Source organism: Burkholderia sp. BCC1985 (assembly GCF_905339915.1).
In the GTDB taxonomy this organism is placed as follows: Bacteria; Pseudomonadota; Gammaproteobacteria; order Burkholderiales; family Burkholderiaceae; genus Burkholderia.
The window spans coordinates 1-57,671 of the sequence record NZ_CAJPGY010000034.1 but is presented as its reverse complement, the minus strand read 5'-3'; the positions used below and the strand labels follow the sequence as shown (position 1 = coordinate 57,671).

41 protein-coding genes and 2 pseudogenes (1 of these 43 running past the window's edge) are annotated in these 57,671 nt (G+C 60.3%); 35 read left to right on the top strand and 8 right to left on the bottom strand.

The window, feature by feature from the left end; genetic code table 11:
- From U4Z31_RS27665 to yjfF, 4 genes are all read left to right on the top strand, one after another.
- Positions 1-264: the final stretch of an ABC transporter substrate-binding protein gene (locus U4Z31_RS27665; RefSeq protein ID WP_124489106.1), read on the top strand. It extends 699 nt beyond the left edge of the window; 264 of the gene's 963 nt are visible here — the last part of the coding sequence; its start codon lies beyond the left edge, outside the window; the stop codon is at positions 262-264.
- Between the two features lie 68 nt (positions 265-332).
- A complete protein-coding gene (locus U4Z31_RS27660; protein WP_321811987.1) occupies positions 333-1,847 on the top strand; it encodes a sugar ABC transporter ATP-binding protein in 1,515 nt (504 codons plus the stop codon).
- Entirely contained in the window at positions 1,844-2,884 is a 1,041-nt protein-coding gene (locus U4Z31_RS27655; protein ID WP_321811986.1) for an ABC transporter permease, read from the top strand. The genes U4Z31_RS27660 and U4Z31_RS27655 overlap by 4 nt, the downstream gene beginning before the upstream one ends.
- Positions 2,881-4,008, top strand: coding sequence for a galactofuranose ABC transporter, permease protein YjfF (yjfF, locus tag U4Z31_RS27650; protein WP_321811985.1), 1,128 nt, complete (start codon positions 2,881-2,883; stop codon positions 4,006-4,008). The genes U4Z31_RS27655 and yjfF overlap by 4 nt, the downstream gene beginning before the upstream one ends.
- 2 nt (positions 4,009-4,010) lie before the next feature.
- Here the strand turns inward: yjfF and U4Z31_RS27645 are convergent, their stop codons facing one another.
- Both U4Z31_RS27645 and U4Z31_RS27640 read right to left on the bottom strand, forming a co-directional pair.
- Positions 4,011-4,175 carry a hypothetical protein gene (locus tag U4Z31_RS27645; protein WP_321811984.1) on the bottom strand — a complete coding sequence of 55 codons (165 nt, stop codon included), beginning with the start codon at positions 4,173-4,175 and terminating at the stop codon, positions 4,011-4,013.
- Positions 4,176-4,312: 137 nt separating this feature from the next.
- Entirely contained in the window at positions 4,313-5,473 is a 1,161-nt protein-coding gene (locus U4Z31_RS27640) for a porin (RefSeq protein ID WP_321811983.1), read from the bottom strand.
- A gap of 1,650 nt (positions 5,474-7,123) precedes the next feature.
- Here U4Z31_RS27640 and U4Z31_RS27635 point away from each other — a divergent pair.
- Positions 7,124-8,167 carry a GlxA family transcriptional regulator gene (locus U4Z31_RS27635; protein WP_321811982.1) on the top strand — a complete coding sequence of 348 codons (1,044 nt, stop codon included), beginning with the start codon at positions 7,124-7,126 and terminating at the stop codon, positions 8,165-8,167.
- 68 nt (positions 8,168-8,235) lie between these two features.
- Here U4Z31_RS27635 and U4Z31_RS27630 read toward each other — a convergent pair whose 3' ends face one another.
- Entirely contained in the window at positions 8,236-8,697 is a 462-nt protein-coding gene (locus U4Z31_RS27630) for a GDP-mannose mannosyl hydrolase (RefSeq protein WP_321811981.1), read from the bottom strand.
- 702 nt (positions 8,698-9,399) lie between these two features.
- On the opposite strand from U4Z31_RS27630, the gene U4Z31_RS27625 reads away from it, so the two are divergent.
- From U4Z31_RS27625 to U4Z31_RS27525, 21 genes and pseudogenes are all read left to right on the top strand, one after another.
- Positions 9,400-9,657: a hypothetical protein gene (locus U4Z31_RS27625; protein WP_044846981.1), complete on the top strand. Its 258-nt coding sequence runs from the start codon at positions 9,400-9,402 to the stop codon at positions 9,655-9,657.
- Between the two features lie 659 nt (positions 9,658-10,316).
- Positions 10,317-11,291: a GlxA family transcriptional regulator gene (locus U4Z31_RS27620; protein WP_321811980.1), complete on the top strand. Its 975-nt coding sequence runs from the start codon at positions 10,317-10,319 to the stop codon at positions 11,289-11,291.
- Between the two features lie 89 nt (positions 11,292-11,380).
- Complete coding sequence (locus tag U4Z31_RS27615; protein ID WP_321811979.1) at positions 11,381-12,898, top strand: mannose-1-phosphate guanylyltransferase/mannose-6-phosphate isomerase; 1,518 nt, start codon at positions 11,381-11,383, stop codon at positions 12,896-12,898.
- Positions 12,899-12,943: 45 nt separating this feature from the next.
- Positions 12,944-14,323, top strand: a complete 1,380-nt coding sequence (locus U4Z31_RS27610; RefSeq protein WP_124921554.1) for an undecaprenyl-phosphate glucose phosphotransferase — start codon at positions 12,944-12,946, stop codon at positions 14,321-14,323.
- 137 nt (positions 14,324-14,460) lie between these two features.
- Positions 14,461-15,552 (top strand): polysaccharide biosynthesis/export family protein, encoded by a 1,092-nt coding sequence (locus U4Z31_RS27605; RefSeq protein WP_415750305.1) that lies wholly within the window; start codon positions 14,461-14,463, stop codon positions 15,550-15,552.
- Positions 15,549-15,989 carry a low molecular weight protein-tyrosine-phosphatase gene (locus U4Z31_RS27600; RefSeq protein ID WP_321811978.1) on the top strand — a complete coding sequence of 147 codons (441 nt, stop codon included), beginning with the start codon at positions 15,549-15,551 and terminating at the stop codon, positions 15,987-15,989. Before U4Z31_RS27605 ends, U4Z31_RS27600 begins: the two co-directional genes overlap by 4 nt.
- 2 nt (positions 15,990-15,991) lie before the next feature.
- A complete protein-coding gene (locus U4Z31_RS27595) occupies positions 15,992-18,205 on the top strand; it encodes a polysaccharide biosynthesis tyrosine autokinase (protein ID WP_321811977.1) in 2,214 nt (737 codons plus the stop codon).
- Between the two features lie 63 nt (positions 18,206-18,268).
- On the top strand, positions 18,269-19,387 hold the full coding sequence (gene gmd, locus U4Z31_RS27590; RefSeq protein ID WP_321811976.1) for a GDP-mannose 4,6-dehydratase: 1,119 nt from the start codon (positions 18,269-18,271) through the stop codon (positions 19,385-19,387).
- A gap of 5 nt (positions 19,388-19,392) precedes the next feature.
- Positions 19,393-20,343 (top strand): GDP-L-fucose synthase, encoded by a 951-nt coding sequence (locus U4Z31_RS27585; protein WP_321811975.1) that lies wholly within the window; start codon positions 19,393-19,395, stop codon positions 20,341-20,343.
- A 23-nt stretch (positions 20,344-20,366) separates the two neighbouring features.
- Positions 20,367-21,764, top strand: coding sequence for an oligosaccharide flippase family protein (locus tag U4Z31_RS27580; protein ID WP_321811974.1), 1,398 nt, complete (start codon positions 20,367-20,369; stop codon positions 21,762-21,764).
- Positions 21,765-21,774: 10 nt separating this feature from the next.
- Positions 21,775-22,902 carry a glycosyltransferase family 4 protein gene (locus tag U4Z31_RS27575; protein WP_321811973.1) on the top strand — a complete coding sequence of 376 codons (1,128 nt, stop codon included), beginning with the start codon at positions 21,775-21,777 and terminating at the stop codon, positions 22,900-22,902.
- Between the two features lie 9 nt (positions 22,903-22,911).
- Complete coding sequence (locus tag U4Z31_RS27570) at positions 22,912-24,141, top strand: hypothetical protein (protein WP_321811972.1); 1,230 nt, start codon at positions 22,912-22,914, stop codon at positions 24,139-24,141.
- Positions 24,142-24,187: 46 nt separating this feature from the next.
- Positions 24,188-25,345: a glycosyltransferase gene (locus tag U4Z31_RS27565; protein ID WP_321811971.1), complete on the top strand. Its 1,158-nt coding sequence runs from the start codon at positions 24,188-24,190 to the stop codon at positions 25,343-25,345.
- Positions 25,346-25,434: 89 nt separating this feature from the next.
- Positions 25,435-26,583, top strand: a complete 1,149-nt coding sequence (locus tag U4Z31_RS27560; RefSeq protein WP_321811970.1) for a glycosyltransferase — start codon at positions 25,435-25,437, stop codon at positions 26,581-26,583.
- Positions 26,584-27,318: 735 nt separating this feature from the next.
- Positions 27,319-28,161: a glycosyltransferase family 2 protein gene (locus U4Z31_RS27555; protein WP_321811969.1), complete on the top strand. Its 843-nt coding sequence runs from the start codon at positions 27,319-27,321 to the stop codon at positions 28,159-28,161.
- A gap of 2,260 nt (positions 28,162-30,421) precedes the next feature.
- Entirely contained in the window at positions 30,422-32,041 is a 1,620-nt protein-coding gene (locus U4Z31_RS27550) for a glycosyl hydrolase family 28-related protein (protein WP_321811968.1), read from the top strand.
- Between the two features lie 92 nt (positions 32,042-32,133).
- Complete coding sequence (locus tag U4Z31_RS27545) at positions 32,134-33,453, top strand: hypothetical protein (protein ID WP_321811967.1); 1,320 nt, start codon at positions 32,134-32,136, stop codon at positions 33,451-33,453.
- A gap of 406 nt (positions 33,454-33,859) precedes the next feature.
- Positions 33,860-34,927 (top strand): glycosyltransferase family 2 protein, encoded by a 1,068-nt coding sequence (locus U4Z31_RS27540; protein ID WP_321811966.1) that lies wholly within the window; start codon positions 33,860-33,862, stop codon positions 34,925-34,927.
- 459 nt (positions 34,928-35,386) lie between these two features.
- Positions 35,387-35,953, top strand: a pseudogene (locus U4Z31_RS27535) (IS5/IS1182 family transposase); the annotation flags it as partial.
- Positions 35,954-36,739: 786 nt separating this feature from the next.
- Positions 36,740-37,885: an acyltransferase gene (locus U4Z31_RS27530; protein ID WP_321811965.1), complete on the top strand. Its 1,146-nt coding sequence runs from the start codon at positions 36,740-36,742 to the stop codon at positions 37,883-37,885.
- A 246-nt stretch (positions 37,886-38,131) separates the two neighbouring features.
- Positions 38,132-38,347 (top strand): annotated as a pseudogene (locus U4Z31_RS27525) (transposase domain-containing protein); the annotation flags it as partial.
- Here U4Z31_RS27525 and U4Z31_RS27520 read toward each other — a convergent pair.
- The 5 genes from U4Z31_RS27520 to galU all read right to left on the bottom strand — a co-directional run bounded on the left by U4Z31_RS27520 (position 38,291) and on the right by galU (position 44,374).
- Positions 38,291-39,367 carry an acyltransferase gene (locus U4Z31_RS27520; RefSeq protein ID WP_321811964.1) on the bottom strand — a complete coding sequence of 359 codons (1,077 nt, stop codon included), beginning with the start codon at positions 39,365-39,367 and terminating at the stop codon, positions 38,291-38,293. The pseudogene U4Z31_RS27525 and the gene U4Z31_RS27520 sit on opposite strands and share 57 nt — an antisense overlap.
- Positions 39,368-39,926: 559 nt before the next feature.
- Positions 39,927-41,336: a UDP-glucose/GDP-mannose dehydrogenase family protein gene (locus U4Z31_RS27515; RefSeq protein WP_321811963.1), complete on the bottom strand. Its 1,410-nt coding sequence runs from the start codon at positions 41,334-41,336 to the stop codon at positions 39,927-39,929.
- 31 nt (positions 41,337-41,367) lie between these two features.
- Positions 41,368-42,633, bottom strand: coding sequence for a glycosyltransferase WbuB (locus U4Z31_RS27510; RefSeq protein WP_321811997.1), 1,266 nt, complete (start codon positions 42,631-42,633; stop codon positions 41,368-41,370).
- Between the two features lie 176 nt (positions 42,634-42,809).
- The gene (locus tag U4Z31_RS27505; RefSeq protein WP_124667998.1) at positions 42,810-43,391 is read right to left on the bottom strand and encodes a phosphatase PAP2 family protein; all 582 of its coding nucleotides are present in this window, start codon (positions 43,389-43,391) and stop codon (positions 42,810-42,812) included.
- Between the two features lie 98 nt (positions 43,392-43,489).
- On the bottom strand, positions 43,490-44,374 hold the full coding sequence (gene galU / locus U4Z31_RS27500) for a UTP--glucose-1-phosphate uridylyltransferase GalU (protein ID WP_044846964.1): 885 nt from the start codon (positions 44,372-44,374) through the stop codon (positions 43,490-43,492).
- Between the two features lie 401 nt (positions 44,375-44,775).
- On the opposite strand from galU, the gene U4Z31_RS27495 reads away from it, so the two are divergent.
- From U4Z31_RS27495 to U4Z31_RS27455, 9 genes are all read left to right on the top strand, one after another.
- Positions 44,776-44,973 (top strand): flagellar transcriptional regulator FlhD, encoded by a 198-nt coding sequence (locus U4Z31_RS27495; RefSeq protein WP_321811962.1) that lies wholly within the window; start codon positions 44,776-44,778, stop codon positions 44,971-44,973.
- Positions 44,974-45,697: 724 nt separating this feature from the next.
- Complete coding sequence (locus U4Z31_RS27490; RefSeq protein ID WP_124668008.1) at positions 45,698-45,931, top strand: flagellar transcriptional regulator FlhD; 234 nt, start codon at positions 45,698-45,700, stop codon at positions 45,929-45,931.
- Between the two features lie 281 nt (positions 45,932-46,212).
- On the top strand, positions 46,213-46,668 hold the full coding sequence (gene bcsD, locus U4Z31_RS27485) for a cellulose biosynthesis protein BcsD (protein ID WP_321803550.1): 456 nt from the start codon (positions 46,213-46,215) through the stop codon (positions 46,666-46,668).
- A gap of 45 nt (positions 46,669-46,713) precedes the next feature.
- Positions 46,714-47,139, top strand: a complete 426-nt coding sequence (gene bcsP, locus U4Z31_RS27480; RefSeq protein WP_321811961.1) for a cellulose biosynthesis protein BcsP — start codon at positions 46,714-46,716, stop codon at positions 47,137-47,139.
- Complete coding sequence (gene bcsQ / locus U4Z31_RS27475; RefSeq protein WP_124489818.1) at positions 47,136-47,915, top strand: cellulose biosynthesis protein BcsQ; 780 nt, start codon at positions 47,136-47,138, stop codon at positions 47,913-47,915. Before bcsP ends, bcsQ begins: the two co-directional genes overlap by 4 nt.
- On the top strand, positions 47,912-50,089 hold the full coding sequence (bcsA, locus tag U4Z31_RS27470; RefSeq protein WP_321811960.1) for a UDP-forming cellulose synthase catalytic subunit: 2,178 nt from the start codon (positions 47,912-47,914) through the stop codon (positions 50,087-50,089). The genes bcsQ and bcsA overlap by 4 nt, the downstream gene beginning before the upstream one ends.
- Positions 50,090-50,104: 15 nt before the next feature.
- Positions 50,105-52,612, top strand: a complete 2,508-nt coding sequence (bcsB, locus tag U4Z31_RS27465; RefSeq protein WP_321811959.1) for a cellulose biosynthesis cyclic di-GMP-binding regulatory protein BcsB — start codon at positions 50,105-50,107, stop codon at positions 52,610-52,612.
- A gap of 1 nt (position 52,613) precedes the next feature.
- Positions 52,614-57,095, top strand: coding sequence for a cellulose synthase subunit BcsC-related outer membrane protein (locus U4Z31_RS27460; protein ID WP_321811958.1), 4,482 nt, complete (start codon positions 52,614-52,616; stop codon positions 57,093-57,095).
- A 215-nt stretch (positions 57,096-57,310) separates the two neighbouring features.
- Positions 57,311-57,544 (top strand): flagellar transcriptional regulator FlhD, encoded by a 234-nt coding sequence (locus U4Z31_RS27455; protein ID WP_044846956.1) that lies wholly within the window; start codon positions 57,311-57,313, stop codon positions 57,542-57,544.
- The last annotated feature ends 127 nt before the right edge of the window (positions 57,545-57,671 follow it).

Here is a 57,671-nt window from a genome sequence, read left to right as displayed (position 1 = left end):
ATCCAGGCGATGGAAGAGGCCGGCATCAAGCCCGGCAAGGACGTGAGCGTCGTGTCGTTCGATGCGACCAAGGGCGGCTTCCAGGCGATGGTCGCCGGCAAGATCAACGTCGACGTCGAATGCAGCCCGCTGCTCGGCCCGCAGCTGATGACCGCGGTGAAAGACGTGGTCGCCGGCAAGCAGCTGCCGAAGCGCATCGTCACGAACGAGACGGTGTTCCCGATGAGCGTCGCGGCGCAGGTGCTGCCGACCCGCAAGTACTGAATCCCGGCGCACGCGGGCGGCGGCGCGTTCGCCGCCGTCCGGCCGCCGCTTCGAATCGAGGGCGATCCATGACGAGTCCGCCGGTGGTCGAGATGATCGGCATCGACAAGGCGTTTCCGGGTGTCCACGCGCTGCAGCGCGTGAACTTCCGGCTGTTTCCGGGCGAGATCCACGCGCTGATGGGCCAGAACGGCGCCGGCAAGTCGACGCTGATCAACGTGCTGACCGGCGTGCACGCGCACGACGCGGGCGAGATTCGCGTCGGCGGCGCGCCGGTGAGTTTCGCCGCGCCGCGCGAGGCCGAGGCGGCCGGGATCCAGACGCTGTACCAGGAAGTGAACCTGTGCGCGAACCTGTCGGTCGCGGAGAACATCTTCGCGGGCCGGCAGCCGATGCGGCGCGGCGCGATCGACTGGAAGACGATCCACGCGCGGGCACGCGATGCGCTCGCCGAGCTCGACCTGTCGCTCGACGTCACGCGTTCGCTCGACGCGTATCCGATCGCCGTGCAGCAGATGGTCGCGATCGCGCGGGCCGTGTCGGTCGACGCGCGCGTGCTGATACTCGACGAACCGACGTCGAGCCTCGACGACGGCGAGGTCGCGCGGCTGTTCGACGTGCTGCGTCGGCTGAAGGCGTCGGGCATCGCGATCCTGTTCGTCACGCACTTTCTCGAACAGACCTACGCGGTGTCCGACCGGATCACCGTGATGCGCAACGGCGAGCGCGAGGGCGAGTACCTCGCGCGCGACCTGCCGGTCGACCTGCTGGTCGCGAAGATGACCGGCCGCGAACCGATGTCCGGCACGCTGCAGGCGGGCGCGGCGGCCGTGCAGCGCGATGCCGATGCGGCCGCGCCGTTCCTGTCGATGCGGCAGGTCGGCCGGCGCGGGATGATGAGCCCGCTCGATCTCGACGTGCGGCCCGGCGAAATCGTCGGGCTGGCCGGGCTGCTCGGCTCGGGGCGCACGGAGACCGCGCGGCTCGCGTTCGCGGCCGAGCGCACCGACACCGGCGCGATCGAGATCGACGGCGCGCGCAAGCGGCTCGCGTCGCCGCACGACGCGGTCCGCAACGGGATCGCGTATTGCCCGGAGGATCGCAAGAAGGAGGGCATCGTCGCCGCGCTGTCGATCCGCGAGAACATCGTCCTCGCGCTACAGGCGCGGCGCGGCTGGTGGCGGCTGATCAGTCGTGCGCGCCAGCGCGAGCTCGCCGACACGTACATCGCGCGGCTCGGCATCAAGGCGCGCGACGCGGAGCAGCCGATCGGGCTGCTGTCGGGCGGCAACCAGCAGAAGGTGCTGCTCGCGCGCTGGCTCGCGACGGAGCCGAAGCTGCTGATCCTCGACGAGCCGACCCGCGGCATCGACGTCGCCGCGAAATTCGACATCATGGAGCGCGTGCTTGCGCTGTGCGCGCAAGGGCTCGCGATCCTGTTCATCTCGTCGGAGATCAGCGAAGTGGTGCGCGTGAGCCACCGGATCGCGGTGCTGCGCGACCGCCGCAAGGTCGCCGAACTGACCGGTGCCGACGCGTCGGAGGAACGCGTGTATCAACTGATTGCGGGAGGCCGGTCATGATGCGGCTCCGTGGATTGCTTCGTCATCCGCTCGTGTGGCCGGTGCTGACGCTTGCGCTGCTGTTCGCGCTCGACGTCGCGCATCGGCCGGGCTTCCTGTCGATCGCGCTGCTCGACGGTCACCTGTTCGGCGCGCCGGTCGACATCCTGAATCGCGCGGCGCCGCTCGTGATCGTGTCGCTCGGGATGACGCTCGTGATCGCGACGCGCGGGATCGACATCTCGGTCGGTGCGATCGTCGCGATCGCGGGCGCCGCCGCGGCGATCGTGCTCGACGGCGATCCGACGCGAGTCGGCACGGCGCTCGCCGCCGCGCTCGGCGTCGGCTTGCTCGCCGGCGCATGGAACGGCGTGCTCGTCGCGTTCGTCGGAATGCAGCCGATCATCGCGACGCTGATCCTGATGGTCGCCGGACGCGGCATCGCGCAGCTGCTGACCGGCGGGCAGATCATCCCGATCGGCGCGCCCGGCTACCTCGCACTCGGCGGCGGCTATCTCGCGGCCGTGCCGTGCGCGGTCTGGATCGCGCTCGCGACGATCGCGGCGAGCGCGCTGCTGGTGAACCGTACGGCGCTCGGCCTGTTCATCCGCGCGATCGGCGTGAACCCGGTCGCGACGCGGCTCGTGGGCTTGCGCGCGGGGGCGGTCGTGTTCGGCGTGTATCTGTGCTCCGGCGTGATGTCGGCGCTCGCCGGCATCCTCGCCAGCTCGAACGTGCGCAGCGCCGACGGCAACAACGCGGGGCTGCTGCTCGAGCTCGACGCGATCCTCGCGGTGACGCTCGGCGGCACGTCGCTGCTCGGCGGCCGCTTCAGCCTCGCCGGCTCCGTGCTCGGCGCGCTGATCATCCAGACGCTCACCTACACGACCTATTCGATCGGCGTGCCGCCGGAGGCGACGCTCGTCGTGAAGGCGATGGTCGTGATCGTCGTGACGCTGATCCAGTCGGACGCGGCGCGCGCGCTGGTCGTCCGGCACGCGTCGCGGCTGCTGCCTTCCGCGCGTTCGCGCGCCACCACCGGAGCGACGCCGCGATGAACCGATTCCTCGCACGGCTCGCCGACCCGCGCACGCTGCCGATCGTCGTGACGATCGTGCTGTTCGCCGCGCTGTTCGGCTTCGGATCCGTGATGTATACGGGTTTCTTCTCGATGCAGGTCCTGACCGGGCTGCTCGTCGACAACGCATTCCTGCTGATCGTCGCGATCGGGATGACGTTCGTGATCGTGTCGGGCGGCATCGACCTGTCGGTCGGCTCAGTCGTTGCGCTGACAACGATCTTCTGCGCGGTCGGCGCCGAACGATGGCACTGGCCCGTCTGGGCGATCGTGCCGCTCGTGCTCGTGTTCGGCGCGCTGTACGGTGCGGCGATGGGCGCGCTGATTCATTACTTCCGGCTGCAGCCGTTCATCGTCACGCTGGCCGGGATGTTTCTCGCGCGCGGCGCGTGCTTCCTGATCACGACGCAGTCGATCACGATCAACGAGCCGACCTTTCATGCGCTCGCGGGTATCAGCGTGCCGGTCGGTGGCGGGACGCTGAGCGCGGGCGCGCTGATCGCGCTCGCGACGCTGGCCGCCGCGATCTACGTCGCGCATTTCACGCGCTTCGGCCGCAACGTGTATGCGGTCGGCGGCAACGAGCGCTCGGCGCTGCTGATGGGGCTGCCGGTCGCGCGCACCAAGGTCGGCGTGTATGCGCTGAGCGGCTTCTGTTCGGCGCTCGGCGGCGTGGTGTTCACGCTGTACGTGCTGTCCGGCTACGGGCTGCAGGCGCAGGGCATGGAACTCGATGCGATCGCCGCGACCGTGATCGGCGGCACGCTGCTCACCGGCGGAGTTGGGTACGTGATCGGCTCGGTGTTCGGCGTCGGCATCCTCGGCACGATCCAGGTGCTGATCACGTTCGACGGCACGCTGAGCTCGTGGTGGACGCGGATCGTGATCGGCGCGCTGCTGTGCGTGTTCTGCCTGCTGCAGCGGATCATCGAGCGGCATGCGGCGCGGCGGCGGAGCGGCGGCACCGGGCTCGATCCGAAACGGCGCAAGCGGGAAGTCGCGCAGGACGCGTCAGCTGCGCCGGGTGACGATGCGGCGCTGGTGTCGACGATGCGGCGGGTGTGGCGGGTGTGGCGCTTCACGCCGTCGGCGGCGCGCCGGTGACGTTATGCAGATTCGGGTATATCCATATCTGGTTCGGCGTTGAACGGCGTATGTTTCGACGCATCGGCGATGCCGATGTGTTTCAGCAACGCGGTCAGCTGCTCGACCGCGTGCAGGTCCGGCGCATCGAGCGGCTCCCGTACCGCCTGCACGAACGCCGCATGCATGCTCGTCGAGTCATGCCACGATATCGGCAAGGCGGCCGTTGCCGGCGAGCACGGCCGGTTCGTCGAGCGCCGCGCCGGCCGGCCGTCACGAGTGTTTGGGGACGACCGCCGGACATGTCGGTGCCCCGAAGTGACGATCAGAACCGATGACGCAGCCCCAGATTGACGAGGGCCTGCTTTTTGGTGCCGTTGTAGCCGTATGAACCGATCGACGCCTGTGCCGGCACCGCACCGCCGGCACCGTCCCCGGTATTCCCGCTTGCATGCTGATAAGCGGCCGTCATGTAGACATCCGTACGCTTCGACAGGTTGTAATCGGCACCGACCGATGCCTGGTGGTAGTTCGCCGAGGTGTCGCCGCCCGACTTCGTGAAGCTGTAGCCGACCCCGACGAGCAGCGCCGCGGACGCCTGGTAGTTCAGGAAGCCTTGGGCGGTGTTGTAGTGTTCGTTCTTCGCGAACACCGATGCGCCGTCGCGTCGATACTGGGCGTTGCTGTAGCCGGCGCCCACGGTGAACGCACCGATCACGTACTGACCGGCCACCCGAGCGATGCCGATGGAATGGGCCGTCTGGTAGCCGGTATTGATCGCGCCGTCGAACGTGCCGTCCGACGTGCTCGACCATGTCGTGCGGTTTCCCGTGACGGGATTCGCGTTGGCTGCATAGAAGTAACCGCCGGCGAGACTCAGCGGACCGTTGGCGTACGACACGCCGGCCGAATACGACTGCTTCGAGCCGGTGCTGCCCGCGACACCGCCCAGCGAGTACATCGCCTCGAACTGGAGTCCGGCGATGACGGGCGACGTGTATTTGACCGCGTTGTCGACGCGGAAGCTGTTGTCGTAGTTGTCGACATCACCGGCGGTGGCGAACACGCTGCCGAAGTAGTTGTCGGCGGTAATCGGCTGCACGAGGTCGATCAGCGGATCGTATTGGCGACCGAGCGTGAGCGAGCCATACTGGTTGCTGGTCAACCCGACATAGGCCTGGCGGCCGAAAATGCGGCTGCCCTGACCGAGGCCGCCCGTACTCGGATTGAAACCGTTTTCCAGCTGGAAGATCGCCGCCAGGCCGCCGCCGAGATCTTCCGAACCCTTGAGCCCCCAACGACTGCCCGACAGATTGCCGGCGCTGCTGTTGCCGAGCGCCCAAAGGTTCTTGCCGCCATCGGCGTTGCGCACGTACGTGAACGACGTGTCGATCGTCCCGTAAAGCGTCACGCTCGACTGCGCGTGGGCTACGCCGCCCATCGCGACCGACGCGATCGCAAGGACAGGAAAAAATGCGTGTTTCATGGTCTCTCCTTTTTGCAAGCATGCCTGCGTTCAAATGAACGGAAGCAGACTACATCGAGAGATTTTTAGTGCGAAATTAAAATGGCGGGGTGTCTCCAAAAAATAACGGAGAGTGATGCATTTCGGTTCGTGCAGGCTGGTCGAATTGACGATGTCTTTGATCGAAGTCGAGTGTGCGGAGAGAAGGGAGGGTGATTTTTTTCGATGAATAAATGAGGGTGCAGCGGGGTAACATAGTCGTGATACGCCAATGATTTGATTTAATCGGACTTCATGGATTTTTTGGAGCGATTTTCGACTTTATTATTGGCGAGTCCGGGGCGAGCCGGCGCGGAGTCGGCACTCTCGTTCGTCGTGCGGCCTCATCGTCCGGGGTATGTGCCGACTCTTCGGGAAACCGTGCCGAGGCGTATCGAAAGATCCGGAGCGAGACGTGCGCGGAGTCGGACCGGCAAGGAAACCGCATCGAGTGATGGTGGTGCAGACACGCTCATTTCCGAGGCTGGGGTGCAGTGCATTCTGCATGCTTTGTCTACAGGCGCTGCGGTATTAACTCATGGTTGTTCCGCAAGCGACAGCATCCGGGAAGGAAGGCGTTTTCAAACTGGGTGCCACATCGGAAAATTCCGGTTATGGGCGTTGCAGACGCAGGAATCAATTGCCGGAAAATTCGAAGACGATGGCGAACCGATAATCGCTGCACGATGAGCGAGATCGATGTGCGGGTCGACCGTTCAATCGAATGGTGTATGTAAAGCCTGTTCGACGACGCTTCACAGCGAGAGCAATCATCGCGACCGAAGTCATGCCGGCAGGAATTCGATTCCCGAGCGTGATTGGTTGAGGCGAGCGCCGCCAAGCGTCGGATGTCAACGCGCACGTCGTACGATCACACCCGTGACAATTCGTTTTCCTTAGCGATTGGCAGGGCGATATCTCCGATTCGCAAGTTGCCGCATGCGCCTTCGTGCGATCGACGACCCGGCAAGCATCACGATCGTCCGGCGGCAGAGTCGCATGTTCCGGAAACCGATGGCCCAGGTGATGTGATGCGCGGGCCGTGGCGCACGTCGGGTTTGATGTTACGAAATATTCGGGCATTCCCAGTCGCGCGGATTTATCTGCCGAAATTCGGCTATCATCGGCAAATAATATTTCGAATGCATCTGGAAGAATTTACTTAATATAGGCAAACGTTAAAGCGCTTGCCATCTATGATTTTTTCGTATCGCGCTTGCATGGTAAAGCTTGCAAGGTAATATCCCCTCCCGCAGAGGGAGGCATTGCGCATATTTTTTTGTCTCATCCCCTCCAGCCGTCGAGGCGGCGGACAACGCGAACGCGTCGATTCCTTATGACCAATGCTGTAAGGATCTGTAAGGAACTGAACGCATGTTCTATTTCCGGAGTGAAACATGCACTGCTGGTTGTGTTGCAAAAATGTTTCGTCAATGATCTGGATCAAATCTCCATGACTTTGTGCCGTCACGTCAACTCCTATTCCTGATTATCAACAAATAATTGGTTCCATATCATCGCCTTGACTGATTCCGTCAACAATGAGGCGGGATCGGACACCGACGGATCGGCCGACGATTTAGCCGCATATGATGCGCTGCAGAAAATGCAAAAAATTGTTAAGAGGCCGAGATGATGCAAATAGCGCCGAACGAAACGACTACGGGGTTCAGAGTGAGTGGTGACCGGGGAAGAAGCGTCGGTCGTCGGCGGGACAGCGTCATCATCCTGCTGCTCGACGGATTTTCGATCATGCAAATGGGCCGGCTGGCCGCGGTATTCGAACTTGCAAATCAGCTCGAAGGCGTGAACGTCGCGTTTGCCGATCGCTATGAATTGCGGCTTTATTCCAGTCACGGCGGTGCCGTTCGTTCGTCGTCGGGTGTACAGATCTGGACGGAAGCGGCTCGTCCGCTCGATGCGAGCAGTGTGCAGGCCATGTTCGTGCTCGGTGGACAGGGGCGGGCAAGCGGCCTCGACGATGCGTTCATCAGCTGGTTGCAGCATGCCCATCAGCGCGCCCGCGTGGTCAAGGGCGACAATGCCGGCGCCGAAATGCTGACGGCGATTCGCCTGAACCAGAAAGTTCCGGAAGTCGTGCCACAGGCGGTGCTTGCCGTTGGCGGTACGGGCGAATCGGGGCCATCCGACGACGATGGCGAAGGCATGTTCGCGGCCGCGTTGTCGATCGTCGTGCGTGACGCCGGCTACGAAGTCGCGCAAGAGATCGTTTCGTACATGATGCCGGGGGCGAACCGGAAATTTGCGAGCGTCCTGTTCGGGGCGCAGGAGGCGCGAGCCAGTGAATTGATTCGCGCGGCCGCTCAGCATCTTCGGGCCAACAGTGCGAATCGCATCTCGATCGCCAATGCAGCGCAGGCCGCTGCGATGAGCGAGCGGAATTTCCTGCGGCGCTTCAAGAACGAAATCGGCGTGACGCCAACCGAATTCGTGCTGCGGGTGCGGCTCGAAAAGGCGTGCTCCATGCTGGTCGAGACGGATTTGCCCGCCGACAAGGTCGCGCGGCGGGTCGGTCTCGGCAGTGGAGACCGGCTGGCCAAGCTGTTCCGCCAGCATCTGTCGATGTCGCCGACGGAGTATCGCGCGGCCGCTCGGGACAGAATGTTCTCATCGGTTGGCGGCTCGGACATTCGCAACGGTACATCGTCGCTTTGATGCCCGCGCCGGGCTAACGACCGGCGTCGGGTAGTCGATTTGTCCGCCGGAGCAGCGTTCGCCCGATTTCAGGCGGACGTGCCGAAGTAGGTTCGCGTATTCGAATGGACCGTTTGATCGGCGACGATCTCGTCGGCGGTCGCCCATCGGTAGGCAGTGTGCTGGGCATTCGGCAGCGACACGAGGTCGAACGTGCCGCGGAGCTTGTATCCCATCACCACATAGTGCGTCGAGATGCCCGGTTCGCCGCCAAAGTTGTCTTCGTAGAGGTGATCGTAGATGCCGATCAGTTCGGCATCGGCACGCTCCAGACCGCTACATCCGAGTTCGTCGCGCGCGATGCGATTGAACGCATCGTCGAGACGCTCGTTCTTGCGAATCCGGCCGCCCGGCACGAACCAGAAACCCTGCGCGGGACGATTGACACGGTGACCGAGTAGATACGCGCCATCGCCGTTCGAGATGATCAGGTCGATCGCAACGAGCGGGGTTGCGTCGACGACGCGCAAGAAAGTGTCCAGCGGAAGCATGGCGGATGGGCTCCTGGAAGTCTGTCGAAGTGCACCGGCATCGTTGCGCGTTCGAGGCGACTCGGTCACGACGATGACATGCCGGCTTCGTCGATGAGCGAACGTTGGATGTCCGTCTGCACGCATCTCATCATGGCCAGTCGAGATTGCGCTCGTCGGCCAAAACACCGAAGCAATCCGCCAATTGCAGGAAGCAAATCGGGCGTGACGACGCAATGCCCGTCGAGAAACGTGTGCGCGTGCATCAATACATTTTCATTCGGCCATGATCGTGGTCGAAGCCGCCATCTCGTTTTGAAACGGTCGATTCGACGTTACGCTTTTGTCTGGCCTTTCGAGGAGACGCGTTCACCCCGGAACTCTCCTCGGAATTTTGCCTGCGTGCCGTGTGGCACGCAGGCCTTTTTATTCATCACGGGTCGAGCTGCACGTACGGTGAATGTCAGTCGCCGTCGTTCGAGTCGTGGATCCGCAAGACGATCCGTGTGGCCTGGCTTCGAACATTGCGAAGCAGTGCGAACATTGTTGCACGCGCGTGGTGCTTCGCGTCGGCGCCGCCCGGAGGAAACGTACGGTAACCGGTTGGCGGAATCGTCGGATCAATTGTCATGTCCGGCATGCTGCATTGCAATGTACGCTATCGGCATCGAACCGCGCGCCATCTGATGCGCGGTATCTCGCCGAAAACGGAGCATCGCCGCCATGAACGTCGCGCTTCTTATCTTCTCGAGGATTTGCTTCGTCTGGATTCTCGTCTACCTCGTCTTCAGCACCGCGTCGGGTCTTTGGGCCGGCGCACGACATGGCCAGGGGCTGCTGCTGCTTGAATTTCAGTCGCGCCGGGCCCGCGGCTCGCGTGAGGTGGCGCGAGCTCGAATCTTGAAAAGGATGGCGCTGTCGGCGCTGTTCGCGCTACCCGTGGCGATTGCATCGCTCGTCGCGAGCGCGGTGATGTCGTAAACGCCCGGCTCGCGTGTGCGTCGTCATGCGGCTGGAGCGAGTACCGGCCGGCTCGAACTCGAAAAATACAAGGAACTGAAGGGGCGGCGGATTGGTGCATCGCGTCGTCAGCGCGTTTCGCCAGGCGCCGGGCTGGCGGATCCGGGCTAATCGGCTATGCGCGGCACCCGTGGCCGAATACGACGCATCGATGCAGGCTGATCGTCAACGATGCCGATCGCGTTGCGCCACCGTACTGTCGAGTTCCAGGGCCGAATCGACTGCTCCACGACGATGCCCGCCTGCACATGATCATGTCGCAACACATTGCTTGCTGTCGAAGTTCATGCACGAAGGTACCGCGCATCTGGCCGAACGCCTGACCGCCCGTGGGGCGCACCACGACGCTTCGATCACCGAACGACTGCCGTCGGATATCACTCGCTCGTCATGCGAGCGCCGCTGTTTCTGCAAGCTCTTCGTCATCCGTTTCGCGGCGGCGAGGTAGTCGAAAAACGCCAACATTTGGCCGATCAGGGAATTCCCGCAGACTAATCCGACGACTGTTTGTTCGAATCGGCCAGTGTTTAAACGCCATTCGGCGCCCTCGGTATGATGCGTCGCAACGGAGTAAAAAACGACGACCGAAGTTGATTGGACTGATTGTCCGAGAGCACGCCATGACGCACACGAGTGTCGATCATTCGGGAGATGAAGCGGCAGCAGATGTTGGGGGAAAGCGGTCACGCAGGAATCGGGATATCGGCGTTGTCGTCTTCGACGGGTTCTCGTTGTTTGCGGCGGGCGCGGTATTCGAGGTGTTCGAAGTAGCCAATGAAATCTATGCGCCGCGCGCGACAGGGCTTCCGCTATACGACATTCGCTTCTATTCGTCGAAAGGTGGAAACATCGTCTGGTCGTCGGCCATCAGCGTGCGGACATTCGCATGCGATGCGGGCTCGGCGCACGCATTCGATGCGCTCTTCGTCGCGGGTGGCGAAGGTGCGAGGCGCGCGTCGCGCGACGCCCGGGTGATCGACTGGTTGCGGATCGTGCTGCCGAAGGCGGGCATGGTCGAGACGATCGGCGAAGGCAGGATGTTGATCGATGCGGCGCTGAATGGCTCGCACGTGATCGACGCAGTGGATGCGGTGCGCGTGGGTCGCGGCGGCTACGAGCCGGCAAGAGCCGCATTGGCGCTCATCGAACGTGACCTGGGTGGCGACGCGGTGCGAGGCATTGCGGCGCGGCTCGCGCTGAGCGACGCATTCGAGCCGGCCGAGCAGGAGGGTGAAGTGCGCAATGGCACGCCTGCCGATCGGATCCGCGCGACGGCGAGCTGGTTGCGCAAGAACTGTGGAAGAGCCATATCCGTCAGCGATGCAGTGCGGGTTGCTGCAATGAGTGAACGGAACTTCCTGCGGCATTTCAAGCAGGAAATCGGCGTGACGCCGTCCGAATTTCTGCTGCGGGTTCGCCTGGAGCGCACGGTGCAGATGTTGATGGAAACCGACTTTCCGATCGGCACGATCGCGCGGCAATGCGGGTGGGGGAACGGTGATCGACTGGCCAAAATTTTTCGGCGACACCTCGACGTGACACCCTCGGAATACCGGTTCCAGGCACGCTCGAGCCAGACGGAACTGGAGTTGTAGAGAAGGCTGGATAGGCTTCGGCGAAGGGACGGAGCTCATTCCCGGATTTTCAGATCGAATTATTGCCTGAGAGAATAGGAGTGCAGATTATGTCGGCATCCATCGAAACAGAGCGCGGCGAAACAGGACCGGTCGGCTCCGGTCGCGGCGACGCAGTCGACGTGAAGGTCAGCGTCGCGCCCGTCGTTCTCGCGGGCGGATCGGGGTCGCGCTTGTGGCCCATGTCGCGCGAACAGTATCCGAAGCAGTTGATCGGCGTACTGGGTGCGGATTCTCTGCTGCAGGCAACCGTCCAGCGCATGACGGGTTTTTCGATCGAGGAAGGCGATGTGTCGGCGCCCATCGTCGTTTGCGGCGACGAGCATCGTTTCGTCACGGCGGAGCAGCTCCGGGCCAGCGGCCTCGATGCCCGCGTCATCGTCGAGCCGGCCCGGCGCGATACGGCGCCCGCACTGACGCTGGCGGTCGCTGCCGCCAGTGCGGACGGGAAGGACGCGATCGTCGTCGCGATGCCGGCCGATCACGCCATTGCCGATACCGCCGCGTTTCATCGCGCGATCGCACTCGCGGTGGAGCACGCGCGGCGCGGCGCGATCGCGACGCTTGGCGTGCCGCCGACCCGGCCCGATTCGGGGTTCGGCTACATCAAGATCGGCGAGGCCCTTGGTGCCGGTGCGCACCGCATCGAGCGATTCGTCGAGAAGCCGGCCGCCGAACTCGCGGCGCAGTACGTCGAATCGGGCTCGTACTGGTGGAACAGCGGAATTTTCGTCGTGCGCGCGAGCGTCTGGCTCGACACGTTGCGCACGCTCCAGCCCGATATGCACGCCGCATGCCTCGCGGCACATGTGGACGGCAAGCACGATGGTCCTTTCTTCCGGCCGCATGAGGATGCCTTTCTCAAGTCGCCGTCTGATTCGATCGACTACGCGGTGATGGAACGCCTCGTGTCCGACACGAGCCTGGTGGACGGCGTGGTCGTGCCGCTCGATGCGGGCTGGTCGGATCTCGGCTCGTGGGATGCGGTTTGGGAGGCGCTCGACAAGGATGCGGACGGCAACGTCGGGCGCGGCAAGGTCGTGTTCGAAGGTGCGACGTCGAGCTTCGTGCATTCGGAAGGGCGGCTCGTTGCATGTGTCGGCATGACCAATGCGGTGGTGGTCGAAACCGCCGACGCGGTGCTGGTGGCGGATCGCTCGCGCGTCCAGGACGTGAAGGGCCTCGTGAACCGGATCCGCGCGCAACAGGCGCCGGAAGCCGACACGCACCGGAAGGTGCGCCGCCCGTGGGGCTACTACGACTCGATCGATCACGGCGCCCGATTCCAGGTGAAGCGCATCGTCGTGCATCCGGGCGGACGGTTGTCGCTCCAGCTGCACCACCACCGTGCCGAGCACTGGATCGTCGTGAGCGGAACTGCGCTCGTTACCCGCGGCGACGAGCAATTCATGCTCGGCGAAAACGAGTCCACCTTCATTCCGCTTGGTGTGACGCATCGGCTCGAGAACCCGGGAAAGTTGCCGCTCGAGCTCATCGAAGTGCAATCGGGATCGTATCTCGGCGAGGACGACATCGTGCGGTTCGACGATACGTACGGGCGTGCGTGATGCCCCGATTCGACTGTGATCGTTGGCGTCAGACGGGAGATTGAAATGTTCGGTCTACAAGGCTTGATGGCTCGACTCGTGGATATCGCGTTGATCGTCGCCGGCTCGTTGCTTGCGTCGCAATTTCGCTATCAGACGGTTTCCGAGGGGCACTTCGACAGCGCACTCGTCACGTTCGCGATCGCGTTCACGCTGGTGCTGTTTCCGGTATTCGGCGTGTACGAATCGTGGCGGGGACGGTCGATGCTGAGGTTGAGCGGGAAGATCTCGCTCGCGTGGCTCGTCGTTCAGGCGTGCGGGATCGTGTTGATGTTCTCGCTCCATCGCTCGGACGTGATTTCCAGGCTGTGGTTCGTGTACTGGACCGCGATGACGGGAGGCGCACTGATCGCGTCGCGAATCGGCACGCATCTGTTTTTGCGCAGTGTTCGTCATGCGGGCATCAACCTGCGCAGTGTCGCGGTTGTAGGACACGCTCAGCACTGCCAACAGGTGGTTCGAAACATCGAGGAGTCGCCGGCGAGCGGATTTCGGCCGGCGGCTGTATTCGACCTGCGCCCCGTTACCGCGAATGCTTCGCATCGCTTGCCGGTATTCACGGAGCTCGATGCGTTCGCGCAGTTCGTCCGGGAGAACGGTGTCCAGGAAATCTGGCTCGCGCTGCCTTTGTCGGAGGAGGCGACCGTTCTGCGGTTCGTCAATACGTTCGGCGACGATCTCGTGAACATCCGCTTCATTCCCGACGTGCGCAGCGTCGCGCTGTTCGACGGCGCGATGATCGACCTCATCGGCGCGCCGGCGATCAATCTCGTGGCGTCGCCGCTGCCGCGTCATGCAATGTGGCAGAAGGAGGTGTTCGATCGCCTGTTCGCCGCAGTCGCGCTGGTGGCGCTGCTGCCGCTGATGGTGCTGATCGCCATCGCGGTGAAGTTGTCGTCGCGCGGGCCGGTGTTCTTCAAGCAATACCGCAAGGGTGCGGACGGGCGCAAGTTCCAGATCCTGAAGTTCCGCACGATGCGCGTGCACGCCGAACAGGCTGGCGTGGTCACGCAGGCGACGAAGAGCGACTCGCGCATCACCCGTGTCGGACGCTTTCTCAGGCGAACCAGTCTCGACGAGCTGCCGCAGTTTCTTAACGTGCTGCGCGGGGAGATGTCGGTGGTCGGGCCGAGGCCGCATGCGATCGAGCACGATCGGCTTTATCAGAAAGTCGTCGACGGGTACATCCATCGTTATCGGATCAAGCCGGGGATTACTGGTTGGGCCCAGGTGAACGGGTATCGCGGGGAAACCGATCGTCTCGAGAAGATGCAGAAGCGTGTCGAGTATGACCTTTATTACCTGCGGAACTGGTCGTTCGCGCTGGATATGCGGATCGTGTTGGCGACGGTGGCGAAGGGGTTGGTGAATGCGAATGCTTACTGAGCGGGTTTCGACGTCGTGATTTGTCGCATCTCTAAACATAAACCGGGGAAGACGAGATGAGATGTATTTGGGATCGGCGCGAAAGCCGGGCAGCGGAATTTCGCCGTCATGGCGCCCGAATCGTGATCGGTGCAACGATGAGCGCGGTGCTGTCGGCGTGTGCTGTGGCGCCGGGTATGCGTATGTCGTCGCAAGCGACATTGCCGGTGACGAGCGGCGACGAGCAGACGCCAAAGCAGGAACTCCAGGTTCCGATTACCGACATCAACATGGGGTTGATTCGGCAACTGCGCGATGAAGGACAGAAGGCTGACGAAACACAATTTCGCTCGCTAATCGGAAAACCTCAAGCCTACACGCTTGGCGTTGGCGACGTACTGCAGATAACCGTCTGGGATCACCCTGAACTTGCCGCGGCGCAGGGTGGCCAGCAATCGACGAACTCTCGACCTTCCGACCCAGTTCAGGGTTTTGTCGTCGACGAGAACGGCAACGTCCAAGTGCCTTATGCGGGCGACGTTCATGTCGCGGGTATGCGCATCGATCAGGCACAGCGCGCCATCCACACCGCGTTGCAGCGTGTGTTCGTGAAGCCGCAGGTCACGATACGTGTTTCGTCGTATCGGGCAAAGCAGGTTTACGTCGACGGAGAAGTACATACCCCCGGAGCCGTGCCCATCAACGACGTGCCGATGACACTGAATGAGGCGATAAATCGTGCAGGCGGCTTCAGCCAAACGGCTGACCAGAGTCGGATGGTCGTAGTTCGGAACGGTACGTCGTATCGATTGGACCTTACGCAGATGCTCGGGCGAAACGTCAACCCGTCGGACATCCTTCTGCGAAATGGAGATCTGCTGCGTGTCGTCTCGCGTGAAGACAGCGGTGTCTTCGTCATGGGCGAAGTCAACAAACCTATCACTGCGCTGCCCTTGAGAAACGGACGACTCACACTGAGTGACGCGCTCTCACAGGCAGGCAGCGTTAACAGCGCGAGTGCGGACGCGGCCCAGATGTATGTGATTCGAGGTGCGTCCGAAGCGAAGCCCCAGGTATTCCACCTCAATGCACGCTCGCCTGTCGCAATGGTGCTCGCGAACCAGTTCGAACTTCAGCCGAAGGACGTTGTGTACGTTGATGGCAATGGACTGGTACGTTTCAGTCGCGTGCTTAGCCTCCTGCTGCCCGCGATCAATGCAGGTTTGACTGGTGCTGTTTTGGCGAAATGATCGACAACATTCTCGTCGTGTGCGAAGGGAACATCTGCCGGAGTCCGATGGCGCAGGCGCTGCTCGCTCGGGCGCTGCCTTCGGCTCGTGTTCAGTCAGCGGGATGCGCGGCGCTTGTCGGCCGGAGCGCGGACCCAACGGCAATCGAATTGATGTCCGAGCGCGGTATCGACCTTGGGGAACACATCGCGATGGATTTGAATCTGCAGCACATGCGTTCAGCGGATTTGATTCTTACGATGACGGAGAGCCAGCGAAAAAGAATTGAGGCCAGTTATCCGTTTTCGAAAGGACGTGTATTTCGTATTGGAGAGTTCGAGAAGATCGATGTTATCGATCCATACCGACGAGGACGATCGGTATTCGAATTGGCTCTGGATCAAATCGACCAGAGTATGAAGAGATGGGTCGAAAAAATGAATCGGATCAAGAACTGACTATGGAATCCGTAAATAAATCAAGGATCATCGATGTGCACGAAGGTGACGAGATTCACCTTTCCGACTATATCGCCGTTGTTGCAGAAAGCTGGAAACTTATTGTCGCGATTGCCGCGCTCGTGCTGCTGATTGGCACGCTCTACGCATTCTCGGCAACACCAGCCTATCGTGCAGACGCGATGATTCAAGTCGAGGACAGTGCAAGCTCCACAAAGAATGCGCTTGGAGAGTTGGCATCGATTTTTGATACGAAGCAGACCGCCGATGCGGAGATCGAGTTGATTCGATCGCGCCTCGTAGTCGGTCATACGGTGGAGGCACTCCATCTCGACATCTCGGCCCAGCCCCGCTATTTCCCGTTGATTGGAGCCACGGCGGCTCGCATGGCTGGGAGCAAGACATTGGCCACGCCGTGGTTCGGCTTGGCGCGCTTCGCATGGGGCGGAGAGAAGATCGAAGTTACCAAGTTTGACGTTCCGAAGGAGCGGTATGGGGCGAAGTACGAGTTGGTAGCAGAGGAGGGAAACAACTACGAGTTGGTGGATCCAGAGGGCAATGCGGTCTTGAAGGGTACGGTTGGCCAGGTAGCGCGCGGCCGTGACCAGTACGGTCCAGTAGAACTGACCGTTGCGTACCTTCGCGCTCGTCCGCATACGGAGTTCCAACTCAGTCGCGCGTCAACACAGGCGACGATCTCGCAGCTTCAGGGGGATCTGGTCATTGCGGAGAAGGCCAAGCAATCCGGTGTGATCGGCGTGTCGTTGGATGGCGCCAATAGTGCGCGGACTGCCGAGATTCTCAATACGCTCGCGTCTGCGTATGTGCAACAAAACATCGACCGAAAATCGGCCGAAGCGGAACATACCCTGGCCTTCCTTGATCAGCAGCTTCCGCAGTTGCGCAAGCAACTTGATCAGTCCGAGGACCGATACAACGCATTTCGTAACGCGAAGGGCACCGTCGATCTCACCGAAGAAAGCCGACTATTGCTGCAGCAAATCGTCGACGGAAAGACCAAGCTCGTTGATCTGGAGCAGCAACGTGTTGAAATGGCACAACGCTTCACCGGTCAGCATCCGGCGGTTGCCGCGTTGTCGGCCCAGATTGCGGCCCTCGATGCGCAGCAGGAACAGTTGAACAAGCGAGTGCTGAAGCTTCCGGACACCGAGCAGTCTGCATTGCGCCTGCTACGCGACGTTCGCGTAAATACTGAGCTGTATATGAACTTGCTGGATAGCGCTCAGCAACTGCGCATCGTCAAGGCTGGTCAGGTAGGTAACGTTCGCGTGGTGGACTTTGCCGTGGTGACCGACAAGCCAGTGAAACCGAAACGGTCGCTCATCATAACGATTGCCGCATTGTTCGGGCTGATCATCGGTACGGCGACAGCATTTGCAAAACATACACTGTTCGGCGGATTAAAGCACAGCGACGAAATCGAAAGAGTAATTGAGCTTCCGGTCTACGCCACTATCCCTCATAGCCAAGCGCAGAACAACCTTCAGCAGGCGATGGATCGCGGTCGACCTGGTCCGCATGTACTGGCGTCGCTCGATTCAGAAGACCTTGCTGTCGAAGGTATTCGCAGCTTACGCACGGCGCTGCAGTTCGCGTTGCTCGATGCTTCAAACAATGTGATCGTCATTACCGGCCCTCGTCCGGAAGTCGGTAAGTCGTTCGTTTCAGTGAACCTTTCGGCTGTGCTCGCTAGTAGCGGCAAGCGCGTGCTGCTGATCGATGCAGATATGCGGCGTGGCAACGTTCACTCATACCTCGGTGTGTCGAAACAACCGGGATTGTCGGACGTAATCACGGGCTTACACCTCGACAGGGCTATTCAGCGGGACGTCGTGACAGGCGTCGATCTGCTTCCGAAGGGTTCGTTGCCGCCTAATCCGGCCGAGTTGCTGATGAGCGACCGATTCAAGGCGCTCCTCGACGAAGTATCGCAACACTACGACCTTGTCATCGTCGATACCCCACCCGTGCTGGCGGTCACCGACTCGACGGTGATCGGACGGTATGCCGGTGCGACGCTACTCGTCGTTCGTCATGGACAGCACCCTCGCGCGGAACTGATTGAATGCGCAAACCGCTTGCGTGGTGGCGGCGTGGCGCTAAAGGGTGCGTTGTTGACCGACGTACCACGGCATCGATTCGGTTACGGCAGCTATTACTCCGGGTATTACGGATACGAAAGCGTTTCAGAGTAAACAACATCGCGGAATGTGTTTGAAATCGACACATGCGGCACGTCCAATTGGGAGTATCGGATCATGAATCGTAAAGTTGCTTTAATTACCGGCGTGACAGGGCAAGACGGCTCGTATCTTGCAGAGCTGCTATTGAACAAGGGTTATGAAGTGCATGGCATCAAGCGTCGCGCTTCACTCTTCAATACCGACCGGATCGATCATCTCTATCAAGACCCGCATGTATCCGACCGGCGCTTCGTGCTGCATCATGGTGACTTGACCGATTCGACGAGCCTCGTGCGCATTATCCAGCGTGTGCAGCCGGACGAGATTTATAACCTCGCCGCTCAGAGTCACGTCGCCGTTTCGTTCGAGGAACCGGAATATACGGCGAATGCCGACGGTATCGGCGCGCTGCGGATCCTCGAAGCAATCCGGATTCTCGGGCTCGAGAAGAAGACCCGCTTCTATCAGGCATCGACGTCGGAGCTTTACGGTCTCGTGCAGGAGATTCCGCAGAAGGAGACGACGCCCTTCTACCCGCGCAGCCCGTATGCGGTCGCGAAGATGTATGCGTACTGGATCACCGTCAACTACCGAGAGGCATACGGTATCTACGCGTGCAACGGCATCCTGTTCAACCACGAATCGCCAGTGCGCGGCGAGACCTTCGTGACGCGCAAGGTCACGCGTGCGATCGCACGTATTGCAGCCGGCCTGCAGGATTGCTTGTACCTCGGAAACATGTCGGCGTTGCGCGACTGGGGCCACGCGCGCGACTACGTCGAAATGCAGTGGATGATGCTGCAACAGGAGCAGCCAGAAGACTTCGTTATCGCGACGGGCGTGCAGTACAGCGTACGCGAATTTGTCGGGCACGCTGCTGCTGAACTCGGCATTACCGTGCGATTCGAGGGTGAAGGCGTCAGCGAGGTGGGTATCGTCGAAAAGGTGGAAGGCTCGGAGGCGAAAGTGACGCCTGGCACTGTGATCGTCCGTGTCGATCCGCGCTACTTCCGTCCGACTGAAGTCGAGACGTTGCTGGGCGATCCGACCAAAGCGCACGAACGACTGGGCTGGAAGCCGACAACGTCGTTCGAATCATTGGTTACCGAAATGGTCCGAGCGGACTATCAGGTGGCAAAGCGCGATGCGCTCGTGAACCTCGCCGGTTTCAAGACCTTCGAATACAACGAGTGAGCGCCATGGACAAGGACACGCGAATTTTTGTCGCCGGACACCGTGGAATGGTGGGTTCGGCAGTGGTGCGTAATCTCGTGGCGAAGGGGTACCGGAACGTCGTGACGCGCAATCGGTCGGAGCTCGATCTGACAGATCAGGTTGCCGTGGAAGCCTTTTTTCGCGACGGTGGGATTGAGGTTGTCGTGCTCGCCGCTGCGAAGGTGGGCGGGATTCTGGCTAACGATACGTATCCGGCCGACTTCCTGTATCTGAACCTGATGATCGAAGCCAACGTGATTCACGCGGCTTATCGCGCAGGCGTTGAGCATCTGGTATTTCTCGGATCTTCATGTATTTATCCGCGCGAGTGCCCGCAACCGATCAAGGAAGAATATTTGTTGACCGGGCCGCTGGAAAAGACGAACGAGCCTTATGCGATCGCAAAGATTGCAGGTATCAAGCTGTGCGAATCGTATAACCGCCAGTACGGAACTAAATATCTGTCGCTTATGCCGACAAACCTCTACGGTCCGAACGACAACTACGATCTGAAAACGAGTCACGTGCTGCCGGCGCTGATACGCAAGGCGCACGAGGCAAAGCTGGAAGCGCAAGAAGGCCTCAAGGTCTGGGGCACGGGCCAAGTGCGTCGAGAATTCTTGCATGTCGACGACATGGCCGAGGCGACAGTCTTTGCTCTCGAAAAGGGCATCGATTCGGGCTTGTACAACGTCGGATGCGGATCGGACGTCACGATTGAAGAACTGGCACGCGGTGCGATGCGTGCGGTCGGCTTCGATGGCCGCATCGAGTTCGACCCGACGAAGCCGGATGGCACCCCCCGGAAGTTGCTGGACGTCAGCAGGCTGGCCGAACTTGGGTGGGCCGCAAAGATCGGACTGGACGAAGGGCTGGCTTCTACCTACCGGGATTTTCTGCAGCGTCATCAAGAGCAAATTGCAGAGCGAGCTTAGGCAGGTAGTCACGGCAAACCACGATGATACGATTTGACGAGAGCAGCGCGACCTGGGTGTTCGCGCAACAAGGTGTGTCGCGCCTGCTTGTGGCGTTCAAGTTCTTTCTGCTGGCACGGCTGTTGGGACCAGAATCGATCGGCTTGATCGCCGCAGCCCTGATGGCCCTGTCGATTGCAGAATCGTTGACCGAAATGGGATTGAGCCATGCGCTGATCCAGCAACGTGAGTTGCTGGATCAGCGCGGCCTCGACGCGCTGTGGACTGCAAACGCAGTGCGAGGCATGATCCTTTCGATTGTGTTGTTCGTGACTTCGGAACCGACTGCGCGATTGATGAACATCCCGGAGAGCACGACGCTGTTGCAGCTCGTTGCATTGGTACCTTTCGCAAGGTGCATGGCGAGCATGCGTGTCGCGATCGCCCAACGTGAGAGACGGTTTCGCACGGTTGCACTGTTGACGACGGCCTTCGTTGGCGTCGACTTTGTAATGTCCTGTGTTTCGGCATTTGTTTACCACGACGTGTTTTGGGTGCTTGCTGCGTTACCGATTGCCGAGATACTCAAGGCAATAGCGTCGCATTTGGTGTTTTCTACCCGACCACGACTGAACTTCGATACGGCACCGCTTCGCGAAGTTATGGGATTCGGCCGCTGGGTCTGGGCGAGCAGCTTGCTGTCGATGATCGTCAATCAACTCGACCGACTGATCACCGTGAAGGTATTCGGTGTGCAGACGCTCGGCCTGTACCAGACCGCGAGCCGGCTGGCGCAGTTTGGTGTAGCCGACTTCGGGATGGCACTCAGTCAATACCTGTTTCCGAATTTTGCGGAACTCGCCCGGAAAGATAAGAGTTATGCCGTCCGTTATGCGCTGGCGCTGTTCAGTCACCTCGGAACTATCGCGCTCGTTTTTGCGACATTTCTCTGTATGTCTGCACCGGAAATCATCGACATAGCGCTCGGCAGCAAGTGGAGCGGTGCTTTGCCGTTTTTCCGTGTTTTCGTTTACTTGATGGCGGCAGGTGTGTTGGTCGGATTGCTCACCGCATATCTGCGCGGAACTGGCAGGCCAAGTCGTGTGACATTTGCCACGTCGGTGCAGCTGGTGGTATTGATCGCGATATCGGCGATTGCTGCACCACTTTTCGGTGCGATTGGCGTTGCTGTGGCTTCGGCAACAGGGGTGTTTGTTTGCGGCGTGGTCATGCTTAGCACGGTACTTTCCGACGCGAGTGGCGAGTGGGAGCAGTTGATGCCTCTCGTCACCGGTGGCGTGCCCGCATCCGCATTGATCGTGATTGTCGGCCATCTACTTTCGGAGACCCCGTACCACACGGTCTTTCTCGGCGTGTTGAGCGCCGTCGCCATTATCCTGCCACTGAAAAAATTGCGCGTTGGCTTTTCGCTGCCGGCTTGAGGAAATGGTCATGCGCATTCTTCATATCGTCTTGACGCCACGACATTCCGGAGCGGAAGTGCTTGCGTGTAGCCTTGCCGAGGCGCATGCCGGAACCGGGGAGGTCACCGGCATTGCCGCGCTGAATCCTTGTGATCAGGAGTTCGAGCACATAATTAGGCCTCTCTCGGCTCGAGGCGTCTGGATCTCGAGCCCTGAGCGGTTGACCGGTCGCATCGAGCGGCTCCGTTTGGTTCGCAGCGCGTACCGGGAGTTCGCGCCCGACATCGTCGTAGCTCACTCCGTAATCCCGGCTGCGTATGCACGCGTGGTGGCGAAATTTCTGGGCGTCTCCGTACCTGTCGTAAGCGTGCTGCATTCCGCGAACAACGACGACTATGCGGGCGGCGTGTTTCGTGCGGCAGAGTATCTGTTACGTTTTTCTGCGTCTGCGATCGTCACCGTGACTGACGTAGCCCGAGACAATTACAGGAAACACTTCGGCAGCGTGCGCAGGCTCGAAACCATTCCGAACGGAACGCAGATAGATCGCTTCTGTTTCGATCCGGTCGAGCGGGACCGACTTCGCCAGACGTTTGGAGTTAGCGAAAAGCAGACCATCTTGCTCCAGGTCGGCCGCATCGTACCGGCAAAGGGCCAGTTGTCGAGCGTGCTGGCGTTGAAGTTGCTCGTCGACGCCGGCCATGATGTCGCGCTGTGGTTCGCCGGCCTGACGGAGAGCGAGCAATATCGCCAAGACGTAGTAGACAAGATTGCGGAACTGAATCTGGATCGGCATGTTGTGTGGCTGGGTGGCCGGTCCGACGTTCCGTCGCTTCTGTCGGCGGCAGATGTCTATCTGATGCCCTCACTGCGCGAAGCGCATAGTGTCGCGATGATCGAGGCGCTCGCGAGCAGCGTGCCAGTCGTGGCATCGGATATTGATGTGTTTGCGAAGGTGAGCGGATTTGACGGCGTCCTATGCGTCCCCGTGTCGCAAAGTGCTCGCTATGCTGAGGCGATCGAGAGATTCGTTACACAGCGAATTCGGTGTGCGCGCGACCTGAACGCCTTTTCCGTCAAACGGGTAGCCGAACGGTATCTCGATCTCTTCAAGCAAATCTTGGTGCGTGACCGTCTCAAGACGGAACGAACGTAGGGGAACGGAATGACGACGTTGATGATCGTCGAACCGGTAGCGACCGGCCATCGTATGGTGCTGTACGTGCGCTTGATCGTTACTGAGGCACTCAGCCGTGGGTTGACGGTTATATTGCTGACCACCACTGAAGCCACTAGTCACGATGCATGCAAGTCGGTGCTGGCTGAGTTCGGCGACCGCTTGAAGGTCGCGACGATGCCAGATCTGCCGCGCGGCGGGAGGAGTCGCTTCGAGTTGTTCCGTTCGCAATATCGTTGGATTCGCGCGTTTCAGGCGGGCTTCCGCGCGGTATCGCGGCACGAACGAATCGACTTCGTTTACATCCCGTACTTCAACTACATAGACAAGGTTATCGGATACTACGGATCGCCCTTCGATGGCGTTCCATTTGGGGGCATGATGGTAGCTGCGAAGTTCCATCATGCCCGATGCGGGATTGTTGGTTTGCGGGGGAAGCAGGACGCAATCAACGAGTTGCTTTTCCGCCTCGCGCTGCGGGTCCGTAATCTCGCTCTGCTTACTTCAATTGACGAGCCGCTGACCGAGTTCGTCAACCGGTCGATAAGGAGGCGTATCAAAAAGGTGCGCTACGTGCCCGACGTATCGACCATCCGTCGACCGGCGGAACGAAGCAGTGCGCGTTCAGCTTATGGTTTCTTGCCGTCCGATTTTGTCATTTTGCTATACGGATCGATTGCTCGACGCAAGGGGCTCGGGAAAATTTTGAGCCTGTTTTCGGCTGCTGATTTGCCGGCAAACTTTCGCTTGTTGTTGGTCGGCTCGCAAGACGAGGAGGCTAAGCGAATGATCGAAGCGTTTTTTGTGCAGCATCCGAAAAGAAGAAAGCAACTGCATATCGTAGATCACTTCGTGACAGACATGGAGGAAGGGCAGTCATTCGCATGTGCAGACATAGTCTGGCTTTGTTATGAAGACTTCAGCGGCATGAGCGGTGTGCTCATTCAATCCGCGCAGGCCGGCGTCCCTGTCGTCACGGCTGGCTACGGCTTGATTGAGCGATATCGGGAGAAACATGCCCTCGGCATCCGTTGGCAGGACATCGTCGATGCAGGTGGCGAAGAAATACGCTTCAACTGGACCCACCTGGTCGAATCGGCCTGCGCGATAGGTGGTGCACCTCGGCTACGCGGATTCGCGGAACAGCACACACCGCAAGCATTCGGACGTAACGTCGTCGATGCAATCGTCGCTGCAAGGAATGGGAGCGACGCTTAACCCCACGTACGTGCTTCATGGGTTTTCGTGATATTTAGGTGATTGGATGAGTGCCCCTGATAAATCTACGCCGAGCTGTGATAACTGGAGGGCAGATAATGCATCTAGATCAAAGGGTGTCATTTTCTACGTGCAGCCCTTGATTGCGAAATATCGGATCGAAGTAATTTCTTCGCTAGGCGAAATCTTCAGCGTGAAAATTTTTGCAAATACCTTTGGTATCGAGTCACGTGGGTTTTCACGCGAGCGACCGATTTGCAGTGAATTTGTGGAAACGCCGATTTCACGGATTTTCGGAAACAGAATCAGCATGCAAGCGAAGGTCTTCGGGCGAATCGTCCGCGAGCGTCCCGTAGCGGTATTGATGTTTGCTGACGTGACCTATTTTTCAATGTGGCTCGCGTTGCTCGCGGGACGGATGCTCCGAGTGCCGATCGTGATCCATGGCCAAGGTCTTTATCGCTATCAGAAGCCCGGCTTGGCCCGGGTGCTGTGCTATCGGATTGCAACGGCTTTGTCTGCGAAATACGTTTGCTATACGGACGCATCGAAACGTTCGCTCGAGAGAATTGGTTGTGCGTCATCGAAACTGACTGTTGCTTCCAATTCTCTTTCGATCTCAAAGACGATTCATCCAGAAACGAAAACCGGTACTGAAAGTGGAGTGTTGTTCATTGGACGACTTCGCGACGGATCGAATATCGAAAGCCTGATAGAAGCTGTCGAGGTAGTGAGGCGTGACGGTGACGCGATAACGCTACATGTGGTGGGTGGTGGTGAACACCTCGAAAGGTTGAAGCAGGCTTATGCATCAAGCTGTCACATCATATGGTACGGTCCGATTTTCGACGATGACGATATCGCGTCGGTTAGTCGGAAATGCCGAATCGGTTGCTATCCCGGTGCCGCGGGGTTGAGTGTTGTACATATGTTCGGACTGAGTTTGCCTCCGCTTGTACATGATCGACTCCCGAAGCATATGGGTCCCGAGCCCGAATATGTCGAGCACCTCAAGACAGGTTTTCTCTATTCATGGGATGGCGGGGCTGACGCATTGTCCGATACACTGAAATATGTCTGGAGCTTGCAACCGGAGGAGTTGCGTGAAATTGCGTCGCACGCGTTTTTGAAATACCAGCATCTGAATACGCCGTCTCTGGGAACACGGTTGGCACATATCGTTGATCAGGTGATTCGTCGATAACGCTCGGAATTTGTTTGGAGTGTATTTTTTGGGGTCGTCATCGAAATCCATATTTGTCATCAGATTTTTATCGCGGATCACACACATTCATGAAAATTCTGCATATTCTTACGACAGTTGACCCGGAGACGGGTGGTCCAATTGAAAGTGTGCGACAGAGCGGTATTGAAATGATGTCCCGCGGCCATCGGGTCGAGGTAGCGTGTTTCGATGCGCCCGATGCCCCATTTCTATCGGCATTTCCGTTGCCTACGCATGCGCTGGGCCCTGCGCGCCACACTTTTTCCTACACTCCCAGATTTGTCCCGTGGCTAAGAAAGCATGCGCAGCAATTCGATGCGGTCATCATTAACGGGTTATGGCAGTTCCACGGTTTGGGTACATGGAAGGTGTTGCGTGAACTGAACGTGCCGTATTATGTTTTTCCTCACGGTATGCTCGATCCATGGTTCAAACGTACCTATCCACTCAAACATCTAAAAAAATGGCTTTATTGGGCATGGGCGGAGTATCGTGTACTACGCGACGCTCGAGCTGTATTGTTCACAGCGGAGGAAGAACGGCGTCTCGCGCGCGAGTCATTTTGGCTGTATCGCGCCAACGAACGGGTTGTATCGTTTGGGACCAGTGCACCTCCTGCAGACAAGACAGATCTGCGGAAGGCTTTTTTGCAAGCGTATCCGGAGCTTCGTCACAAACGAATCATTTTGTTTCTTGGGCGCATTCACACGAAAAAGGGATGTGACTTGCTCATCAACGCCTTCGCAAAAGTTGCAGACATCGAGGCGAGTGCTCATGTGGTCGTTGCTGGACCCGATTCCAGCGGATGGTTGATGACGCTAAAACAGCTTGCTGATGATTTGAAAATTGGTAATCGGATCACTTGGCCCGGAATGCTAAACGGTGATTTGAAATGGGGCGCTTTTTATGCCAGCGATGCGTTCATTTTGCCTTCTCACCAGGAGAACTTCGGCATTGCTGTGGCCGAAGCGCTTGGGTGTGGTCTTCCGGTATTGATTACCGACAAGGTCAATATCTGGCGCGAGGTCCATAACGACGGGGCTGGATTGGTCGGAAGCGATACGATTGAGGGAACTGAGCAAATGCTTCGCATTTGGCTTGATCTAGACTCGTCGTCGCGCGAAAAAATGCGGGAGAAAGCTTCCGAGACGTTCAGGAAACGATTCGCAGTGCAAGCGATGGTGAGCGATCTGGTGGCCGTGTTGCAGGAGAGGTAGTGGAATAGTGTTTATTTTTTTGAATGGAAGCGTTGCATAGGTCTTATTTGTCTGCAGGTTATGCGCCACGCTGCGTGCAGTGCAGAGGCGCATCATACATCGCTGTTTGCAGAACGACTCGCGTTGACATGCACGGGTGCAAATTTTATATGTAAATCGGCAATCTTCGTGTGCCTGGGAATGCATCTATGATAATTGATGAGAATGATCCATTTACCGAGCCCAGCTTTAGTTTCGGAAACAGGTTGCGACGGCAAATATGGAATTTAACATATGTTGTTTTTTTCAGATTAAGTCCTCGGTCTTGTCACGGATGGCGTGCATTTTTATTAAGAATGTTTGGTGCAAAATTGGGGAGCCATGTGCACGTCTATCCGAATGCACACATTTGGGCACCATGGAATCTTGAGATTGGTAGTCACGTAGGAATTGCCGACGGGGTCACGATATACAACATGGACTCGATCCGAATAGGTGACTATTGTGTGATTTCGCAGGGTGCACACCTCTGCGGAGGCTCCCACGACTTTAACTTAGCGAACTTTCAACTCGTAGTCGCGCCGATCGTTCTGCAGCCGCGCGTTTGGGTTTGTGCGGAGGCTTTTATCGCGTCCGGCGTTACGATTCCACGGGGTGCTGTGATCGGCGCGCGTTCAGTAGTGACGCGCAGTCTTCCCGATGCTTGGGCAGTCTATGCCGGCGTGCCAGCCAGGAAAATCGGTGAGCGGACCAAACATGAAAAATAATTCAGCGGGTATTTCTATACTCATTCTTACGAAGAATGAAGAGCAGGACCTGCCTGGCTGCTTGGAAAGCGTGGCGTGGTCAGACGATATTCACGTCTATGACTCGATGAGTACGGACGCAACTGTAGAGATTGCGCAAGCGTTTGGTGCCAAAGTGACTCAGCGCCCCTTTGATGACTGGGCCAGCCATCAGAACTGGGGACTGGTCAACATTCCGTTCAAGCACCGATGGGTCTTCTATATAGACGCGGACGAGCGAATGACGTCTTCATTGATCGAGAGCGCGTCGCGAGCAGTCAAGGTAGCTACGGACGAGGTCGCGTTCAGTATTCAGCGTCGGGATTTTTTTATGGGGACTTGGCTGAGGCACGTGCAAACATCTCCTTATTACTTGAGGCTGTTTCGCCCGGAAAAGATGCGTTACGAAAGGTTGGTGAATCCTGTTTCGATTCCGGATGGGCCGACTGCGCGTATCACTGGATATCTCGACCATTTTCCCTTCTCGAAAGGATTGCATCATTGGGTCGCGAGGCACAATAATTACAGTGACCTAGAGGCTAAGCAGATTGTTGAAAATCGACGTGGATATTCTGATTTTAGTGTTGTTAAGGCAATTTCCGCGAAAAATTTCCATGAACGTCGTTTCCATCAGAAGGAAATATTTTATAGGTTGCCGATGCGACCACTTGTTAAATTCATTATTCTTTATTTTGGAAAGCGAGGTTTTTTGGACGGAAAAGCGGGGTTTACATATGCAACTCTCCAGTCAATATATGAGTATCTCATTGCGTTGAAAACGGATCAGTTCGGCAAGCAAGATGGAAAAAATTGAATCAGAAACAGCTGAGATGGAATTCGAGCGGCTTGGGCGGCGGAGCGCTGGACGGTTAAAGATCCGATCACGAGCGCGAGAGCTCGCGAGAATCGTATGGACGCGAGCATGTGCGCAGCCATCGATCGCTGATAAGGTTTCGTTTCACTTGCTGATCCCGTTCGTCGTGAGTTAGACCAGCGGCTACGTAGATTCATGCAGTCAACGCTCTTCACGGTTCCCATTCAATTCGAGTCCGACTTACGGTGGCCAGTATCGCCAGCGACACACCGATCACACCGATTCTGTTAGTCGCGTGATGCGAAAAACATTGGATTTGGAAATTTTCAATCCATTGAGGGGTGGCCGGTGGTGAGGCGTTGCTATACGCGGCGTAACGTGCCGGCTGGCGGATATGGCCAATATCGTGGCGGATTGGTGAGAGGCAACTCATGCATGATGTATAAAGTGTTGGTGATCCATTCTCGGCGGTATGATCTTGCCGATCGTGTATTTGCACTATCGGTAGTGGCGAAAATTTGATTTCCCCGCATGCTGTTGATTCATGTGATTAATTATTGCCGATTGATATACCGGTGGATTTTTTCCAGATCGTCTTATGGATGCTCCGCGCGTGAAAAAAAATGCCTCTCTCGTATTGTTAACGCCGGTAGTTGCCATCTTCGTCAGCGGCTCAGCTAACGGAGCAGGCGCAACGGGTAACGTTAAGACCGCTTTCGGTCAATGGCATTCGTCGCAATCGAATTCACGGTCGTTTTCGCACCGGACGTTTGAAAGCTCACAGGGCTTAGGAATGTCTGCCGGCGCTGTGTCTTCGGATCGTTCGGGAGCGTTGGCGAATGGTAATCAAGGACGGAGCGTAGGACGGTCGCAAGACGGAATTGGGGGACGCCTGCTCGGTGGGCCGAGTACCTACGAAGATGGCTATCAGGCGAGTCTGGAAAGTGGTTGGGGAGCGGGGGAAAGCTACGTGTTCACGCCGGAAGAGCGGCTCGTATTGCCCGAAACCGCTGGCCGCACGGGAGGCTCGTCGCTGCGCACCGGTGTTTCTAGGGGGGCAAGCACCAAGTCGTCGGCGGGGAAGCAATTGAAGTCAGGCAGTCGTTCCGGAAGCTTTGGAATAGCATCGCCGCGCACGGAATCGTCGGCGACGCCGCGTTATAACCCGTTCAGCGAACCGAGCAGTCTAGAGGCCGCGGGGCGGATCTATCGATCCCCTTGGTGAAGGGTGGACAGGCAGTCCCCGTCGGAGCCCGACGGAGGCGGGTGGAAAGTTACCAGCTAGAAGAATAGAGAATCGAGTGTCGAAGAGGCAATCCTCCGAAGCGTTCAGGCAGAAGAAGGTCGGGCTTGCTGAAGTCATAGAGCAACACGCGACCCGAAGTCGGGGTTACCGATTGCGACACAGGGGAACTGGAGGCGGTGCCGTCGGCCGCAAAATCACCGCGACATTTCCTGGCGTGAAGGTAAGCCCATCGTCCAGATGCGCTGTCAGCGATTTGTCCGCATAAGGAGTTGGCCAGCGCGAATTTGGACATCGAGATCCATCGAAAGGCATAGGCGTACTTCGCGAAGGGGCTCGATGAAGTATGTGTGGTTCGGTCAGCATCGCTACAGCGTCAGCCGACTTTGCTGGGTTGTGGCTATTGTCAGTGGCGCGGTCGGCCCCAAGGCGGCGAACTGAGCCAATGCAGCGCTGGGTTCCGAGATCGCCGCTGTCCTCTGCGGGAGGAAGTTGCATACTCGGGGCCGTGCGTCCGAAGGCCGAGCGCGTGATCGGAGCTTGCAACGAAAGGCCCTGCCTAGCCTGCAAGTGTCCGTATCGGGTGACCATAGATTCGACGCGCTGCCTGCTGTTGGCGCCAAAATCCGCGGGATCGTTGCGGGTTCGGCGCGTATTGCGCGAGCACGGCCGTGTGATGGTTCGATGCCAGTGACTGGTACGGCGCGTGCGGTGCGGTCGAAGCACCGGACAGTGGGCGGTCGCAATTGGCGAGGACCGGTGGCCGCGTACCACCCGGCCTGACGAAACAGCACGCCGAGAACCGCGCTCTGCAAGACGCGGCTGTAGCGATGAGATGGCGCTTCAAGATTGTGACTTCGGGTTGTGGTGGCCGAATGTATTTAGAACGTTCGGGTTGCGACATACTGCACGGCATCACTGCTGACTGTCGGTGATGGGCTGCGGTGGTCAAATAGCAGCCGCATCGGTCGCATCCGTGAGTTCACCAGTTGGCATGCGGCGGATTAGGACGATGATTTGGCGGATATTTACAAATTCGAGCATGCCGATCTGCGCGATACTCGACCGGGTTCCATCATTGCTGCTGCCGGCGGCATGCACGAGCTATCGAGAACCGCGGGAGGGATATCAGTGGATCACGAGCGTCGTACAGCACTCGCCAAGATGATCGCAGGCTCGGTCGGATTAACGTATCTGGATCGCATTCACGCCACGTCGGTGACGCCCCAAAGCACGAGCGTTCGTTCCGATATCGAATTGCTCGCGGCCGATCACTTCAATGCAAAGAGTTTCGGCGCGCGAGGCGATGGCAGCACGGATGATACAGTCGCCCTTCAGAATTGGATTAACTTTCTCGTTGCGAACCAGAAACGTGGCCTGCTTGTTGCCGGCACGTATCTGATATCCCGTCCGTTGAACGTGCCGTCGGGAAATCAATGGGCAATCACTGGGGACAACGCCGGTAGCACCCGCATAGTTCAAGTCTCTGACAACGTCCCGATATTGAACATCGGATCAACGGGCAGCAAGCCGCTTATACACAGCTGGCGAATATCGGACATTGAGTTTGATTACGCGAACATCCAACCCGCGTCGAATGAAAACGCCAATCCAATCATATTTTCTCAGATGGTTTTCGAGTTCTCGCTGTTGCGCCTTCGCTTTATCAATGGTTCATATGCAATCAAGGTGAAGCCTGGTGTTGGTGGCCCTTGGGGAGGCGTGTGGGATGAGCTCGTTTTCGGAAACGGTCTAACTGCTGGCGCGATGAAGTGGGCAGGATGTTTAAATGGTGTTCCAAACAACAAATGGGGCCGGTTTTTCGTAGATTGTAAGAACATGGTCGGCCCAGTATTCATGAATATTCGGGGTTACAATTGGGTAATCGACACGATCGAATTCGTTGCCGCACAACAGGGTGCCACTCTGTTTTCAATAGATCCTGGTAGCATGTGTACAATAGGAGCTGTGAAGCTAGAAAATGGCACGTATAGGCATCCGACTAATTTAGTAAGCATTGGGCCAGGTGCGCACGTTCAAATTTCACAGTTCAGCATCAGCGGAAACGCAATGGTGCTCAATCCGACCTTTGGTACTCTAACGCTCTTTGCGACGAGCGTAGGCGGCCCAACCGGTTCTTTTGAGATCGATACGCTCGTCGCAAGCGCAACCGAGTTCGGCGGCAACGTGTTTGTAATAAGTGGCTTGCGAGGGCCATTGAGAATGCGCAACCTTGTATTCGACAAAAATCCATGGAAAATTTGCGATAACGGTTCAACGGCAACGGGCGATACGCTTACCATTGATCAATATAAGAATGATCGTGTTTCAAGTAATATCGGAGACAAAAATTACTCAGTTCAACTGGGGGTGCCCAATATATTATCGTTCGAGAGCAAATTCTCGATGCCTCGCTTTCTCGATTTACCGGCAGAAAACAACTCGATGTTTAGCGGCCTCTATTACGAAATACGTCTTTATGGTTCGGTGAATGGAGAGAATACGCTCACGATCAGGTGTGCTGGCATGACAAAATTCGTGGCAAAAACCGACAAAGTGGCGATACGATTTTCTTGGCGTAGGGCGTCGACATCGACCGCTAGTTGGATAATGACGGCGTACCAGCCGCTTCCGTAGCACAAAACGTCGAGGCAACGAATTAGTTTCCGCGACCGAATTGCAACCTCGCTGAGGAAAAGATGCAGGCGAGATATATAACGATCCTGATAATGCTTCTTGTCGTGCCATTGGCATTCGACTACAAGGCCGACGTAGATGGCCAGGGCCATGCGATTCAGTATGCACTTGTCGCGCCGGCTCTATTGAGTGGTATTTTATTGGCGCTTATTGGGCCACGATTCAAATATCGTTCAAAGCTGAGACGAATTGTTTCTCTATCGATATTGCTAACGATAGTTGGAAGTATTGTGCCGTACATCATCCAGGGTAATGATGCGGACAAGTACCTGCGCGCAGTATTTCCTTCTCTGCTGTTCGGTATTGGATATGCTGTCGGATGCCATCCATGGAGCGAGAATAGAGCGCATGCATTCGAGAAGTGGTTGTTTTATAGCATGGCACTGTCGAGCATTGGAAGCGTCATCACTGGCTTTGCGAACGGTGGTACGATTGACGATGTGAGATATCATATTGTCTCGCCCACTCTGCTCGGTTTTCAGGGGTATTTGCTCTACAGAATAGTCGTGCTACGTCATCGCACACCCTTGGTCCTTGCATTTTTCGCTTTAACGCTTGGCATTGAGTTGTTCAGTGTCACGCGTAGCTTGCTTATTGGTACGATTCTTCTATTTTTCCTTGCAGCATGGATTTCAGCGTCGGACGCTACGAAGTTCGTTTCGTCGACCATTCGCACGTCGGCAGTTGCCGTTGCGTCATTCGTATTAATCGCAAGCGTGTCGACATTGCTGTTTCCATCTGTTCTCGACCATTGGTCCCAGCGAATTTTCTATGCCCAGACTACGGGGGGCGGGAAAGACCCGACGACATTATCGAGACTTGCCGAACTTCAGAATCAGTATGATCAAGTGACGTCTGACGCACCATCTTTGCTTTTCGGAAAAGGGTACGGTCATAAATTCTGGTATGCCGAAGAATATATCCAGCAATTGCTCGCCTTCGCGCCACGTGATGCCCTAGAGTCGCAGGAAGGCTGGTCCGCAGGACATAATTTTTGGGTTTACCAGTTCTTTGTCGGTGGAATATTTTTTGGGGTAGCGCTACCTGCTTCACTTTTATATGCATTGTATCGATGCACTGCTATGTATCGACGCGCAAAGCCGGATGAAAAACAATTGCCGTACTTCCGGGAAATGGGTAAATATTTGATGATTACTTCCGGAATGGTCGTGACAACAATCGGTGGAAATCCCCTGGGTCCGCGCTATAGTGGTCTGATTTATGGGATCGCGTTGGGGGTATTAATCGCCGCTTATTCTCGCCTAGTCTCGCTGAGACGTATCAATAACATCCAGCGCACGTCGTCAAATCGATTAATCGAAGTGAGGGCGTTGTCCCAATTGCAGCGATAGACAGAACCGCACTGAGGCTATCAAGCATTCGTTGGTACCGGACAATCGTATAGTGAGTGTCGATCGTTCTCGAGAGTGTCGTCATGGCTCCTTGGGCTGACGTTTCAGCGCATACGCGATCGATCGCCTGTTTTTGGTCGAGGTCATTTTTCTCGAGTCAGCCGCCTGAAAGACCTTGACATTTTGCGATTGTGGAGAGAGGCAGCGACGCGTGCATACGGTTGCCGTTACGGAACGCATGGCCGCAACGACCGCAGGTCTCGTCGTTTTCCTCCAATCTTTTGGCAGATTTCGCCAAAACGGTGGGAGCATACTCCGTCATACTCCTGCGCGGTGAGTTAAGACGGGAGAAGTCAAAGCACAAGTAGTTGGACGATATTGCCAACCACAATCGCATCGATCGAGCATGAAAGAACCTATTCCGAGCAGCTTCGCAGTGGTCTACACGGTAAAGAACGAATGGCGTTTGCTCAAATATTCGATCCCGTACCTGCTTGCGGCTGGGGCTGCGAAGATATATGTATTCTTCGATGGCACGACCGACGAGGCTATATTGGAATTAGCAAAGTATGAAAACGTGGCGACGCGGACAACTGTTCGGGCGTTGACGATCGAGGATCCTCCGGAGTGGATAAAGCAGATCGAAGTTAACGAGGCGGAGCAGATGGATTTTCGAAAGAGAATAAATATGCTTTATGCCGCATCGTTGGCCAACGACGATGGGATTGAATGGGTGTGCAGCATCGATGCCGATGAAATGCTTGTTCCGGGCGATGGTTTTTCGAGTATTTCAGAATTATTGGCCTCAGTCGGCTCTGATGTTGATCAAATATTGATGCCAAACATAGAATTATTGCCGACACCTTCGACGGGAGAGAACATCTTCAAGTCGCAGACTGTTTTTATTCAGAGGAAGGATCGATTGCAGAATTTATGGCGTGTCGTGAACGCGCTGTTGGGAAAACTGCGTGTTGGTCCCAAGAAATTATCGCTGCTGGAGCACTACTTCTATAAAGTGGCCTTGCTTGGGCGTTTTCCGCCGACACCCGTCAATCCCATGACTGGTGAGAAAGTGCATCGGGGTTTATATCTGGGATATAATAATCATAAGGCGTTTATGCGCGCGAGTCGCGCAAGATTATTCAATTTTAATATTCATAAGTGGATCAAAATTGATCGCCGGCCAAAAACCGTGGTCGGAGGTCAGGTGCTGCACTACGACCTTCCGGACGCTGAATACTTTCTCTGCAAATTCGGCCAGCGCCCATCCAATATGCATCGCAAGGTCTTCTATACCCGCTACCAGTTGGGGATGATCTCGTGCGAAGCGCCGAACGACGTAGCCCGGCTTTTTTTTGACGAACAGATTCGAGTGGCCGATAAGGATCGCGTGGAATCGCTGATTAAGTCCGGAATTGCAGTCGAAGTGCGGACGGTGGCTGACTTCTTTGTGAGTCGTGGAGCGGCTCTCTAACCGTCTATGACATCTCGGCGAGTCCGCGCCCATCCAACCTGCAGCACAGGAGCGGCGTGTCGCTCGGCAAGGCACTTGACAACAGGTGCGCATGGCCGTTCGCGGCTGATCAGTCGGTGGTGACTTGAGTGTATGCGGAGTTACTCGCATCGCCGGCGATGACGAGTTTTTCTCTGCTCTACAGGGTGTTTCCGATTGGAGAGATCGGCATACCGACGCCTAACCTCGATTGAAAAGCGAAGTCTTTCGTAAGCGGCCGGCCAACCCGTCTTGAGTTTGGCCGAGGCGCTTGGGGGTATCGTGTCCACTGAACGAGTCCGACCTGAACAATCAGGAACGGCTTGAACAGCAAGGCTGCGATGCCGAAATGACGTTGCCGTATTCGCAAGGTGTCGGCATATTGGAGCAAGTTTCCTGCAAATTTCGACGAGGATTGGATGGGGCCGAAGACGCTGGGGCGCGGCACTGGAAGATCTGGTTTGCAGCATGAAGCGGATTCTGTCGCAGAAAACGAAGGACAAGAACAAGCTCTATGCCTTGCATGTGTCCGAAGTGGAATGCATCTCGAAAAGCAAGGCGCGCCGGCCCTACAAATTCGGCGTGAAGGTATCGATCACGACGACGCACCGAGAGGGCTTGATGATAGGCGCGCACTCGATGCGGGGCAATCCGTACGACGGGCACACGTTGGCCAAAGCTCAGGAGCAGGCGGCGACCCTGAGCGACGTGAGTCCGGAGATTGCGGTCGTCGATCGAGGCTACAAGGGTGTTGCCGTCGATGGTGTGAGGACCTATCACCCGGGCTTGCGACGCGGGATCACGCGCCGGCTGCGGGTGATGATCAAGCTGCGCAGCGCGATCGAACCGGCGATCGGCCATATGAAGGCCGGCGGCAAGCTCGACCGAAACTGGCTCAAGGGCGCACTTGGTGACGCGACTCATGCCGTACTGTGCGGCGCGGGCCATAACCTGCGGATTCGTGCGATCTTGCGCGAACGGGAAATGGCCTCACCAGCGATGGCATGACGTCACCGCCGAGAAAACGAATTGTTCAGGTCCGACTCAATACTGGCCGAATTCACAACGAGGTTGGCAACCCCCTGTCCCGTCAGCCAGCGGTGCAGCCAGAAGCCGTCGCGGCCAGCTTCATAAACAGCTATAGACCGGTGCGTCAGCGCCGAATTGGCAGCGCGTCCGCGCGTTCGAGACGGCGATGAGGACGGCCGCTGTATCCCCAGCGGCGACTGCGTAGCGGCTAGGCGCGCCCCGGGCATCACCCTGTGAAAGCTTCGAGCTCTTCTCGCCCAGTTCGCAAGCCATGTACAGCCGGTCAACCGCTGTCGTATTCTGCCCATGGAGGGTCGTGTCAGACGCGTCCAGTTGCGTGCTCCTTCGGAGAAAGCGCGTGTGCAAATCCCGTTGTACTCCAATCGGGCTTACTGCCGTTGTCCTCCCACATAGCATGTAGGCGAAGCGAGGGCGATGATCCGGTGCCCCCTTCCGTTACCCAGGCGGGACGATGTCAAGGTAGCGCCGCGGGGAAGCCGGATATGGGTTGCGCATGCTGGATGCGCGACCGGCGGCGGAGATGAGGCGGAGCGTTCGTGAGGCCACAGTGGATCAGAAAGCGAGCCCTTGGCCGGAAATGAGAAGACCTCGACGTTACGCAGCGGATGACGCCTAGCTAATGTCCGAAGAACCACATGGCGACAGCGCTACCCTTTGGGGCGCAGTCGCATCGTGCGCCGAATTCGCTCGCGTAAGCCGATCGTTAGGGGCACGCCATCGCAACGGACTACAGGAATCAGACACGTGAGCACACGAGCACAGCTGGGAGGGGCGCTACCGGCCCTCACAAGCATCCGCTTCTTTGCCGCACTTACTGTATTGCTTTCGCATTTCACGCAGCTTGGCTTGCTTAGTCTTTCCGACCGATATCTCGCGTTCGTCGATGGTGGCCGGCCGGCGGTGTCCCTGTTTTTCGTGCTGTCCGGCTTTATCCTTACTTATACCTATCACGAATCGATAGGGCACGGGGATGCGCGCCGCTTTTACGTGGCACGCTTCGCGCGCATCTATCCCGTCCTTATACTGTCGCTCATTATTGCCACCCCGGTCACAATATATGTCCTGCACCCTAACAATGCAGCTTTGCTTCTGAGTTGGTACGCCACGAAGGATCATCAGCATGTTACGGTTTTTGCGAGTCTCGTCGCGCAAATTCTCGTGTTGACAGGATGGTTCCCATACGCGGCCATCAATCAACCTTGGAATGGTCCGGCGTGGAGTATCTCGTGCGAAGCATTCTTTTATGCGATTTTCCCGTGGTTGCTTCGCAAGTTGATGGTAAATCGAATATCCAGTGTCGCGCTTATCTGTATCGGCCTCTGGGCATTGCAGGGAATTTGGATATTCCTGATAGATAATTTCATGCCTGTCGGTCGGAAAGGATTTTTGATCTCGCAGTTTCCACTCACCCATTTGACAGAATTTGTCATGGGAATTGGCGCAGCACACTATTTCATTCAGGCGCACCGCAGGGGAACCGCGACACATCGCGGCGGAGTTGTACTCGTTTGCGCGTCCTTAGTAAGCATCGCGCTCTTGGCTGCGTACCAGCCCGTCAGACCGGCGTACTATCTACAGTCCCCACTGTTCTCTGCACTCATCCTTGGCTTGGCCCTCATCCAACGCCCGGTACTCGGAGTGCTGCATCGTCGCCCGCTGATTGTCCTCGGTGAAGCGAGCTTTTCTCTTTACCTGATTCACGTGCCAATTGCGCATATTGCTCAAATTGCCGGAGTTCGGCAAAGCCATGGATGGGTCGTGCTCTTGTTCGTCATTGGCCTGAGCGTTCTGGTTTTCCGCTTCTTTGAGGAGCCGATGCGAAAGCTAATTCGACGCGGATTCGGCAACCGTAGGCCAAACGCGGTTCGCGAAACGTCTCAGCTTGTGTGATAAATGAACTCGGACATACGAGCCGACGCGGAGAGCATAATCTGCCGACGCTGGTCTGCCAAATTGGCACCCTGCAGTCTGGCCAGGCAGCAAAGCATGTCGAGAGGACTATGATCGGCTATTTTGGAAATCCTTGCTGCACAAACATCGATACGCGGCCGTCGTGACTGCTCTCCTTGCGGGTTTCCGCCCATGCACGACGCAAGTTCTTTGAATTGCATGCCAACTGCAGCAGCCAGGTTGCGTCGGCGCGTGGCCGCCATCATGAGCTTGATCCGCTCGGCGCAACTGAAGGGGCTCGATCCAATCGTCTATCTGAAGGACGTCCGGACACGCTTGCCGACCCACAAGGCCAACGATATCGATGCGCTGCGGCCGTATCGCTGGCACCCTCTCTCGACCCACCTAAACTCGCTCGTCAAGACGACGGTGGTCGCTTACAGTCTTTCGGCTGGCGGATAGATATTGCATCATCGGCTTCTCAATCCATAGATGAAATACCACGGAAGCAGCAACGCAACTTGCGAGAATCGGGATGTATGAGATTACCGCGCCGGATGTCCCGGTCAGTCCAATCTTGATTGCAAGCTTGCACAACACGCTAATTATCGGAAAATGCAGGAGGTACAGAGCATACGACGCGTCTCCAAGTGTTTGAATCCAGCGATGCACGCCCAATGGTGTTCCGGTGTCTTCGAGCTTGACTAGACCGTAGATAATCACGCTACTCGCCAATCCGTACGCGATTGAGCTCGTCGGGCCGTAAACGAATAAATGGAAATCATTTGCTACCCCCATAGCAAGGAACGTCATAACTCCGAATACTAAAATTAACGCAGGATATCTCGTCCTTATTTTCGATCCGCATAGAAGCGCAATTCCCGCTCCGAGGGCAAACAACATAATGTATTGCTTGCTGAAGAACGAGGCGGGGAAACCGCACTCGTAGTTGAAGCACGCTGCAACACTCGCAAGCAACAATGCAATGGCAATGGCTGCAAATATCCGACCAAGAATGAAGCAACCGATCAGTGCGTAGAAGGCGATTTCCCATTGTAAGCTCCACGCGACGATTATAACCGGGGCACCCGTGCCTCCGACGACAGCAGGATCTTGAGGGATCAGGAGTATTGATCGAGCAAGTGTATAACCATCGGGTATTGCTTCGCGGAGCACGGGGGATGTGGCAAGTATAAGACTTACTGCCGCGAATACAATCCAATATGTCGGGTAAATCCGAATCACCCGTTTTCGGATGTATGGCAAAAATCGGCGTGGATTGAATAGGTCGCGACGGTGTGCGGTGATGATAATGAATCCACTCAGTACGAAAAAAAATTCGACGCCAGCTTTTCCGAATTCGAATATGTGCCCAATCCACTTAACGCCGAAAATCTTGTCAAGGGCAAGCTGTGCACCGAGATGGAATAATACGACAAGCACCGCAGCCGCGGCGCGGGCCGCCTGAAGGGATTTGTACATAGTACGTCGGTCGCCGGTTCTACAATTCTCGAATAGTACGTCGGCAATCCTGTCTCGATCGGACAATGCGCCCGGCAAATATAGCCAACGTTCCGTGCAAACATATGTACTGTAAGCGCGACGCCAAGCTGACGTTCATTAATTTTCAGCGAACCGTATCTCGTCTTTGAATCGATGGAGAAGCTGGTGGAACGGTCCGCGTGGGCAGCACAAGTCCCCTTTTCACCGTCTGCTCGATTTCAAGTTTCATACAGCCCATGACCTTCGGGAGTGACCTCTGCAACTTCGTGAGCTCGAGGATCTGACGGCGCATCTCCGGATAACGGTCCGTGCGTCATATTTCGGGCAGCTCGGTGTCGCCGGAGCATTGAAATCCACTCGAGAGGTGTTTTAACAACACGAAAATTAAGAAGCGGAAGAGTAATAGAGGGAAAATACTCTACGCAATCGTCCCCTTATCGCGGCGGAAAAACTGACACGGCAGGTACGATACCGGGCTTGTATCGACTTTCGGAGACGCAGGCCGTACCGACCGCGAAGTAGGGCTGGCTGTTATTCCTCACCGCTGTACGACCCGCAACGTCGTTTCTATCGTTCGCGCTCCCCCCACACCCGCCCGCCCAATACTGTAATACTCGACCCCCAACTCCCGCATCGTCTCCGGCTCATAAAGATTCCGCCCATCGAAAATCACCGGCTCGCTGAGCAACTCGACGAGCGCCGCAAAATTCGGGCTCTTGAACACCTTCCATTCCGTGACGATCACGAGCGCATCGGCCCCTGCCGCAGCCTCTTCCGACGTCGTCACGAACTCGAGTCGCGAATGCGCGGCCGGATCATCGCTCAGATCGAGCGCAAGCACGCGCCGCGCCTCATCCGTCGCAACAGGATCATAAGCACGCACGTTCGCACCACGCTTCAGAAGCCCAATCACGAGCTCACGGCTCGGCGCTTCGCGCATGTCATCGGTATTGGGCTTGAACGCGAGTCCCCACACCCCGAACGTGAGCCCAGACAGATCATCCCCGAAGCGTTCCGAGATCTTCTCGAGCAGCACCTTCTTCTGCGCATCGTTGACTGCCTCGACGGCTTCCAGAATGCGCAGCGCCTGCCCGTACTCGGCGGCGGTTTGCACCAGCGCTCGCACGTCCTTCGGAAAACACGAACCACCGTAACCCACGCCGGCGTAAAGGAAGTCATACCCGATCCGCGGATCCGAACCAATCCCCCGGCGCACGGCCTCGATATCCGCGCCGACGCGATCTGCAAGATTCGCGAGCTCGTTCATGAACGAGATCCGCGTCGCCAGCATCGCATTCGCCGCATACTTGGTGAATTCTGCCGAGCGCACGTCCATGTAGCGCGTACGCTCGTGATTGCGGTTGAACGGCGCATACAGCCGCTTCATCTGTTCGCGTGCATGCTCGCCGGCCTCGTCGGCGTCGGTGCCGATCACGATACGATCGGGCCGCATGAAATCGTCGACGGCCGCGCCTTCCTTCAGGAACTCCGGATTCGACACGACCGAGAATTCGTGGCGCAGGCCGCGGCGGGTCAGCTCGGTTGCGATCGCATCGCGCACGTGCAGCGCGGTGCCGACAGGAACGGTCGACTTGTCGACCACCACCTTCGGCCCGCTCATATGCCGTCCGATATTGCGCGCGGCGGCGAGCACGTACTGCAGATCGGCGGAGCCATCCTCGTCGGGCGGCGTGCCGACCGCGATGAACTGGATGTCGCCGTGCGCGACGCTGGCTTCGATGTCGGTCGAGAATTGCAGCCGGCGGCTCGCACGATTGCGATCGATCAGCTCTTTCAAGCCGGGTTCGTGAATCGGTACGCCGCCGCCGTTCAGGATATCGATCTTGCGTTGATCGACGTCGACGCAAAACACGTCGTTGCCGATTTCGGCAAGGCATGCGCCCGTCACGAGGCCTACGTAACCGGTACCGATGATGGTGATTTTCATGTTGCCGTATGGAGAGGAATCGATTGCGGGTTCAAAAATCCGGATGCCGTGCGCCTGACACGTCGGCATTGGACGGCTCGGGACGCAATGCGCGCAACCTGGTGTCGAAATCGCTCAACACCGCGTCACGCGACAGGACGGCCTCGGCGAATCTGCGCCCGGCCTGTCCCAGGCGAGTGCGCTCGGCCGCATTGGCGGCGAGCGCGTCGATACTCGATGCAAGCGTTTCGGAATCGCCCGGCGGCACGACGATCCCGCGCGGCGCGACCACGTCATGCAGCTCCGTCCCCGGGCTTGCCATCGCGATCACGGGCCGCCCGCTCGCGAACATCCCGGTCAGCTTCGACGGCATGACGAGGTCGGCAGCGTCGGCGCGTTGCGGGAGGACGTGAATGTCGGCCAGATTCAGCAGCTCGTTGAGCCGGCCGATAGGCTGCAGCTCGATGAAGCGGCAGTTCCTGAGGCCGCCGCAGCGCATGAGCAGCTCGGCACGCGCGGGCCCGTTGCCGCAGAAGACGAACACCAGATTGTCGCGCGATACGAGTCGTTGAGCCGCGTCGGCGAGAATATCCAGCCCTTGCTTGGCACCCATGTTGCCGGAATAGAGCACTACCGTCGCGGCGGGAGAGATGTACAACGCCGTTCGCAGCTCGCTCGGCCGTTTGAGCGGATAGATCGAGTGGGTGTCGGCCCAGTTCGAGAAATGCACGAGCTTGCTTGAATGAATCCCCTTGCGCAGCGCGTGCTCGACCATCTTCCCGGAGATCGTCGACACGGTATCGAAGCGCTTCAGCAGCGTACGCTCGATGGCAAGCACGGCGCGCTTCAGCAGAGATCCCTTGAGCATTCCGAGGCTGAACGCCGCATCGACCTCGTAATCCTGGATATGGATCCACGCGTGGGCGCCGGTCAACCGTGCGACGAGCCAGCCGGCTGGCGCGTTCAGCAGGCTCGGCGCGATGCACACGACGACGTCGGGCCGCCAGAACGCATGCCGCAGCATGACGGGGAAGCTCGAAAGCGCGAAGCTCGCGAGATGCGCGATGCGGCGCGCACCGCTCGGTCGCGACGGAACCCACAACGGTGCGCGCCAAAGCGCGACGCCGCTGCGGCGTTCGGCCGAGTAGCTGAGCGCCGAGTAGCCGCTGGCGACCCGCCATTCGGGGTAGTACGGCGGTGCACACACGACGCGCACGGCGTGGCCTTTTTCGACGAGTGTTTCCGCCATTTCGGCGGTGTACTTGCCGATGCCGGTCAGCTCGGGCGCGTAGTTGATGCCGTATACGAGGATCTTCATCGGCTCCCAGCGAAAGATAAAAATGGTGCGGTGCGTTATAAGCGCATTGTCGGTAATGCTTATCGTGCGAGTCCGACAGAATGTTGATCGGTGCCGCCAATCGTCGGCGGCAGCCGTGCGAATCGTGGGCGAGATTGCACGCCGCGGGCAGCGTTTCCCGATGCGGCAGACAGTCTTCAGAAAAGACGCGTGCAGACCAGCGGCGAATACATCTCGATCGCCGCCTGAATCGGTGCGTGATATCCGTAGGCGAGGGCGGACACGGCAAGCGTCGAAGCCACGGCGAGCGGACGCATGGCCGGCGGCAGGATCGGTGCGTCCGTCCATCGTTTCAGCAACACGACGGTAACGAGCGCGCCGAGCATCCACCCCGCGATCACCTCGGACGCGCTATGCGCATCGTCGCGTACGCGTGCAACGCCGATCGTCGCGGCGAGGACGAGCCCCGGCAACAGCGCCGGGCCAGGGCGAACGTTCCACCCGTCGTGCAGCATCAGCAGGCACGCCATCGGCCAGACAGTCGCGGCAAGCATCGTGTGCCCGCTGATCATGCGGAAGTTCATCGACCGGATCTGCAACCCGCATCCGGCATAGAGAACTTTCGTCAGTCCGACGGCGAGCATCGCGACGGCAAGCAGCACGACCCACGACAACGCAATGCGCCAGCCATACATCGAACGAGTGAGCCACACGAAACAGATGGCGGCAAGCGGCAGCGTCAGCGCCGCGTCACCGAGGTTGCCGATAGCGAGCCACATGTCCGGTCCTCGCTGGACGAAACGGAGTTATCGATCGCTCGTGGGATGAAAAGCCGGCAACGCGATGCGCCGCGCGTCACCGCGGCGCACGATCGGCATCAGACGACCAGCTGTTCCGACATCCGCGCAAGCAAATACCGCTCGAAGTCCGCCGCAACCTCCGGATGCCGCAGCGCGAACTCGATCGTCGCCTTCAGGTACCCGAGCTTGCTGCCGCAATCGAAGCGCGTGCCGTCGTAGCGATACGCGAGCACCTGTTCATCGGTGAGCAGCGACTGGATCGCGTCGGTCAGTTGCAATTCGCCGCCCGCGCCGGGTTTGAGCCCGCGGAGATGCTCGAAGATCTTCGGTTTCAACACGTAACGGCCGACGACACCGAAGTTCGACGGCGCATTCGCCGGTTCGGGCTTCTCGACGATGCCGGACAGCTTGAAGAGATCGTCTTCCCAGCGCTTGCCGTCGATCACGCCATAGGATTTCGAATCTTCAGGAGCGATTTCCTCGACCCCGATGACCGACGCATGATAGTGATCGAAGACGTCGATCATCTGGCGTAACACCGGCTTCGGGCCATCGAGCAAATCGTCGGCGAGGATCACCGCGAACGGATTGTCGCCGACGAGCTTCTCCGCGCACAGCACGGCATGGCCGAGCCCGAGCGCTTCGGCCTGGCGCACGTAAAAGCAGTCGACATGGCTCGGCTTGATGCTGCGCACCAGCGACAGCAGCTTGTCCTTGCCGCGTGCCTCGAGCTCCGCCTCGATCTCGTACGACTTGTCGAAATGATCCTCGATCGCGCGCTTGCTGCGTCCGGTCACGAAGATCATCTCCGTGATGCCCGCTTCGATCGCTTCCTCGACCGCATACTGGATCAATGGTTTGTCCACGACCGGCAGCATTTCCTTGGGACTGGCCTTGGTGGCCGGCAGGAACCGCGTGCCCAGGCCGGCGACCGGAAAGACGGCTTTCGTCACTTTCAACATAGTGGTAATTCCATGAGTTCGGAATGAGGAGCAGACAACGTCGGGGTGCGATGTCGGTGTCCGGACGCAACAAGAGATTCGAAGTCGCACAGGACGCAATTGCCTGGCCGCGCACGTGCGATTCGGGAAATCCTAATGTGTTCGGAAATAAAGCGGCGACTGAATCTTGGGCGAATCCGACAGGTTGATTGCGAAACCATACGTTGGCGCAAGAATTATTTTGAAACAGTGTGCAAATGGCCGGCTCGGCGTTATATAGCGGATGACGGCTGTCGTTTGTCGACAGGCGTTCGCTTGGTTGGGATACGGTTCGAAGCGAAAGCCCGGAACCCGGTCGGATTTTGCAGATGCGAGTGTGTGCCGATGCATCGCGTTCACGGGCATGTCTTTAGGAGAGCGTGATGACGGAAGAGGATGATATTTGCCGGGCGTTGGGCGCACTCGGTCCTGCCTATCTCGAACTGATGCAGCAAATGTTGAAGATCGATTGCGAGGTCGCGGCACGCGAGTTGGGCATCTCGAATCAGATCGCGTCACGGATCATCGCGCTGACACCAGCCGAGATCGAAGCGCTGGTCGGCCGTGGATCGCAGCCGTAGATGGCAACGCTGGCGTCGTCTCGTCGCAACACCTGCTGGCAAATGTGCGGGCCGGATTGCGATGGTGGCCCCGTGGCCGGGAGCCGTCGAGTTTCCGGCATGCGTGGACGAAAGCGCGCCACGCTCCCGCTATATGCGAAGGAAGAAAAAGAACCGAACGAAATATATTTAGCGTTGAAACGCAATTGCCAAACAGAAGGGCGAAAGTGGAGTCACCATGACGCATTCGACCATAGACACCATGACGATATCCGAACAACGGCAGCGCACCGGGTGGGCCGGTGTCTGGCTTCCATGCACCGATCCTCCCGCGGAACCGATGTGGTGTGAGGGCCGATGGCCGGGACATCCATACGGCTTTCCCGTGTATTGGGACGGCACCAAATGGTGCAGCAAGATTTTCGGCGCCCGCGGGGATTTCTGGCGCGAGCGCGTGATACGGGCTGCATAGCAGGCATCTGCCGGCGGCGCTGCGCGTTCCGGCAAGCATTTGGGTGGGCCGGCGATCGCCACGCGACTTTGCCGAACCGCATGCCGCCGCTCCGTCGTGTCGTGCTTTCACGAACGGAAATACGAGCAACCCGCGAGGTGGCGGATTACCGCTAGGTTTTGTCCGCTCGTCGCCGTGCGCGACACGTAGAGTGCGGGGCCGAAACTCCGCGTATTGCCAATACGCGCGCTGCGGCCGGCTGAATGCAATCACCGTCCAAAATCAGGAACGCCCATGCCCGAACAGGACGACATCTTCGACGCGATTGCGGAATTCAACCGTTCGTATCTGACGCTTGCCCAGCGCTTGCTGCAAGCGGATCGCGAAGCGGCGAAACAACAACTGGGCATGTCGGACGAGACGGCTGCGATCGTGGCCGCATTGACGCCGGCACAGATCGACGAACTCGCCGAGCGTCGCGAATTGTTCTGCGAATTCCGCGCGGAATCCTCGCCCGGCCGGGCCTGATACGGCGACCTTTCCAACGTTTCATGCGTCGCGCCGCGCACGAGCCTGGCCGTATATCGGCTTGCTTGTCCGCGACCGATCGCAGCTCGGCTGTCGCCGAGGCCGCTCCCGTCAATTGTCGGCGGTGGCCGATAGTTTGGCGTTTTTCGGCTAGATGTCGAATCCCATTCGTCTAATTGGATTCGCTACGATGCGCAAAAACGCTGTTGCCACGATGTCCGCACGCGAAGCACACGATGCGGCCACGCCGATAATTGTCTTTCACCGGGGATTCGTCGTCCATGCAGGGAATGTTGGAGCATTTACTCGAGCGCCATGTGTCGATCCAATGGCGCGGCTTCCTGGAGGCATTGGCCGGTGAATTCACCGATCAGCTCGATCGGGACGAGCTGAGGCAATTGATGGCGCGCATCGGCATGCGCTTCGCGGCCGCGCATCCACTTGGCCCTTGCGAGTCGACGGACGATCTCGCGGATGCATTGAATGCCCGCTGGCGCGACATGCAGTGGGGTTACGCCGAACTGTCCGACGAGCACGATTTCCTGCGCATCGTTCATTACGCCGCGCCGTTGCGCGCGTTCGGCGACGGCTGTCTCGCATGGTCTTCCGCCTTCCTCGAAGGCGCGTATCAGGGCTGGTTCGACAGTGTCGGCGCGGCCGGTTTGCGCGTGACGCAGGACGTCGCGCCGCCGGACGATTCGCGGATCGAGCTGCGTGTTGCGCGCGCAAAGAACTGAGCGACCGGGCCGGCCGGAACTTCCGCGACAACCAATGGGCACGCTATGTCGACTTCACGGGATATCGAATCGTTGTTCAAGCGTTTTGGCGGCGATGCCGGACGCTATCACGAAGTACGTGCGGAAGCGGATGCCGAAGTGGCCCGCGCGCGTTGGCCGCTGCTCGGCGGTGTCGAGTTGCGCGCGAGCGAGTCGCAGGGGCAGCCGGGCGCCGGGTCGCCGGACGGCGCGGATAGCCTGCGCAAAATCGTACTGGCCGACACGCGTGCGTTGCCTGCGTCCGCGCAGGATAACGGCGGGCGCGAACAAGCATCCGGCACGCTGAAGAAGCTGGTCGGCAGGCCGGCGGCATCGGATGGCACGGACACGCAAGGTCCGTCACAGCCGCTGGTTCGGTTGTTCGAGCGGTTGCGCACGGAGGCGACGGGAGAGGCGCCGAAGAAGCCATCGGTGTGGACCGGCCGCTCATGAAAATCGTCGCGATCGCTTCGGCAAAGGGCGGCGTCGGAAAGACGACGCTGGCGGCGAATCTCGCGGCCGTGTTGGCGGCGTCGCGACGCCGGCGCGTGAGCGTGGTGGATCTCGATCCGCAGAATGCGCTGAAGCTGCATTTCGGCGTGCCGCTCGACATGACCGACGGGCTCGCCCATGCTGCGCTCGACAGGCTGAACTGGCCGGCCGTGGTCGTTGACGGGATCACGGTGTTTCCGTTCGGCCTGGTCAGCGAAACGGATCAACGCCGCTTCGAGCGGCTGCTCGACCGCGATCCATCGTGGCTCGCGCACGGGCTTGCCGCGCTCGGGCTCGGCGACGACGACATCGTGATCATCGATACACCGCCGGGCACCTCGGTATACATGCGCGCCGCGCTGACGGCCGCGCATTTCGTGCTCAAGGTCGTGCTGGCCGATGCGGCCTCGTACGCAACGATTCCGCAGATGCGGCGGATGCTCGACGCGTATGCCGCGAGCCGCGCGGATTTCGTGGGCGACGGCTACGTGGTCAATCAGGTCGACCAGTCGCGCGAGTTGGGCCGCGATGTGCTGCGCGTGCTGTGCGACAGCCTCGGCGCGGCCCGGTTCGGCGGCGTGATTCACAGGGATGAAGGGGTCGCGGAATCGCTCGCGTCCCGGACGACCGTGAATCGCTACGACCCGCGTTCGCAGGCGGCCGCCGATCTGAACGCGTGCGGTGCATGGCTCGAGCGCGTGCTCGATCGGCGTGACACCGCGCGGAGCATCGCTTGAGCGCCCGCGGGGAGGTCGCGCGGCCGTCGGCGGTCGACCGGTTCGTCGATGCATTGCCCGGGAGCGGCTGGTTCGTCGCGCTGCCGGTGGCCGCATGCACGCTGCTGGCGCTGTATTTCGTGTGTACGGTGCCGCTCGACGCGATCGGTCAGCTCGTGTTCGCCACCTGCTGCATCGCCTGTTCGCTGGTGGTGCGTCGCCTGGGCGGACGCTATGCGACGCTCGTCATGATCGTGCTGTCGGTGGTGGCCACCGGCCGTTACATGTATTGGAGATTGTCCGGCACGCTGGTGTGGTCGCATCCGCTCGACGCGGTGTGGGGCACGCTGCTCGCGGCGGCCGAAGTCTATGCGGCGGCGGTGCTGATCCTCGGCTACTTCCAGACCGCGTGGCCGCTCGGGCGCAAGCCGATGCCGTTGCCCGCGTCGCGCGCGCATTGGCCGAGCGTCGACGTGTTCATTCCGACGTACAACGAACCGTTGAGCGTCGTCAAGCCGACCATCTACGCGGCGCTCGCGCTGGATTACCCGGCCGACAAGCTGTCGATCCACGTGCTGGACGACGGACGTCGCCCGGAATTCCGCGCGTTCTGCGAGTCGGTCGGCGTGCACTGGACGATTCGCGATCACAATAGCCATGCCAAGGCCGGCAACCTCAACGAAGCATTGAAGATCACCGACGGCGAATACATCGCGATCTTCGATTGCGATCACGTGCCGACGCGCTCGTTCCTGCAGATCTGTCTAGGCTGGTTCATTCGGGATCCGAAGCTGTCGATGCTGCAGACGCCGCATCACTTTTTTTCGCCGGACCCGTTCGAGCGCAACCTCGGCATTTTCAGAAAGGTGCCGAACGAAGGCGAACTGTTCTACGGACTGGTGCAGGACGGCAACGATCTCTGGAACGCGACGTTTTTCTGCGGATCGTGCGCGCTGATGCGCCGCTCGATGGTGGAGGAGATCGGCGGCATCGCGACGGAGACGGTGACCGAGGATGCGCACACCGCGCTCAAGCTGCATCGCCGCGGCTATACGACGGCCTATCTTGCGATACCGCAGGCGGCGGGGCTGGCCACCGAGAGCCTGACCGGGCACATCGGCCAGCGCATCCGCTGGGCGCGCGGCATGACGCAGATATTCCGCATCGACAACCCGCTGTTCGGGCGCGGACTGACGCTGAGCCAGCGGCTGTGCTACCTGAACGCGATGATGCATTTTTTCTACGGGATCCCGCGGCTCGTGTTCCTGACCGCACCGCTGTCGTTCCTGTTCTTCGACGCGCATGTGATCCATGCCCCGGCCACGATGCTTGCGCTCTATGCGCTGCCCCACGTCATCCATGCGAACGTGACGAACTCGCGGATGCAGGGCCGCTTCCGCCATTCGTTCTGGGCCGAAGTCTACGAAGCCGTGCTCGCGTCGTACATCGCGCTGCCGACGATGCTTGCGCTGATCAATCCCCGGCTGGGCAAGTTCAACGTGACGGCCAAGGGCGGACGCATCGACCGCGGCTACTTCGACTGGGCAGTGTCGAAACCGTATCTGAGCCTGGTGGTCCTGAACGTGATCGGCCTCGCGGTGGGCGTCCTGAACCTGTCGCTCAACCGTCATGTCGGCAGCGAAGTCCAGACGACGGCGTTCAACCTGGCATGGACGACCTACAACATCCTGATTCTGGGTCTCGCCGTCGCGGCGGCGAACGAGCGCCGGCAGGTACGCGTGTCCCATCGTGTCGCGGCGCGGATTCCGGTCATGCTGCGCTTCGCGAATGGCCGGACGCTGGCATGCGAAACGCATGACTACTCGGAGGGCGGGATCGGCGTGGCGGTCCCCGACGATGCGCGCATTCCGCGTGGCGAACCGGTGACGGTATCGCTGTTTCGCGGTGTCGAAGAGTACGCATTTCCCGCGACGGTCGAATACGTCGAACCGGGGCGCGTCGGCATCCGGTTCGAGAGCCTGTCGCAGCAGCAGGAGTTCGATCTCGTCAGTTCGACCTTTGCCCGCGCCGACGCATGGATCGACTGGACGGACGGCCGCCGTCCCGATTCGCCGCTGCGTGCGTTCCTGCATCTGTTGAAGGTCGGCGTGCAGGGCTTGCTTCGCCTGATCGCGCGCCTGTACGCGGACCTGCGCGTGTACGCGCGTGGCGGCCGCAGCAACGAAAAAAAATAGCATGAGGCGGAAAGAATGACGTGGGCGTCGCGACAGCGCGGCAGCACGCGCCGCAAGGCGTGCATTTCGCAGGGCGCGGTTGTCGCGGTTCCTGCACGTGTCGGCCGGTATGCGCGCGTGTCGCGCAGGATGGTGTCGCTACTGCTCTGGGCAATGGCGAGCGGCATCGCATCGGGCAGCTGGGCCGCGGCCGCCGGGATGCAGGCGCCCGGCGCGATGCGCGCGGCGGATGGCGCGATGTCGTCGGGCGATGCGGCGCCGCCGTCGCCGGCCATAGTCGTCGGGCCCGCCACGGCGCGACCCGCGCCGCTCGCCGAGCCGGTGCCGGCGGCCGACGCCGCGCGTCGCCGCTTCGGTATGCTGCCGACCACGGCCGAGCCCGGCACGCTCGTGCCCGGCGGCCGGCGCCAGGCATTGACGTTCGCTGATCTCGGGGCACGCGATCCGCTGCAGCTGCGGGGTACCGACGGCCAGAACGGTATCGCGTTCTCGGTCCGGCGCGACGAGGTCGTCATGGGCGCGACGCTGCATCTCGTCTACAGCTACTCGCCCGCGCTGCTGCCGGATCTGTCGCAGCTCAAGGTGCTGATCAACGGCGAAGTGGCGGCGACGTTGCCATTGCCGGCCGCTCAAGCCGGCATGACGGTTGCGCGCGACGTGTCGATCGATCCGCGCTTCGTCACCGAGTACAACCATCTGAACGTTCAGCTGATCGGTCATTACACGAAAGACTGCGAGGATCCCGCCAACTCGTCGCTGTGGGCGACGGTGAGCAACGCGAGCCGGCTCGAGCTGACCTACGCGGCGCTGCCGGAGCGGCCGGAACTCGGCGTCCTGCCCGCGCCGTTCTTCGATTCGCGGGACGTCCGGCGGCTCGAGCTGCCGTTCGCATTCGCCGCGCGACCGCCGCGGGAGACGCTGGAAGCGGCGGGCATCGTCGCGTCGTGGTTCGGCGCGCTGGCCTCGTATCGCGGCGCGCGTTTTCCGGCCCGGCCCGGCGGCCTGCCTGAATCGGGCAACGCGGTGGTGTTCGCGACGGCCGACGATCGTCTGGACGGCGTGACGCTGCCGGCGATCGACGGGCCGACGCTGGCCGTCGTCGAGCGGCAGGCGCCGGCTCACGGCCAGCTGCTGCTGGTGCTCGGTCGCACGCCGGACGAAGTGAAGGTCGCCGCGCTCACGCTCGTGCTCGGCAGCAAGACGCTGGCGGGTACGCATGCCACGGTGAGCCGGCTCGAGAACGTCGCGCCGCGCGTGCCGTACGACGCGCCGAACTGGCTGTCGTCGACGCGCCCGGTGCGGATCGGCGAACTGGCCGACGGGCGCGCGCTCAGCGTGTCCGGATACGACGCGGGCGCCGTCCGGATCGATCTGCGCGTCGCCCCCGATCTGTTCACCTGGGATACGCGCGGCGCACCGATCGACCTGCGTTATCGCTACACGCCGACGCTGCGCGCGGACCGTTCGTCGCTCAACCTGAGCGTCGGCGACACGTTCGTGAAGGCGCTGCCGATCCCGGCACGGGAAACGTCGCGCTGGAGCCTGAGCCGCTACCTGCCGTTCGTCGCCAACGGTATCGACCGCGCGACGCTGCACGTGCCGCCGCTGCTGCTCACGCCGCGCACGCCGTTGCAGCTGCACTTCTTCTACGAGATCCCGGACATGGGCCGATGCACGGGGCGGCTGCTGCAGAACGTCGCGGGTTCGATCGACCCGGACTCGACGATCGACGTGTCGTCGTTTCCGCACTACAAGGCGCTGCCCGACCTCGCCGCGTTTGCGAACAGCGGCTTTCCGTTCACGCGGATGGCCGACCTGTCGGACACGGCCGTCGTGCTGCCCGCCGAGCCGGGCGCGGACGTCTACGGCCTGTACCTGCTCGCGATGGGACGCATGGGCGTGTCGACGGGTTATCCGGTCAGCGGTGTGACGGTGACGGACGCCGCCGGTGTCGGCGCGTTCGCGTCCAAGGATCTGCTGATTCTCGGCGCGCCGGACACCCAGCCGCTGCTGACCCGCTGGGCGGCGCGCATGCCGTTCGGCACGGATCGCGACGGCGGCCTGTTTGGCGGCCGGTTCGGTGGCCTGTTCGGCGGCGCCGAGGCGGCGCCGTCGCCTGGCGCCGAGCGCGAACGCGTGCGCGCCGGCCTGTCGATCGTCTCGGACGGCACGCGCGCGCTGATCGCCGGCTTCGAGTCGCCGTTGCGCAAGACGCGCAGCGCCGTCGCGTTGATCAGCGCGAGCGGGCAGGCGGACGAGGCGCTCGGCCGCGCACTGCTCGACGACGACATGCTCACGTCGGTCCAGGGCGCGATGGTCGTGATTCGCGATCGCACCGTCACGGTGACGTCGAACGAAACGTCGTATCACGTCGGTGCGCTGCCGCCGCTCACTTACCTGCGCTGGTTTCTGTCGGGGCGTCCGCTGCTGCTTGCGCTGTTCAGCGTGCTGGCCGCGTTCGTCGCGGCGGCGCTCTTCTATCGTCTGCTGCGTGCGCGTGCGGCGCGCCGGCTGAAGGAGTGACATGCGAAACCGACGGTTACGCGGGCTCGGCGCCGCCCGCGCGGGCGGTATCGCGAGTCTGCTGCTCGCGCTGACACTGCCGCACGCGGCGGCGGCCGGCAGCGACCCGCTGAAGGTACTCGTCGATCAGGGGCGATACTGGCAGGCGCATGGCCGGGGCGACCTCGCGGCACAGGCCTGGAAGAAGGTGCTGGGCGTCGATCCGAATCAGCCCGACGCGCTGTTCGGCATGGGCATGGTGCTCGCCGACCGCAAGGACGTCGACGGTGCGCGCCGCTACCTGGAACAATTGCGCCGGATCGCGCCCGGCTTCGCGCGGACCGACGAGCTTGGCCAGCGTCTGGGCGAGACGAGCGTGCGCGACGGCGAGATCAGCGACGCGCGCCGCCTCGCGCAGACGGGGCAGAGCGCGCTGGCCGCGCAACAGTATCAGCGCGCGCTGCAAGGCGCGCCGTCGTCGCCCGCGCTGCAGCTCGAGTACTTCCAGGCGCTCGCGGCGACGCCGAGCGGATGGGCCGAAGCCCGCCGCGGCCTGGAGCGTCTCGCGCGTGACAACCCCGACGATCCGCGCTACGCACTCGCGTATGCGCAGCACCTGACCTATCGCGACGCAACGCGCCGCGACGGCATCGCGCGGCTCGAGTCGCTGTCCGCCGACGCGAAAGTCGGGAAAGCGGCGCGCGAGAGCTGGCGCCAGGCGCTGCTCTGGCTCGCGGCCAGGCCGTCGGATCAGGCGCGCTACCTCGCCTATCTGAAGGTGGTGCCGGACGATCCGCCGGTCAAGGCGCGCTACGACAGCATGGTGCGACAGGATCAAACCGCGCGCGAGGGCGATCAACGCAGCGCATCGAACGAAGCGCGCGGCCACGCGATCGAGGATGGCTTTGCGGCACTCGAGCGCGGCGATCTGGACACGGCGCGCGCCCGCTTCAATGCCGTGCTCGCCACGTCGCCGAACGACAGCGACGCGCTGGGCGGCCGCGGCATCGTCGAGCTGAAGCAGGAGCACTTCGCGCAGGCACGCAGCGATCTGGAGCGCGCGGCGCGAGGCGGGAACGCGGCGCGCTGGCGCTCGGCGCTCGGCAGTGCGACGTACTGGTCGTACACGAGCGAGGCGCTCGGCGCGCAAAGCAACGGCGACTTCGCGCGAGCGAAGGCGCTGTTCGAACGCGCGATTCTTGCGGATCCGTCGAACGTCACCGCGCAGGTGATGCTCGGCGACGCGCTGCTGGAGAATCGCGATGCGCGCGGCGCCGAGCAGGCGTACCGGATGGCGCTGCGGCGCCAGTCCGACAACCCGGACGCGATACGCGGCCTGGTCGGCGCGCTGGCCGCGCAGGGGCGCGGCGACGAAGCGTTGCAGTTCGCGACGCAACTGAGCGCCGAGCAGCAGTCGAAGGCCGGCGGCCTCGACCGGTTGCGTCGTACGGCCGAGGCCGCGCAGGCGCGGCAAGCCGAAGCGCGCGGCGATCTGGGCACGGCGCGCAGCCTGTTCGAGGACGCGCTTGCCGGCAATCCGGACGATCCGTGGCTGCGGCTGGATCTGGCGCGCGTGTACGTGCGGCAAGGCGCGATCGCGTCGGCGCGCAGCATGATGGACGGATTGCTGGCCGAACGGCCCGACATGACCGACGCACTCTATGCCGGCGCGCTGCTGGCCGAGCAGACGCAAGACTGGAGCCTCGGGCTGCAGCGGCTGGAGCGCATCGCGCCCGCGCAACGCACGGCGGCGATGACGACGTTGCAGCACCGCCTCTGGGTGGGCCAGCAGGTGGCACTCGCGACACGGCTGGTGCGCGAAGGCCGCCGCGCGCAGGCGCTCGGCGTGCTGCACGACGCCGAGGGGATCGGCCAGTCGGTGCCGGGACTCGCGGCGCAGTTGTCGGCGGGCTATGCGGCGGCCGGCGACACGTCGCGTGCGCTCTGGATCGTGCAGCGTGCGCTGGCGCGCGAGCCGGACAACGCCGATTTGCTGCTGCAGTACGCGCGGACGCTGCTGACCGTGCGCAACGATGCGCTGCTGGGCGACGCGATGCGCCGGCTTGCCGCGCTGCCGCTGTCGCCCGCGCAGCGCGGCGACTTCGAACGCCTGAACCTCGAGATCGTCGTGCGGCAGGCCGATGCGGTACGCCAGGCCGGCGACCTCGCCGGCGGCTACGCCGTCATCGCGCCGTGGCTGGCCGCGATGCCGGACAGTCCCGAACTCCAGGCCGCGTTCGCGCGGCTGTACACGTCGGCCGGCGACGCACCGAACGCGCTGAAATGCTATCGGGTCGCGCTGGCCCGCCGGCCCGACGATACGGGCTTGCTGGTCGCGGCGATCTACGCGGCGAGCAGCGCGAAGGCATGGCGCGACGGTGAAGCGTTCGCGGCCACGGCGCTGCGCATCGCGCCCGACGACCCGGGCTTGCTTGCCGCGACCGGCCGCCTGTATCGCGCGGAGGGGAATCTTTCGCTCGCCGCGCAGTATCTGCAGCGTGCGCTGCTGGCCGCCAATACGCCGCCGCCGGGCAGCCAGCCGGCGCCATCGAACGTGCCGCGCGGCTGGGAAGACGCGATGCGGCGCATCGGCGCGAACCCGCTGCCCGGTACCAATCCGTTCGAAGGCAAGACCGCCGTCGATGTCGTTCATCCGTCGACCGGCTTCGGGGCCGCGGTATCGCCGCTGCCGGGCGTGCCTTCCTGGTCCACCCCGTCTTCTTCCGCGCCGACCGTGCCCTATACGATGCCTCCCGCGCCGCCCGCGACCTACGTCACCCCGTCCGCCGTGCCGGCCGCGCGCATGGTGCCGCCCGCCATGTCGCCGCAGGCGGTCACGCCCGATCCCGGCGATCCCGGCGGCTATGGCCAGGCGGCCGCCGGCGCGGGCGAGTCGGGCGGGCCCGCGACCGCGCGGCGCTATCAGTCCTATCAGTCCTATCAGCCCTATCGGGAGCCTGCCGCCGACGTACCGCCGGCGGGGGCGTCCGCGGGGTGCGTCGCGCAGTCCGATCCGAACGACGACTGTGCCGGCTACGTCGCCACGCCGTGGCCGATGTCGCCCGCGTCGCGGGCCGCGGCGGCGACCGGTTCGCCGGCGGCCGCGTCGGGTGCCAGGCCGGGCCGGCCGGCCCGCGGCGGGACGAAGGTCGCCGCGGCGCGCGCGCCCGTTCTTTCATCGGCCTACGGGCAGGCCGATGCGCCGCCTCGCTATATCCCGCAGCCGCCGGCCGGCTATGCGGGCAGCGAGGCCGTGGCCCGTGCGCCGCAGCGGGATGCGGGCGCGGGCGCCAACGCTCAGATGCTCGACGTCGCGTCGGAACTGGCCCAGGTGAACAGCGAGCAGGCCAGCACGGCATCGGGCGGCCTCGTGTTCCGAAACCGGACGGGCGAGGCGGGGCTGTCCGGCCTCACCGACATCGAGGCGCCGCTGGAAGGGCGTATCAAGGCAGGCAACGGTCACGTCGTCGTGACCGCCACGCCGGTCATGCTCGACGGCGGCAACTCGGCCACCGACGTGCCGACCCTCGCCCGGTTCGGCGCGGGGCTCTCGAGGTCGGCCGGCGGCGGCTCGCCGGGTTCCGAAACGGCGAGCGGCGTCGGTCTCTCCCTGGGTTACGAAGGCAAGCAATTGAAGGCCGATATCGGCGCGACGCCGGTCGGGTTTCCGTACCAGGATGTGGTCGGCGGCGTGCGCTTCAACGGTGCGATCACCGATCGGGCGGCCTACTCGCTGGCCGTCACGCGTCGCGCGGTGACCGACAGCCTGCTTTCGTTCGCGGGCGCGCGTGATGCGAGTGCCGGCCTCAAGTGGGGCGGCGTGACGCGCAGCGGCGCGCGCGGCGCGCTGAGCTGGGACGACGGCACCAGCGGCGCGTACGTCGCGGGCGCGTTCGACTATTACGACGGCCATCACGTCGAACGCAACTTCGCCGGCAAGGGCAGCGGCGGCGCCTATACGCGCCTGCTGCGCGACGCCGACCGAACGCTCACCGTGGGCGTCAATGCGACGTGGATGCGCTTCAGCAAGAACCAGTCGTATTTCACGTACGGCCAGGGCGGCTATTTCAGTCCGCAGCAATACGTGATCCTGAATATACCGGTCGAGTACGCGGGACGAACGGGCGCATTTGCGTACGATTTGAGCGGTTCGTTCGGCGTGCAGCATTACCGGCAGAACGCGGTGCCGTATTTCCCGCTCGATTCCGGCATGCAGGCGCAAGCGGCCGCGAATGCCGCCGCCAGCCAGGCGGTAGGGCTGGACGCGGGGGCCGTGTATCCCGCGCGCAGCAAGACGGGCATCGCGTATTCGCTCGCCGCGCGCGGCGAATACCAGGTCGCGCCGCAGCTGGCCGTCGGTGGATCGGCTTCGTTCGGCAATGCATATCAATATCGCGAGTGGACGGCGGCCGTCTATCTCCGTTACAGCTTTACGCCGCAAGGCGGCCTGCCGGCATTCCCGCCGCGCGCGTTCACGTCGCCGTATCTCGCCGACGCCGACTGAACGGATCCGCATGGCGCCGTGGCGATGCCGCGCGAATCGACGTGCGCGCCACGGTACGCGCGCCTGCGCGCGCTGGCGGATCCGTTCAGAGCTTTGTCGGTCCGGCGCTGCGTTCGCGACGTACAGTGTGTCATCGAAAATCCGGCGAGTGCCGAACCACCGGGTCGAAGCGAATCGACCGGCAAAGCGCACGCGCTGGCCCTTCAAGACCGACCATGGCCGAACAACACGACATTTCCGATGCGATCGCGGAATTCAATCGATCGTATCTCATGCTTGCGAAGTGGCTGCTCCTCGTCAACCGGAGCGAGGCCACACGACAACTCGGCGTCTCGGAAATGACGGCATCGCGCATCGCATCGCTGACACTGGCCCAGATCGACCACCTCGCCACGCGCGGCAAGCTGTTTTGCGAGTTTCGCGACGAGTTCGCGCCAGGCTGTGCGTGAGTTCGTCGCGCGACGGTTCGTCATGACATCGGGACGGCGCCGTCGTCAGGACGCAGGGACGTACGCGCGCCGCGACGGCATCCTGAATCCGAACGCAGTGCGCGATCACGCAACGGTCCGACTGCTT

What these genes read in the sequence shown, in the direction of transcription:
- U4Z31_RS27595 (WP_321811977.1), top strand. Translation starts at nt 15,992, where the DNA reads ATGGAATCCGTAAATAAATCAAGGATCATCGATGTGCACGAAGGTGAC.
- U4Z31_RS27555 (WP_321811969.1), top strand. Translation starts at nt 27,319, where the DNA reads ATGAAAAATAATTCAGCGGGTATTTCTATACTCATTCTTACGAAGAAT.
- U4Z31_RS27565 (WP_321811971.1), top strand. Translation starts at nt 24,188, where the DNA reads ATGAGTGCCCCTGATAAATCTACGCCGAGCTGTGATAACTGGAGGGCA.
- U4Z31_RS27455 (WP_044846956.1), top strand. Translation starts at nt 57,311, where the DNA reads ATGGCCGAACAACACGACATTTCCGATGCGATCGCGGAATTCAATCGA.
- U4Z31_RS27570 (WP_321811972.1), top strand. Translation starts at nt 22,912, where the DNA reads ATGACGACGTTGATGATCGTCGAACCGGTAGCGACCGGCCATCGTATG.
- U4Z31_RS27605 (WP_415750305.1), top strand. Translation starts at nt 14,461, where the DNA reads ATGAGCGCGGTGCTGTCGGCGTGTGCTGTGGCGCCGGGTATGCGTATG.
- U4Z31_RS27540 (WP_321811966.1), top strand. Translation starts at nt 33,860, where the DNA reads ATGAAAGAACCTATTCCGAGCAGCTTCGCAGTGGTCTACACGGTAAAG.
- U4Z31_RS27630 (WP_321811981.1), bottom strand. Translation starts at nt 8,697, where the DNA reads ATGCTTCCGCTGGACACTTTCTTGCGCGTCGTCGACGCAACCCCGCTC.
- U4Z31_RS27520 (WP_321811964.1), bottom strand. Translation starts at nt 39,367, where the DNA reads ATGTACAAATCCCTTCAGGCGGCCCGCGCCGCGGCTGCGGTGCTTGTC.
- bcsD (WP_321803550.1), top strand. Translation starts at nt 46,213, where the DNA reads ATGCAGGGAATGTTGGAGCATTTACTCGAGCGCCATGTGTCGATCCAA.
- U4Z31_RS27620 (WP_321811980.1), top strand. Translation starts at nt 10,317, where the DNA reads ATGACGCACACGAGTGTCGATCATTCGGGAGATGAAGCGGCAGCAGAT.
- U4Z31_RS27635 (WP_321811982.1), top strand. Translation starts at nt 7,124, where the DNA reads ATGATGCAAATAGCGCCGAACGAAACGACTACGGGGTTCAGAGTGAGT.
- gmd (WP_321811976.1), top strand. Translation starts at nt 18,269, where the DNA reads ATGAATCGTAAAGTTGCTTTAATTACCGGCGTGACAGGGCAAGACGGC.
- galU (WP_044846964.1), bottom strand. Translation starts at nt 44,374, where the DNA reads ATGTTGAAAGTGACGAAAGCCGTCTTTCCGGTCGCCGGCCTGGGCACG.
- bcsP (WP_321811961.1), top strand. Translation starts at nt 46,714, where the DNA reads ATGTCGACTTCACGGGATATCGAATCGTTGTTCAAGCGTTTTGGCGGC.
- U4Z31_RS27490 (WP_124668008.1), top strand. Translation starts at nt 45,698, where the DNA reads ATGCCCGAACAGGACGACATCTTCGACGCGATTGCGGAATTCAACCGT.
- U4Z31_RS27610 (WP_124921554.1), top strand. Translation starts at nt 12,944, where the DNA reads ATGTTCGGTCTACAAGGCTTGATGGCTCGACTCGTGGATATCGCGTTG.
- U4Z31_RS27505 (WP_124667998.1), bottom strand. Translation starts at nt 43,391, where the DNA reads ATGTGGCTCGCTATCGGCAACCTCGGTGACGCGGCGCTGACGCTGCCG.
- U4Z31_RS27625 (WP_044846981.1), top strand. Translation starts at nt 9,400, where the DNA reads ATGAACGTCGCGCTTCTTATCTTCTCGAGGATTTGCTTCGTCTGGATT.
- U4Z31_RS27460 (WP_321811958.1), top strand. Translation starts at nt 52,614, where the DNA reads ATGCGAAACCGACGGTTACGCGGGCTCGGCGCCGCCCGCGCGGGCGGT.
- bcsQ (WP_124489818.1), top strand. Translation starts at nt 47,136, where the DNA reads ATGAAAATCGTCGCGATCGCTTCGGCAAAGGGCGGCGTCGGAAAGACG.
- yjfF (WP_321811985.1), top strand. Translation starts at nt 2,881, where the DNA reads ATGAACCGATTCCTCGCACGGCTCGCCGACCCGCGCACGCTGCCGATC.
- U4Z31_RS27580 (WP_321811974.1), top strand. Translation starts at nt 20,367, where the DNA reads ATGATACGATTTGACGAGAGCAGCGCGACCTGGGTGTTCGCGCAACAA.
- U4Z31_RS27510 (WP_321811997.1), bottom strand. Translation starts at nt 42,633, where the DNA reads ATGAAGATCCTCGTATACGGCATCAACTACGCGCCCGAGCTGACCGGC.
- U4Z31_RS27585 (WP_321811975.1), top strand. Translation starts at nt 19,393, where the DNA reads ATGGACAAGGACACGCGAATTTTTGTCGCCGGACACCGTGGAATGGTG.
- U4Z31_RS27560 (WP_321811970.1), top strand. Translation starts at nt 25,435, where the DNA reads ATGAAAATTCTGCATATTCTTACGACAGTTGACCCGGAGACGGGTGGT.
- bcsB (WP_321811959.1), top strand. Translation starts at nt 50,105, where the DNA reads ATGACGTGGGCGTCGCGACAGCGCGGCAGCACGCGCCGCAAGGCGTGC.
- U4Z31_RS27545 (WP_321811967.1), top strand. Translation starts at nt 32,134, where the DNA reads ATGCTTCTTGTCGTGCCATTGGCATTCGACTACAAGGCCGACGTAGAT.
- U4Z31_RS27660 (WP_321811987.1), top strand. Translation starts at nt 333, where the DNA reads ATGACGAGTCCGCCGGTGGTCGAGATGATCGGCATCGACAAGGCGTTT.
- U4Z31_RS27575 (WP_321811973.1), top strand. Translation starts at nt 21,775, where the DNA reads ATGCGCATTCTTCATATCGTCTTGACGCCACGACATTCCGGAGCGGAA.
- U4Z31_RS27655 (WP_321811986.1), top strand. Translation starts at nt 1,844, where the DNA reads ATGATGCGGCTCCGTGGATTGCTTCGTCATCCGCTCGTGTGGCCGGTG.
- U4Z31_RS27600 (WP_321811978.1), top strand. Translation starts at nt 15,549, where the DNA reads ATGATCGACAACATTCTCGTCGTGTGCGAAGGGAACATCTGCCGGAGT.
- U4Z31_RS27515 (WP_321811963.1), bottom strand. Translation starts at nt 41,336, where the DNA reads ATGAAAATCACCATCATCGGTACCGGTTACGTAGGCCTCGTGACGGGC.
- U4Z31_RS27615 (WP_321811979.1), top strand. Translation starts at nt 11,381, where the DNA reads ATGTCGGCATCCATCGAAACAGAGCGCGGCGAAACAGGACCGGTCGGC.
- U4Z31_RS27645 (WP_321811984.1), bottom strand. Translation starts at nt 4,175, where the DNA reads ATGCATGCGGCGTTCGTGCAGGCGGTACGGGAGCCGCTCGATGCGCCG.
- U4Z31_RS27495 (WP_321811962.1), top strand. Translation starts at nt 44,776, where the DNA reads ATGACGGAAGAGGATGATATTTGCCGGGCGTTGGGCGCACTCGGTCCT.
- U4Z31_RS27640 (WP_321811983.1), bottom strand. Translation starts at nt 5,473, where the DNA reads ATGAAACACGCATTTTTTCCTGTCCTTGCGATCGCGTCGGTCGCGATG.